Here is a 57,671-nt window from a genome sequence, read left to right on the forward strand (position 1 = left end):
CAAACCACCCTGACCTGAAAGCAAACTATGTAGGCGGACAAAGTTTCGTTCCTAAAGGCGGCTATAATGGAGATGATTCATCAGAAACAGGTGACAAAACCGATGTAAAGGATCGTGAAGGTCATGGTACACACGTAGCCGGTTCCATTGCGGGTAACGGAAAAATTAAGGGTGTCGGCCCGGATTTGGGTATCAGAGCCTATCGTATATTTGACAGCTCCGGCAGTGCCCCAACTGCCCCAATTGTTCTCGCTATGATTCAGGCGGCAAAAGATAAAGTCGACGTAGTGAATATGTCCATCGGCGGATATGATAACTTAAAATATCAGTTCAGCGGTACAAGCTATTCTGACATTGCCGATCTACTGCTTTGGAAACGAGCCATTAAGTATGCCGTTCAAAACAATGTAACGCTTGTGGCATCTGCTGGCAATGAGTCGTTAAACTACGCGGATAAAAAATCACTTACTGATTACTTGAATGATAACTATGGCGATACCAACCTTGTATTTAAGGGCGTGACCATTGAAACACCAGGAGGCCTTCCAGGCGTTATTACGGTTTCTTCTTCAAATAGTTGGTCAAAGGATCAGCTGGCGTTCTATTCGAACTATGGAAATAGTTTTATTACGGTAGCAGCGCCTGGCGGAGACAATGGCCCCCAATATGCCAAAACGGCAAATTTAGATGACCGTGATTTCACTTATCGGGCATTGTCCACTTGGCCAACGTATTTAGAGCCATATTTCACGACAATCGACCCTGAGCATCCAGGATACGCATACCTGCACGGAACCTCGATGGCTTCTCCAAAGGTTGCAGGGATTGCCGGATTAATCAAAGCCGCCCATCCGGATTACAAACCAGCCCAGGTTGAAGCTCTTATCGAACAGACGGCATTAGATTACGGCAAACCGGGGCATGACGCATACTTTGGTTCCGGTGAAGCCAACGCTTATACAGCTGTAACTGGTAAATAATTATAAAAAGAGGCTGACTGACTCAAGTCGGCCTCTTTTTATTGGCTGCCTGTCATGCCAGGGGTGGCGGAAGAAAAGAATCGATAGGAATCCTTTTACTATTGGATAAACCGCTCCAACTGTCGGATAAGCTCCTCCAACTGTCGGATAGACCGCTTCAACTGTCGGATAACCATACCTAACTGTTGTGTTACGATGTTTATCGCAAAAAAGTTCACTTTTTGGAAATGGATTGTACAGGTATTTGCGGCTCTTAAATCCATGTTAGAAGAACGCGGGTACTACTGGTAACTCCGTCTCATTCCAAAAGCAGCTTGCTCCTGTAACCGGACAAGCTGCTTTGTTTATTCAAAAAATAGGGTTATTTTTTATTGGCTTGACGACCGCTCTTTTTCTGGCTTTGTGAACTTGTGTTACCGATACGAAATTCATTGCCCAATTCAATATCATTCCTTTTGTCATGCTTTTCAATTTGTTCTCTCGTTTGATCCCGTTTCATTCCTGATTCTGTCACGATTCATTCCATCTCGCTTTCCGATTAGTTGGTTTTAAAACACAAATAAGGCTTAAAAAAAGGGTACTGAAAAAATCAGTGTCCCTTTTTTTGTGGAAAAGGCAGAAGAAATCTTGCGTTGGTTTGTCCAATAGATTTTTCTGATCTCACACAACTATTAGTATGGCTCAAATGAAATTTTATATTAATGGTAGAGGCTCAATCCGGAAAATATATCGATAAGGAAACAGACAATATTCTTCTTCAAGAAGTAAATGCGTTGAAATAATGAATCGTGTTCACTGAGGGGACCATCTATTACAACCACGGTGATGTTTCTCTTTTTTTCATAAAACAGCTTGTAATGAAGGGAGGAGAAGGTTGACTGCGAACCTCTGAGAATTGAAATTCAATATTGATGGAACTAGAGTTGATGTTAAATAAACGTTTGTGTAACTGTCAAAATTTTGGCCGCTTGATGTGTAAATTGCTTTAGTGGCAGGCGTTTAGGCCAATTAAATTAAACGTTTGTTTTACTGACAAAATTTTTGGCTTTTATGGTCTAAAAGTAATATATGCATTAAGGCTGCGTCTCGAATTAATCAAACGTTTGTTTGAATTAGTTTTTATGAAAATTGTAGAGAGCTGACGAAGGGATACAAACTTGGAACATAATAGCTGAGATTTCGCCAATATTTTTTGGGAAATAAAGAGAAGAAACATGAATAAATGAAGGATAAGCACAAAGTTATTCAAACGTTTGATTAAATGACAATCTTTTTAGCTGGCTACTTCGGAATTGCCATATATTTTGGGCATTACGCAATGTTTAAACAAACGTTTAATTCGTTCCTCCATTGTAACTTTTTAAGACTTTTTGACAGATAGGCAAATGAAAAAAAGAATGAAGTTGAGAAACGGAAACATCTCCCATTTCATCATCTTTTAGGTTATGATACCAATAGGAATGTCATAACTAAGGATGGAATTTTGTGAGAAGACGTAGTGCTATATTCATAGGATTTGCTGTTGTTGTCCTAGTATTGTTGGTTGTTTTTGTGATCAATGCCGGTAAGTTTCTTTTGGTGGATGATTCGATACGGAAGTCAGATGCCATTATTGTGTTGAGCGGCGACCGTGGGGAACGAGTGGAAAAGGCAGTGGACCTCTATCTGAAAGGATACGGAAAGTACTTTGTCATCTCCGGCGGACCTGTCTACAATGATGTGACGGCTGCTGAGTTAATGAAGGCGCACGCCATCAAGCTCGGGGTTCCGGAAAAGGCAATTATCATGGAGGACCTTTCCGATAGTACCTATGAGAATGCGCATTTTACCAAGCAGGTAATTCAACCCTATAACTTTAGTACAGCCATCGTGGTTTCCTCTAATTATCACATGAAAAGGGTCAAAATGATTTTTGACCGTGAGTTTAAGGATACGACTATTAAGCTTTATTATGCGGGGGCCAAGGACCGGAATTTTACCCCCAAACGGTGGTGGAGCAACAATAAAAGCATTATGCTGACGATTACGGAGTATATCAAAATGATTGGCTATGCGGTGGGGAAGAACTATTAGGGTAAAGGGAAGAAAATTGCATGTCCCCGCACCGGTTTATATCTATGACAAAGGCTCCAGATGAATGGAGCCTTTTAAATGCGACGGATGTTTTGTTAAATTTCGATATATTCTTTGCCTTCGGTTTCAAGTCTATGTTTAATCTCTTCGATAATCTGGATCCCTGCGCTACACCCAATACGTTCAGCGCCATTTTTGATCATAGAAATAAACGTATCCGCATCGCGTATGCCACCGGCAGCCTTCACTTTTACGGCATCGCCAACGATGTCTTTCATTAATTTAACATCCTCCGCTTTTGCCCCACTAGGCCCGAAACCTGTAGAAGTTTTAATGAAATCAGGCTGTATGTCTCTGGCGATTTCCGACAATTTTATTATTTCTTCTTTTGTTAAGTAGGCATTTTCAAAAATGACTTTTGATATCACGTGATGGTGACGGCAGACCGTTACAATCTGCTGCATTTCCTCTTTTATATAATGATAATTTTTTTCTTTTAGCTCCGAAATGTTGATCACATAATCAATTTCATCTGTCCCGTTCTGGATGGCATCCATTGTTTCAGCTACTTTTGCTTCAATGGTCGTTTGGCCAAGCGGGAAACTAATGGCTGCCCCAACATGAATGTCTGTGTTGTCCAGCTCTTGGGCACAAAGTTTTGTCTGTGCCTGATTGATGGCGACCATTTTAAAATGATACTGTTTCGCTTCGTTACATAATTTCTTCATATCATCGTGAGTTGCATAAGGTTTTAGGTTTGTATGATCTATCATTCTGGATAAATCATCAATTGTGTACTTTGTCACCATAATGTCTCCTGACATGTAATTAAATAAAAGTAATAATGTCGCAAAAAATTCGATTGTCATAACAAAATCTGAGAGAATTGTAATGCTAGTCTTCACCACAGCCCATTCATAACTTAATGTCCATACAAGTCAAGATTAAGTATATTACCATTAACATCACGTTTACAGACTGGACAATACACATCCCATTCATCTCGTACTTGCGTGTTATAATTGCCGGATGAATATTTCATCAAGGATCTATCTATATAACCTGCACCATGACTCCTTCTGTATCTACATATATTTGAAACCCAAACCTCGTCATCATGAGGACATATATAGGTTTGTTTAAACCCTCCATCAATCATTTTGACACTTTCCCCGCAGCTTGGGCAAATTTGGTGCTGATGACCAAAGTAATGGAAGATGCGCTTAATATAAATTTGCAAGTTTTCCAGGGCTCCAGGTACTATTGAAAAGTGACTCAATTTATAGATTCCATTGTTGGAAACGTTCCAGTTTGTCGCGTTCATATCGACATGAACCAGTGCTGAACTTTTCATGGTCAGATTGGCTCCGGTAATCCGATCCAAATATCGGCGGCCTGAATGCTCCATATCCATTTGCAGCTTGTTGTGAGGCATCTCGGTGTATGGCTTGTACTTAGCATCCAATGAATGGCCTTGCCACTTATCACTTTTATTCTTGCGATAGAACAGTAGATAATCAGGTTTGAAGGTACCGACGTCCCTTACTTGGAGTTCTCTATCATAATACAAAAACATTTCTCCACGTTCATGATCATAAGGGAAGCGATAAACCCAGCCGCTAATCGTTTGGTCGTTTATAAATTTTTCCATTAAGGATTTACGGACACCAGAAACGGGAACTTTTAGCTTGCCCAACTGGTGAATTAATTGTAACAATACCCAGATTTCATAGAGCCGCGGGGAGTTCATCACACTATCGATAAATTGTTTTTCTTGCGATTCTAGTTTTGGTGTCATTTCTTCAAATTGTTCATAAAGGTCATAAACGACACCATAAATCGGATCGTGTATAAACAGATGTGTCAAATCGACTTCAAGGGGTTCCGTCGTAAACAGAGGTTCATCTAAAAACTCCTGTATTATTTCTTGGCATTTCTGCCATTTATCCTTTCGCTGGGCGATGATTTCGATATCATTTTCAATCGATTGGCAACGTTTTTCGGAATGCTTCCTTAGGGATGCCCCCATCTTTTTCTGGCTTTCCAGCCTGGCTGCTAACTCCGTTTGCAAATGTTGGAGTGCTGATGTTTCCACCAGCCTTTCCTGTAGCGCACGTTCTCCCATGTGTTCCAGCATGAACCGGATCATCCGGTGTTCATCGATAGAAGTTTCTTTTTGGGAAACGGGTGCCGACAAACTATTCCGGAACGGAAACAACGATGCCTCGATAAAGGTGTCACGGTCCCATTTTGTAATCTGTGACCGTATTGTCTTATTTCTGATGCGGGTAAGGCGCTCGGCCGGTTGTGCGCAAATTTGTTTGAGCCATATTTTCATTTCTTCGATTAGGGTTAAAAGCGGTTCAAGCGGGAAAAGGCTGATCTGAACTTCTTTTAGAAAACTTCCTTCGTTTAGGTTTTTTGATAAATTCTCAAACAGGTTTTTGACCTCCGCTTGCATGGTTTGATACTGCATGTAGCTCATGGTTCTTGGAATAACAATGACCTTCTCCTCTTCTAACGTTTCCCCGTCATTCCCCAATACCCTTACTTTCCACTGTCCACAAGCATTCATTCCAAAACAGCTTTCGGTATTTTGCAGGTACCCATTTTCAAACCAACCACTTGCCTGCTCATACCAATAACCGGGTCTAGTAATGGACTCAACAAGTTCTGAAGTCATACCGTCGGATATAATAACGACTTTTACAGCATGGGGTGCATATACACCAATTCGCATCAGCCTCCCTTTAACGCCTCTGCTATATTCATTCATGATGAAAAACTCGTTTTGGTACGCTAACGGTTCACCTACTTCGATTTCTTGCTCTTCAAAAAGGAAGTTAAAAAATGGATTGGACGGTATTTTTTCTTTTACATACATTTGATATAGTTTCATCATCATCACCAGAATTGAACCGTTCGGGTTCCTTTCAGCATTTTTTGAAGCTTATCATGGGACTGGGGGTAATTCACAAGTTTGTCAGCAAAACTCCGGACCAGCTGATAATCATTTTCCTCTCTTCTTGAAATATTGATTCTCGGCAAAATTTTGGAATAGATGAGTTCGTCCATTTGCCGGTCTTCAACTGCTTCAAATCGGGCAAGGAATTGCATCAACTGTTTTAAACCCCTGCTGTTTAAGCGGATATTAGGGATCGTTTCCAGCTCCTTCGATAAGATAATAATTTCTTTTGCAATAGATTCCACATCTTCCAGTGGCTGCTGTGGCTCCGAGAATTGCTCAAGTGTCATTTCAATTTTTCCAGTTTGTACATTTTCCTTTAACTCTTTTTCAATCTCTTCTGCATTTTGTATATGGTTCAACTCGATAATTAGACTTCGGTCGATCACCTTTGGACTGAGAGGCTTCACTGTATGGTCCATGTTCAGAGTCCCGATAAAGCGAACATTTTCAGGTATGAAAAATTCATAAGGGTAGCGGTGAATTAGTTCCGCAGCATTCAACCATTTTTCTTTGTCCTGACCACCTTGATGGTCCGATTCAACCAAGCTAACGGCATCATCAAAATAACGCTTGCTGTACAAGCGGATGGACGGCTTTTTCTGTTCGCGTGCACTCAAGAACTCTGAAAAGTAATATTCCACATGGGCCAAGTTCATTTCATCCAGACAAAGGAGATAAAGATGGTCCGGATTCTCTTTTGCGTCGGCAAGGGCTTCCAAGAACGGGGACGCCACAAAACGTTTTTCAATAGGATTGAAATAACCGAGCAGGTCCTGCGTATCGGTCCAACTGGACTGGACTGGGATCATCCGGACAACGGCATTTTTGATGGCCTGAGCCATGGCGTTAACAATACTCGATTTCCCTGTACCCGAAGGCCCGGACAAAATAACGAGAATATTAGACTGCAATCCTTTTAGAAAGGATTCAATCACAAATTCGTCATAGATAAGGTTATCATCTGAATTATGGTATAAGAGACTTTGAAGCAGCTTAACCTGATTTTTCTTATCCCACTTTAAGGTTGGGATAGATTCCATCTCCTCGTCCAGTTCTTCAAGGACAAGCAGCTCTTTGGCCCGATTTAACAAGCGGGTCCACTTTTGTTCCTGTTCATTTAGCTGTTTATCCCGTTCTTGGTAATCTTTTTCCCTTTTAATCAAGTCAATTTCCTTTTGTGTGTATTCTCTGTCCTTTTGTTCTAGTTCCAGAAAAGTAGAACTGGACGTTAATAAAAATCTTTCAGCCAACATCTTTTCGAAGTCATTCCCGAAGTGATCTTCTGCCGCATTGACCAGCACTGGCCCCCCAATGGAATGGATTAGGTTGTAAAAGGACAAGGGTATTTCCTGATAGGTACTCAAATCGAAGGTAATCAATTCATTCAGGTGCCGTTCATCATAAGCACCCTTGTAGGAGGCAGAAAACAGCATTCCTGGGTTTAATGGTTCCTTAAAGCGGCTTTCTTGTATAACGGACTCCACAACCCACATGTTTAACGGGTCTAGGGGGTGATCATACGGAACAAAACCCTCTTCCGCCGGTTTCATAACTTGCGCTGTCACTTTCAATCTTTGAATCTCCGCTTTATCCGTAAAAGTTTCGTAACTATCTAATCGAAAAACTAGCGTTGTTCCAAACCATTTTTTCTTTAACTTTTTAACAAACCGATTTAGGGTATCACGAGTTAGTTCATTTTGGTTGTATTCCTCGCGTAACGTTTCCATATCTATTCCCTTTTCCGTTTGTACCCATTCCTCAAAGGTCAGTTTTGGAGTCTTTATTTCTGTCTCTGTCTGCATTTGCGCAACCTCCTAATTTTAAAAAATACCTCTTATTTCATCTTAGATGTTTATTGCTTTATCGGCAATATTACCTAATTTGTTTATTAGAAATTGTGACAATTATTCTTCTTCATGCTTTGTCCAAGAAGTTTTATGGGGATCAAGAGTCAGATTTTCTGCTTCTGGGATAAAGAATTTTTCAATTCTATTTAATGCACTATCGACAGTGGAAGGAGATAGTTTTACATTATTAATCAAAATCTATGAGTCTAGATATTACCTCAATTGTGAAAATGCTTTTGAATAATCGCATTCAAGATGGAAAATCCATGCAAATGAAAAATCTGCAGCGGACTGCGGAGCAGATTGGCAGAGTATTGCTTGTCGGGAGTAGGTAACATTCTTTATGATAAGAGATATAACCTGTTTGGAGAAGCCGTGGGGACGGCTCTGGACGAGATTCACCCCTGAGGCACAATGGAGGAATGGATATGTTAGCTGCGATTGAAGCTGGAGGAACGAAATTTGTTTGTGCGGTGGGAGATGAAACGGGCAAGATTATGGACCGAATTCAGATCCCCACCACTGTACCAGAAGAAACCATTTCAAAAGTGATTGCCTTTTTTAAAAAATATCCCGCCAAAGCAATCGGGATTGGTTCTTTTGGGCCGATTGATGTCAACCCGGAAAGCGCCACATATGGAAACATTACTTCAACTCCAAAATTGGCATGGAGAGATTACCCGTTTGTCAAAACCTTTCAAGATGCTTTCTCTGTCCCGGTCGGATTTACCACCGATGTGAATGCGGCTGCTTTAGGGGAAGTTTCCCTGGGTGCGGCGAAAGGATTGGACAGCTGTTTGTATATGACGGTTGGTACCGGTATTGGTGCCGGTGCGATTGTCCAAGGGAACTTGCTGCAAGGACTTTCCCATTCTGAAATGGGACATATCCTGATTAGGCGCCACCCACACGACCGATTTGAAGGGAATTGCCCGTATCACCAGGATTGTTTTGAAGGGCTGGCCTCCGGGCCGGCAATTGAAGCCAGGTGGGGCCAAAAGGGAGTAGAGCTGGCGGAACGGCAGGATGTTTGGCAATTAGAAGGCTACTATTTGGCTCAAGCGCTTATGCAGTATATACTGATTCTTTCGCCTAAAAAAGTCATCATCGGCGGGGGAGTAATGAAGCAAAAGCAGGTATTTTCCTATGTCTATCAGTACCTGCCGGAGCTTGTGAATGATTACGTTAAATTACCAGAGCTTTCAACCTATATTGTAAGTCCCGGACTAGGAGACGATGCGGGGATTACTGGAGCTCTTCTATTGGCCCATCAAGCGTTGAAACAGGGAGTTTAATAAGGCTGCTGTGCATTCGTGTGAACGAGGTAGATAGTCGGATGGAACTATGATAAGGTATAGGAGTGTTTTGTGGCACCTGTAATCCATTTATCAATTGTACTGATTACAGGTGATGCTAAAGGGTATCGTATAGGAGGATTTATTTCAATGGTATATAAAGAACCGATTTTTTTACAGCCGGTTTTCCAAGAAAGAATTTGGGGCGGCAAGAAGTTAAAAACCGAATTTCACTATGACATTACTTCAGACCACACTGGTGAAGCTTGGGTGATTTCTGCCCATCCACATGGTCCAAGTGTGATTAAAAACGGACCGTTGGCGGGAAAAACGTTAGCGGAAGCGTGGGAAAACCATGGTGAACTTTTTCATAAATCGGCAGGAAATCAAGAAGAATATCCATTGCTAGTGAAAATATTGGATGCGGCAGATGACCTTTCTGTGCAAGTGCATCCCAACGACCAGTTTGCCAGGGAAGTGGAGAATGTCCCATACGGCAAAACGGAGTGCTGGTATGTGGTGAGTGCCGAAGAGGGCGCCGAGCTTGTGTTGGGCCATACAGCCAACTCAAAAGAAGAGTTAGAAACGCTGGTCGATAACGGTGAATGGGACCAACTGCTGAGAAAGGTCAAAGTGAAAGCTGGGGATTTTGTTTATGTCCCAAGCGGAACGATTCATGCGATTGGGAAGGGAATTGTGATTCTGGAAACCCAGCAGAGCTCCGATATTACTTACCGTGTATATGATTATGACCGGACGGATGCGGCAGGCAATCAACGTGAGCTGCATTTGGAGAGATCGAAACAAGTAACCACCGTGCCGCATGCCGATGCCGTTGTGGAGCAAAGCGAAGTGGTAATTGGTGATTTAGTCGAGAAAAAGCTCGTCGAGGAGCAATATTTTACGGTTTATCACTGGAAATTAAATGGTGAAGTAACCCGTACCCTTGACCATGATTTTTTGCAAGTAAGTGTGATTGATGGGGCTGGGGAGATTTCTGTAGGCGGAAAATTGTTTGAAATTCAGAAAGGTACCAATTTCATTGTGCCGTACGGGATTGGCACCTATAAAATGAGCGGAAATGCGGAATTTATTGTGTCGCATGTATAACCCTGGCTCTCGTCTTCGTTGCCACATTATGATAAAAGTAAGAAAGACCTGTGATTTGTCACAGGTCTTTTCTATATCTATCTAAAACAAAATGGTATGTATGGTGATTTAATCAAACATGTATTTAAACCTCAATTATTTTATATCATTTCCATTCGGATGTTTTCGAGACAGGTCTAACGGCCCGTTTAAACAAATGATTAATTAATTCCAAAGGCAGAGAAATTTGTTAAAATAAGTTTTGAGGGACATGAAAAATGGGTCGAACCTCTTTGTTCGACAATATATTATTATGATAGGAGCACAAATGTTGATCTACCCTATCATTCCTTCGGTTCTAACCAAACAATTATTTGAATCCCGGCTTTTTCATAAATAGGAGTGGTTGAAATGAAAGTAAATAAACTAATGATACTTCTTATGCTTGTAGGATCTAATTTAGTAGGGTGCTCTCTATCTTCGCAGATTACCTCAACAAAGAATAGCGCGGCGGCTGTAGAAAAAAAGAATGATGTAACCAGCTATAAACAAGAAATGAACGATTACCTAAACTCGTTGGGTGATGCATTCGATCAATTTGGCTCATTAAATGGAGACGCGGCAGCGGATGATTCTATCATGACAAACCCAGATTGGATTGAGCAAATGAAGGATGCCCTTCGGCAAATGGATGTAGCTATAACCGATATTCGGGCTACTGAGCCTCCTGAAGAAATGGAAGATTCCCATGAGGAAATTTTGAGCGCTATGGATGAAGTGGAATTTGTGGTTATCAATTATCCGAAAATAATGGAGCATTATGATTATAATTTGCTGGTTGAATGCAAAAATGCCCTTGAACGGAGCTCTGATGATATTGATCAAGCGATTGCATTAAGTGAATAAAACTAATATCTGTGCTTGGCACAACTTTATAGGTACAGTTGACAGCTGCAAGCTTCTCCATTTCCTATAAATGATAAGTATGATGTGACTATTGAATTGTTAGTAAAAAAATCGAAATGAACGGGAGCAGGAGGCAGTTATGATTCAGTTGGAAGAATATGAACACGAAATAATTAAAGAAATAGCAAGAGATGAAGAAAAGCCTAGTATAGTTTCACAGGCACTTGAAATGGCCGGAAAACCAGTAGGTGCCATTATGGAATTGGCTAACAATAGTAAATTTGGAATTGTCCAAAAGGTTACCACTACCGTAAATTCTGCCGTAGAGGAAGGTATAAAAAAAACCATTACCATTTCTAATACACTAATTAGTGAAAAGGATGTTATTAAAGAATATAGAAAAAGAAATGTTGCAATTGAAAGTACAAAGGATATTAGTAACCAAGTAGTGCCCATGAAAGTTATGGATGAAGTAGCTGATTCCTACCAATATAGTAATGCGTTATTCGTCGGGCTTGAAGGAGCAGTTATGGGATTAGCTACAACACTTGCAGAAGGAATACCATTTGCTCAATTAGCCATACCAGCTATAGTGGCTGCCGATGTTTCGGCCTCCATGATATTTTTATCACGCCATATTAACCAAGTTGCAACCAGTTATGGATACGATTCTTCTGACCCTGTTAATATTGTGCATTTACTATCTGCAATGGCCCCTACAGCATCAACACAGGATGAAGGATTCCTGGGAGTCAAGGCTGTAGTATTTAAAGAAATGAGGGATGCTAAACAGTTCTTATTAAAAAATGCTGGAAATATGACAGCTGAAATCCTAGAGAAGCAAGTCCCAAGTATTGTGAGATTGATAACAAATGTGGCTGAGAGATTGGGTATTACTATCGTTGAAAAAGAACTTGGATTGCTTGTTCCTATTGCTGGTTCTTTACTAAATGGTTCTGTAAACGTATTATTTCAACAATTCAATCACAGCAATGCAAAAAACTATTTTAGAAGAGTAATACTAGAAGAAAAATATGGTATTGAGGAAATTAAAAGAGCAATTGAAGTTGAAAAAGAAAAATTGAGAGCAATTCCGGTTTAATACAGGTGCCTGGCACCACCCGAACTAAAATGAAGAGTTAGAAGCGATGGTCGATAACGGTGAATGGGACAAGCTGCTTAGAAAGGTCAAAGTAAAAGAAGGGGGATTTCGTTTACGTCCCAAGCGGAATGGTTCATGCGATTGGGAAGGGAATTGTGGTTCCGGAGCTCCAGCAGAGTTCTGACATCATCTCCCGTGTTTATGATTATGACCGGTCGGATGAGCAGGCAATCAACGTGAGCTGCATTTGGAGAGAGCAAAACAAGTAACCACCGTGCCGCATGCCGATGCGGTTGTGGAGCAAAACGAAGTGGTGATTGGTGATTTAGTCGAGAAGAAGCTTGTCGAGGAGCAATATTTTACGGTTTATCACTGTAAATTAAATGGTGAAGTGACCCGGATACTTGACCATGATTTCTTGCAAGTAAGTGTGATTGATGGGGCTGGGGAAATCTCAGTTGATGGAAAGTCATTTGAGATTCACAAAGGCACCCATTTTATTTTGCTGTACGGGATTGTCACCTATTAAATTAGCGGGAATGCGGAGTTTATTGTGTCACAAGTGTAAACTACCTTATGATAAATGTAAGAATGACCTGTGGAATGTCACAGGTCATTTTTATTTTTGAAATTCATTTATGAGTATCAATGGAACACCAGGAATTAAGGACAATTTAAAGACATGTCGCAAATTCGAAGTCCTCAGTATAATGAAGATGTAATATTCAAAAAAGTCAAAATTATAGGAGGGAAGTAGAATGAAGACAGAATCGAAAACAACATCACATGTAGTATCCACGCAAAAAAAGAGCTTTTTGAGTTTCTTGGGACCAGCGCTTATCACGTCTGCATTAGTTCTCGGGCCGGGCAGCATTACGTTGTCAACTAAAATTGGGGCTATTTATGGTTCCCAGCTGATCTGGACATTGATTTTGGCCGTCATCCTCATGATGGCGTACACCGAAATGAGCACAAGGGTCGGTATTGCGTCTAAAGATAGCTTTATTACTGCCATGAAAATGAAATGGGGTAAAGCCGCCGGCGTAATTATTGGCATAGGCTCCTGTTTAGTCACCGCATCTTTCCAAGCCGGAAACGCCATCGGCACCGGTATTGCAATTTCGGGCATGACCAACATGAACCCGAAAATCTGGATCATTGCCTTCACAGTTATCGGTATTGCGCTTCTGTATACAAAGGAGTTTTACAAGATTCTCGAAAAATTAATGCTGGTCCTTGTGGCGATTATGCTGATTGCGTTCCTAATCACAGTCATCCTCGTTCAACCTTCCATCTCCGATATCGCAAAGGGCTTTGTGCCGGTTATGCCAAAAGGCAGTATTGGACTTATCATAGCTTTGTTTGCCACTAGCTTTTCCATTGTCGGCGCCGTTTACCAATCCTATCTTGTGAAAGAAAAAGGCTGGCAGATGGCGGACATGAAGTCGGGGCGAAAAGAATCGTTCCTTGGGATTTTCCTTCTTGGCTTTATTTCTTTTCTTATTATGATTACAGCCGCAACCATTCTCAAACCGAAGGGAATCGTTGTGAATAATGCGACAGAAATGGGGATGGCGCTGGAGCCATCGTTCGGGTCTTGGTCGACCTTCGTGTTTATGCTTGGTCTGTTTGGCGCCTCCTTTTCCTCACTGATTGGGAATGCCACCATTGGAGGATCCATGCTTGCCGACGGCTTTGGCTTGGGGGATAGTCTGTCCAACAAAACGGTTAAGCTGCTGATTGTGCTGGTCATCCTGTTTGGCTCCGCTGTCTCTTTGATTTTTGGCTCGGCGCCATTAAACCTGATTATTTTTGCCCAGGCAATCACGATCATTATCGTACCGTTCATTGCCGTGGCGATTCTTGTTTTGGCCAATGACGCCAAGGTGATGGGCGAGCTGAAAAATAAGTGGCTGAGCAACCTGCTTGGAATTGTTGGTCTGTTAGTCCTCTTGTATTTGGCTTTCAACAACTTAAAAACAATATTCTTCTCGTAAAGGAGACATAAGTATGTGGACAGTAGATGAACTAGAAGAATTTATGTCGGCTCCGTCCGATGCATTGATTGAAGACATGAAACGATTGGATGGGAACATCTTGATTTTAGGCGTGGGCGGCAAAATGGGACCGACGCTTGCCAAATTGGCCAAACGTGCGATCGATGCCGCCGGGGTTTCCAAACGGGTGATTGGCGTTTCCCGGTTTTCCTCCGGAACATTAAAGCAGGAGCTGGAGGCGGCAGGCATCGAAACGATTGCAGCCGACCTTTTGGACGAAGAACAGTTAAACAGCCTACCTTTTGAAAAAAACATCGTCTATATGGCGGGCAACAAATTCGGAACGACAGGAAATGAGCACTTCACGTGGGCAATGAACACGTATCTTCCTGGCAGGGTAGCGGAACATTTCAAGGGTGCACGGATTGTGGCGTTCTCGACCGGGAATGTTTACCCGCTCGTTCCTGTCTTGCGTGGGGGCTGCGATGAATCGGTAGCGCCGAACCCGGTTGGGGAATATGGCCAATCGTCATTGGGCCGCGAACGTGTCTTTACTTATTTTTCCCATCGGGACCAGACTCCGCTAGCGATTTTCCGGTTGAATTACGCAATTGATATGCGTTATGGGGTTCTGCATGAAATTGCCAAATCGGTGTTCCATCAAAGGCCGATTGATTTATCGATGGGCCATGTCAACGTCATTTGGCAAGGGGACGCCAATGAGTACGCATTGCGCTCATTGGTGATTGCGAATACGCCACCGGAGATTCTAAACGTCACCGGCCCTGAAACGCTTTCCGTCCGCTGGCTGGCAACGGAATTCGGCAAGCTGTTAGGCATCGAACCCGTATTTGCAGGGGTGGAGAACGAGACGGCTTTATTGAACAACTCCAGCAAGGCCCATAAACTGTTCGGGTACCCAAGGGTTTCGATTCGCGAGATGATTAACTGGACGGCAGAATGGGTCGCCAATGATGGGGAAACGATTAACAAACCGACGCATTTCCAGGAAAGAAAGGGGCAGTTCTAATGGCGCTTTCGCAGGAAAAAAAGGCGCTGCTCTTTGAAGGCACTGTCATTCCGGCACATCCGCTCGCGTTGACGGAGAACAAACAATTGGATGTGGAAAGCCAGCGCCGCCTGACCCGCTATTATATTGAAGCGGGAACGGGTGGAGTGGCTGTCGGGGTTCACACCACCCAGTTTGAAATCCGTGACCCCGCTTTTCAACTGTATGAACCGGTGCTTCGTCTAGCAGCAGAAGAGATTGACGCGGCCCAATTGACCCGGCCATTTTTAAAAATAGCGGGTGTTTGCGGGCCTACGGGGAAAGCAATTCAGGAAGCGATGGTGGCCAAATCGTTAGGGTATGACCTGGCCTTGTTAAGCAATGGTGGCTTAAACGATTATTCTGAAGCAGAATTATTGGAGCGGACGAGGCTTGTCGCGGAAGTCCTGCCGGTGTTTGGATTTTACCTGCAGCCAGCGGTCGGCGGACGGGTACTCAGCTATGAGTTTTGGCGCGAGTTTGCAGAAATTCCGGGTGTGCTGGCCATCAAAATGGCTCCGTTTAACCGGTACCAAACACTTGATGTCGTCAAGGCCGTCTGTGAGTCGAGCCGCCGTGAGGAAATTGCACTTTACACCGGTAATGACGATAATATCGTGATTGACTTATTTTCCACTTACCAGTTTAACAATCTAGAAAAGTCGATTGTCGGCGGGTTGCTGGGCCACTGGGCGGTTTGGACCCGACAAGTGGTCGAGATGTTTGATGAAATTAAGCTGGCACGTCAGTCAGGTTTCATTGACAAGAAGTGGTTGCTGCTGGCCCAGCAAATTACTGATGCCAATGCTGCCTTTTTCGACAGCAAGAATTCCTTCAAAGGAAGCATTGCTGGCATCAATGAGGTACTCACGCGCCAAGGTCTCTTGCGTGGCAATTGGTGCTTGGCGGCACATGAGGTATTAAGCCCTGGTCAATCTGAGGAAATCAGCCGGGTTTATCAAGCATACCCGCATTTGCATGACGATGAATTTGTTCAATCATTTTTATCTAAACAAACGGTATAATGGACGAAAAGGGCACATCGGACTGGTGTGTCTTTCCTTCGGATGGGGGGGAACAAATGGTTACAATGGTTAAGGTCGGGGTGATTGGCCCCACATGGATTCGTGAATCGCTGGAAAGATGTTTCGAACAGTTTCCTTCACTGCAACCCATCTTCCGGCTGTCCGATCGGTTGATAGACAGCAAAGAGTTTGTCCGGACACTCCAGGATGAGGTGGATTGTTTATTTTTCTCAGGAAGAATCCCTTATTTAGTCGCAAAAAATGAAATTCCCGGCCACCTGTCTTCCCATTATATTCCTTTGAAAGGGGCAGGGCTGTATCAGGCCCTGTACAGGCTGGGTAAAAAACGGGATATCCAGTATGTAAGTTTTGATGGCTTGCAGCAACGCCACGTTGAGTTGGTGAAAAAATCGCTGGAGGAAACGTTTCAGTTTGACTTATATGATAGGACAATTTCCATAGAGGACCTCGATGAAATAGTCAATTTCCATGTGCAAAATACCGCGGAGCATCCTGATGGAGTGGTAATTACGAGCATAAAAATCGTGAGCGAGCGGTTAACGGCACAAGGGATCCTTAATGAGTGGCTGAAGCCGTCCGAAGAGGACATGATTGTTTCACTAGAACGCTTATTGCTGGCTACTACTCAACGGCAGCAAAAGGAGACTCAGATTGTATTTGGCCGGATCCAAATCGACAACCCGTCATCCCTATTCAAGGAATTTGACACTGAACATCAACTTCAAAAAAGGAATCAAGATGTCTACCGGATGTTCCTCGACTTTGCAGAACAAATAGAGGGGTATTTGACGGCGATTAGCGGTAATGAATATCTATTTGTCACCCAACGTGGCACATTTGAACGGGTGACCGAAGGGTATAAGTATCTTCCACTTTTGGAAGTTGCCAAACACAGGCTGAATATGAATCTATCAATCGGAATCGGGTTTGGGACAACTCCGATTGAGGCCGGGTCACATGCAAGGCTGGCGCTTTTTCAAGCGGTGGACCAGGGCGGGGGCTGCAGCTTTATTGTCCGTGAAGATCGGTCGGTGTTCGGCCCGATTGATTTGGTCACCCCAGTAAAATACCATTTATCTGTCACAGATAAACTGATGTTGCAGCAAGCCGAAGAAACGGGTATGAATGCGACCCATTTGGAAAAAACGATAGCAATGATGAAGCGTAAAGGACACAGTAGCTTTACCGCCCAAGAAATGGCAGGTATTCTCGGTATTACGACAAGGAGCGCCCACAGAATCGTGCAATCCTGGCTCGACACCGGCCTCATCCACGTTGTCGGAATGGAAAAAATTACAAGGCGTGGTCGCCCAAGACAGATATTTGCCTTTAAGAACGGAGGAGATGTTGATTGAATCAGAACTATGGGGACCGTTCTTCTGGTCTATTCTCCAGTCAGAGTTTGAAGATCGGCATGGTGGGACTGGATACGTCGCATTGTGAAATTTTTACGAAATTGTTAAATGATACGACTGACCCGTATCATGTGTCTGGCGGGCAGTTAACACACGCCATCCCTGCTTTTTCACCGGATCTTCCCTTAAGCCATAATCGGGTAGGGCAGTATCGGGACATTGTGACAAGAAAGTACGAGGTTCTTTTGACAGAGGATTTGGAGGAAATGATGTCAGCCGTGGATGCAGTCTTATTGACCACGGTGGATGGACGCAATCACCTCAAGTGGTATCGGAAACTTGTTTCCTATCAAAAACCGATTTTTATCGATAAACCAATTGTCCTGAGCAGTGCGGAGATGGATGAAGTGATCCGTCTGGCTAATGAGTACGGTACACCGACTTTTAGTTCTTCTTCTTTGCGCTTTGCGGAAGCGGTCGTTAAGGCAGAAGGGCTAGAGTTCGAGAGAGGATATCTTTATGGGCCATTGCCGCTGCAGGACGCGATGCCGGGCTACTTTTGGTATGGCATCCATCTGCTGGAAATGATGGTGACGCTATTTGGGCTGGACGTCAAGGGGCTTCACCGTGAAACGAGAGAAAACTACGAACAACTCTTCATCTCTTTTACAAATGGGAGAGAAGTCATCCTTCAAGCAGACTACGAGTGGCATGCCCGGTTCGGTGCTGTTCTCCACACGAAAGATGATACTTGCTCCATTGAGCTGTGGAAGGAAGAAAAGCCCTATTATGCGAGTTTACTAGAGAACATCGTAAACTTTTTCCAAACAGGCTGTCCTCCCGTTACCCTCCAGGAAACCGCAGGCATTATAAAGCTAATCGAAGAAATCAATGGACTGACAAAATAGAACCATAGGGCGGTTCCAGTGGCCAAGTAGCCGGTAGAACCGTCCCGGTGGTTACCAGTTTATCTTCAGTTATTTCCCTTAGCACTATAATCGGTCTTTAACCAGCCAATTGGGCTCAAATTCACCTTGTTTGCACCCGCATATTCTGTAAGTGTTGGCACCACACGATTTAAAGGAAGCACGGTATAGGTATAAGGCAAACGCTCATTATACCTATATTCGAAGCTAAATGGCTCAGATGGAGGATTCATTTTGCTCATCATTTCGCTTCCGACAATATGAGAGGACCATGCCCAATTTCCAATCGTGGACTTGTCATACCAGGTGAATCCTTTCGTAAACAGGTTTTCTCCATTGTTGTCCCAGCTGCTTCCTGTATATGTCCCGTATTGATTGGTGACTTGGGAGTTCACTATTAAATTGCGGTTATAAGCGCTATGGAATAACGTATCCCAAGGGGCCTCCATGTAATTTGTATCCAATCCTTGAATTTCAGCGCCTGTGATCGGTTCGTTAATATCATTAAAAACGCTGGTATCTGTTGCAACGGAAGCGCCGTTTCGGGCATTCAGTGCCCGTGACAATTGATCGGTTCCAAATTCAGCAATCGCTGGGACCTTTTCCAAAATGTCATAATGGGTGGAGTTGTCTAGATACAAGTTGTAGGAATGGCCCGTGCCTTGGCGGATCATAGGTACCCTTTGCCCAACATTAGTATAGGTGTTATAAGCAAGCGTGAGCCGGATTCTTTGATTGCCATCTTTGTAATCCAAACCACTGCCCGACACATAGTTCACATAGTCTTTGTCGCCAGATCCCGTTAGATGGACCTTGCTGTGATAGGCGGCATAGGCCATAATCTCTTCTTTGGTCGCTCCGCCATTCCTCATGTTATAGTACACACTATCGGTATTTAATTGACCAGCCACATATTTTTCTTCCATAAATTGAATCGTTTGATAGATATCACTATCAATTGACGGATTTTCAGTTCCCGGCAACCCGAACTCAGACCAGGAGATGGTGATATTGGAGCCGCCGTTCTCCGTATCAATTAATCCATCGGCTGCAATCGTAAATTTAGAATGGTCGATCCATACATTATTAGCCCCATTGATTTTGATATAGGTCCAGCCCACTTCCTTATGTTTACCCGTATCATCCCATTGCCACATTCCATCAAAATTCAAGTTTCGGATGACGATATCGTTCGCAGATCTTTGCAAATTCAGTTCTGCGGACCGAATGGTTTTCCCTTTTTTGGAAAAGATGGTTAACCCATCGACACCATCAACTTTTAATTGTGAAACACCGGAGGCAGCTAGTTTTGGGTTGGTAAATCCATACTGTGGATCCCGATATTTGGTGATGAACCGATACTTTTTGGCTTCGTCTGAACTAAGATTTAAATTTTTCCAACCAAAGTTCAAATCTTTCGCCACTTCGATGACTTTCACATTTCCGGCCTGTGCATCCAAAATCGCCTGTAAAAATTCTCTTTCGGTTTTCACCTGGCGATAATAGGGGGTATCGATGTATTGGCTTCGGTCATTCACCCCTAATGAGGCATAACCAGAGACGGATAGAAAACTATTGTCATAATCTTTGATATACCTTGTTGTATTGGGAATCGAATCGATTTCTGCTGCCTTCACTACTCCATTTCCACCAATCAAAAACGGTGAGGTAATAAGGGACAAAGCTAGAGCCCCTATCACGGCTTGTTTCCATTTCATTGAGAAACACCTTCCTGTCATTTTTAAATGTATGTAAGTCTGGATTGCGAACTGAGAAGCTTCTCCTCCACACCTCCTTAAAGGGACGACCTCATTTCGCTGGGTCTTGTGCAAACCCTTTCATTTTTGCTGACCAAAAACTTTACCCCATTAAAGCCCTAAACAATATAAGTATAGCAACCTCGTTATTACATATTTTGTCTGCATGATCCGATAATGTTTACATTTTCGGATGAAACAAAGGAAGGGCGACTTTTTTACTAAAACGTTTACTATTTCGTCATTGGAGTGGTATTAAAGTAGTAATTATTTGTTAAAGGGAGGAAATAGGTGGATTAATATGTAATAAAAGGTAAATATTACTCATGGAACTGGGGGGATGGATCGTTGGTACAAAGGGTAAGTGTTTCTTTACGTGACAGGCCTTTTTATATGGATCGTTTTATTGGGGATGGTCCATCCATGACCACATACCACCTGCACCAGGACTACGAAATTTATTATTTGTGCAAAGGGGAAAGGATTTACCTCATTAATGGAGAAGAGTACGTGGTGAAGAATCAACATCTAGTTTTTATCGATAAAAATGTGATCCATAAAACGGTGTTAAAGAATCATCAGCCGTATGAGCGAATCGTTGTTAACTTTAGAGAGAGTTTTTTGAATGAGAGCGAACAGGTCCTGTTAGCGCCTCTTTTTGAAAATGGCCCGCATATTCTGCCGATTCCTCCAAGCAAGAGAGAATTCATCAACAGCATGATAATGAGGCTATTCGAGGAGTATCAAAAAAATCTAACGGGAAGGGAGATGTACCTTCAATCTTTGTTGTCCCTATTATTAATTGAGAGTAACAGATTGTTAGAGGCGGCATGTCCCCCACAAACAGCGAAAGCTTCTGAACACCATCAAAATAAAAACGAAATTGAAAAGATTATCACTTTTATCAACAATGAATATGCGCATGACATTTCGCTTGGTTCACTTTCCTATCATTTTCATTTAAATGAGCAGTATATCAGCCGATTATTCAAAAAATACACGGGGTGCAGTTTTATTGACTACTTGCATGCCATCCGTATCAATGAGGCCAAAAGATATTTAAATGAAACGACCAAGAAAGTGAATCAAATCGCCAATATGGTGGGGTATACCAATAACGTCCATTTCTGGCGTGTGTTTAAAAAGATAACGGGTATGTCACCTTATCAGTATAGAATGCAAAAACAGGATTGAATGCGGTCCTGTCCTGTGGCTAAAGTGGCCATTCAAGCTTTTCAATACATATAGTATTAAATTTTTGCTAATGAGCGAAATGACCTGCTCCAATAGCGTTCACCCCTTCTCTTCTAAACTTTTAATATACTTTCCACTAGAAAAGGCCAGTTTCTGCTGAATCCGGCCTACCCGCCTTTTTTGCCTTCTAAGCAAGTTCATATTTTACAACAATTGACTTCCGCAGCTCTTTTCTCTTTTATAGCAACCCGCTCGCAGAAACAAGTTTTGAGGAATAGGGAACTTTTTCCTATTGGATTCGTATAGTACTTTATACTCAAATTTAGGAGATGGCTTGTATGCCAATAAAAATGAAACAATGTACCGACTGCCATTCACTATGCAGTAATTCAGCATCAAAATGCCAAAGGTGTGGCGGTGTAAATTTGGTTAAGGGGTCAATTACAACGGAAGAAGAAGCCCGAAAGCGACTAGAAAAGGAAATGGATCAAGGGCAGATGGCCCTTTGTCCAGATTGTTGTTCTCCTGTACCTATTAGAAACGGAAAAGGGTATTGTGTCTATTGCGATGATGAGATATTTACTACAGAACTAGTTTAATAAGCTAAGAATGATTAATTTGATAGAGGAGATGGTAGTTATGGGGTTCTGGAATCGACTTGCCAATGGCGGTTTAGGCAATAGTGGAGGTCTAAAAGGACTATTTGAAGAGGTTAGTGAAATAACGGAAAAAAAGGTATCTTCGGCAAAAAAGTTCCATAAAGAAAATGGAATTCTTTTAACTACTGTTCCGGTAAACGTCGCTATGAAAGCACACGATGCTATAAAAAGTAAAAATAGTAAATATGATAGTAAACCAGCCTTTGGCTCTGTGGTGTATTGTCAGTTAGGTCCTGTGGAACATTCAGGCATCTATGTAGGCAACAACGAAATTGTCCAGCTAAATGGGAAAGGCAAAATTGAAAAGGTAGGTTTAAAAGGATTTACCGGTCATATTACAACGGTCGACTCCGCCATCTATTTCCCTTGTCATGATGAATTTGGGTATGCGTTAGGAATCTCTAGTGCAGGCTCTAGGGCGCTTGATATGGTGGGCAATCGAAGAGATTATCATCTGCTGATGGATAATTGCCATCAATTTAGTTCTGGATGTATAACTGGTGACTTTGAAAATGCCGACAACTTCCTTTGGACACTTAAGGATACCTTTGAGAGAAAGTTTGATTGCACCGTTTTTTGGAAGAGATGGGATTGGTAGAGAAGAACAAAAGCACGCGGACAGTCCTTAGGGAAAAAAATCTTAAGTACTGTCCCCACGGCATTTTCCTCCTATCTTCGCCACACTTTCTTCACAGAATCCTCCTTTGTTTGTCAATTTTATTGTGAATGTATTCACAATATCTAAGTTACAATCAGTGTATAAGTTATTTGTTTTTCAAAAGGAGGACCCTACAATGTCAGATTTATTTACCCCCATTCAAATAGGACCTATTACGATAAAGAATAGATTTATGATGGCCCCAATGGAGAATGGATTAGCCGCTCCTGGAGGCATGGTGAACGAAAGGATTATCCGTTTCTTTGAGGAAAGAGCCAAAAACGAAGTCGGTATCATTTTGACTGGATCCGTTGGAGTCTCTCCCGAGGGAAGAGGACTGCCGACCCAGCTAAGCGTTTATGATGACCAATTTATTCCTGGATTAAAGCGACTGACAGATGCCATCCATCAGGCAGGCTCCAAAATCGGCGCGCAAATCTATCACGCCGGCCGCCAAGCATCAGAGGACATTACCGGCATCCAGCCAATCGCTCCAAGTGCCATTCCTTGTGAAATTGTCGGCAACGACCCTCGTGAAATGACAACAGCAGAGATTTATGAAATGAAAGATAAATTTGTGGAAGCAGCCAGACGTTCGGTTGAAGCAGGCTTCGATATGATTGAAGTCCACTTTGCCCATGGCTACCTGCTCCATAGCTTCCTATCTCCACATAGCAACAAACGAACTGACGAGTTTGGTGGCAGCTTGGAGAACCGCATGCGTTTCCCGATGGCCGTTCTAAGTGAAATTGCTGAGAAGTTCAGTGACAAAGCGGCGGTAACCATCCGGATTAGTGCGGACGAATACTTGGAAGACGGTTTGAAATTTGACGAGGTTATCACAATTTGCCAAGAAGCCGTCCAAGCAGGTGCCCAAGCCATCAGCTTAACAGCAGGCAGCTATGATTCTGTTGAATACACCATCCAGCCTATGTTCATTGAGCAAGGATTCCTGATTCCTTTTAGCAAAAAATTAAAAGAAATCGTCGATGTTCCGGTGATCGTCGCTGGCCGATTGAACAGTGCTGAACTGATTGAATCCATTATGGACAATAACGAGGCCGACATGATTGCCATTGGCCGTGGTCTGATTTCTGATGAAGAACTGATTGTGAAAATGAAGAATCAACAATACGAAGAGATCCGCTACTGTGTGGCGTGTAACCAAGGCTGTATCGATAACGTGTTCCAAGGGAAAGGTGTTACTTGCTTGGTCAATGCCAGAGCAGGATTTGAGGCAGAACGGAATATTACGGAAGCGGCGGCACCGAAAAAAGTCGTCATCGTTGGCGCCGGTCCAGCGGGAATGGAAGCGGCCAGGGTGGCCAGCCTCCGTGGACATGATGTCACGCTGATTGAGAAAGAAACCGAGGCTGGAGGGAAATTTGATATTCTTGCTGCACCGCCAGAAAAAGACTCCTTCCTTCTTTATAAAGAGTTCTTAACAAGTGAAGTAGCCAAGTTAGGCGTGAAAGTGGTTCAAGCAACCATCACTTCTGCTCAGGATATAGCTTCTTATGAACCTGACCATGTCATTGTCGCCACCGGGTCACGCCAGACAGTTCCGCCAATTAAAGGTGCGGACTGCAGCCATGTGGTGATTGCGGAGGATGTACTCAATGGCAAAGAAGTAGGAGAGAATGTTGCCATCATCGGCGGCGGATTGGTGGGAACGGAAACAGCTAAATACCTTTCTGAAGCAGGCAAAAATGTCACGATTATCGAGATGGCGGCTGCCATTGGCAATGGCGTAGGGCCTACTTTTGCCGGGCACCTATTTGCATTCCTTGCCAAACGGAACGTTCAGCTCATTACCAATGCAAAAGTTATGGAAATTAAACAGGGGCAAGTTGTCCTTGAAGATCGGGAAGTCGCAGCGGACCATGTGATTATTGCGGCAGGTTACACACCAAACAACCAATTGGTAGAAGAGCTAAAAGCCATTTATCCAGGCGTGGAAACTATCGGTGACGTGAATCAACCAAGAAGAATCATTGATGCAACAGCAGAAGGATTCCTTGTAGCAGCTCAAATCTAATCTTTGGTAATCGCCTTTTACTATAACTGTTTTGATAAAAGAGGGAAGCTGAAAAATTTACAGCTTCCCTTTTCTATTGTTGGTTTTCTCAACCTTCCAACACGTATTTGTTTGGCCATAAAATCTTTTTATTTTTTAAAATCGTTCACTTTATCTACAGTTTTGGTGATTTTGCCGGCTATGTCCACCACTTTACTTACTGATTTGTAATGAGAGGATTCCTTGATATATTTAGGCAGTGTTTCGTCTAAGACTTTTTTATTTTCAACGATTTCATCAATGTGATTGCGGTCTACCCCATAAGTTATTGTGCTTTTTACGGTTATCCCAATGTTATCGATGGCCCCTCCGAGAGCCTGTCCTTTTCTGTCGAACGAATCAATTTTCTTTTCCACTTTGTCAAAGCCGCTTTGTACCTTTTTATCCACATGATCAACTGCCGAAGATGCCACCTTGCTAAAAGTTTGTCCGATTGGATTGTTATTCAAAAAATCATACCAGCCCATTCTAATCCTCTCCCTATGTATTATTCATATCTTTAATTGTATCATTTTGTAGGATAATAGAACTAGTTAATGGAAATGGTCGAAGGCTTGATCCCGATGCCACGTATCACCCGACTTTTGTCGAAGATTGATAGGTTTTTAGCTATATGGAAAATGATAGAATAGAGTTGCAGCTGAATATTGTGAGGGTGGCCAGGTTGTCAATCTTCTTTTCCAGATTTATGAGGGAAGGGAGGTGATAATCACGGAAATAGTTCTTGAATTCATTCGTGAAATTCTGAAAGGCATTGTGCGGGAAGTAATAGCCTATTTCTTTCGGAGACACGTCTTAAACGAGAAAACCACCCTACGCCGTCGCAAGCAAAAGGGTGGTTCACCTAAGGTTTAGTACAGACAACCACCACCCTGACGGTAGAGGCTGCAGGGAGAAGTGTTACCAGCACTTCTCTTTTTTATTATATATACATTATACTCAAAAATATTCTGTTATAAAAGGGCGATTTCCAGTGTGCTGTAATAATTAGATCTTCGGGTTTATCTATATAATTAGGGATGGCAAGTTCTAATGCCTGTTTTTAAAGCTTTTTCTATAGGAGACGGTTTGGTGTTTTTTTTGAACCAAAATGTCTTATAGAACATTTATATGAGACACTTTGAATGTCTCTTGAGTAAAAATGTCTCATAGTGGACCTATATGGGACATTTTGCTGGCTTTTTTGCAGCACAATGTCCCATAGAAGCTTAATAGCGTTCTTCCATTTATTTGGAAGTGTTTCTCAGTGGTTTCGTACGGTTCGTGTGGCCAAACTATTCCTCTTATGGCAGTACATGACGCTAAACAAAAATTTGAAATCCTTTTTGTTTATTTCGTTATTTTACATAAAGAGTTAGACTCTTTTTGATCTCGGATGGCCCGAGCTTAATGGCTACAGTGATCGTATGTGCACCTTTTGATAATTCTGTTGTTTTTAAATTAAAGTGATACTCACCAGCATCCGTATCATAGGTAAACGTATTGCCCACAGATGAATTGCCTGCCGCATGACCATCCATTGAATCGACCTGAAGGGTGGCAGCTGCCTCTCCTGTAGATTGTGTGCCGTCCGTCAGTTTAAACTTAACAGGTATCGCAGCCCCTTGTTTAATCGAATCATTTTCCTTTAAAGGAGGCATAAACCCGCTAAACTTGTAGACTGTGTACGTAAGGGTCTTCGTTGTCGTATTTCCAGCTAGATCACTAACGGAGATAGATACTGTATGCTGGCCTGGTGTCTGGGTGTCCGCCATAACCGAGCCGCTTCCATCATTTTTTAGGCCTGCTCCGGAATCTGCTGCGATCCAAGAGACCGGTACCCGTGAGCCCATCAAAACCTTATCTCCATCGGACAATCCTGATAAACTTAGGCTTGGTGCAGTCCGGTCGATTTTTGCCACAGCTGTTCCCAGCTTACTGATGTTACCATCGGCGTCGATGGAACGAGCTTCAATGGTGGTGATTCCTTCCGTGTTAATCGTAGGCAATGAACCGCTCACTTCTTGCCATTCTCCACCATTCAACCGATACTGCGTCTTACTTATCCCTGGATCATCACCAGGGGTAATACTGAACGCGACCTCTTCATTTGTCCAGCCGGATGGCTTTACCGTAACGGTGGGGGCAGCCGGAGGCTTTTGAATGGTGAGCATCTTCGAATCCAACATTTCCGTATTGCTGTCACTGGACATTAGACGCACGGTGTACACGCCGCCCGGTTCCAATCCAGCGGTTTCTGTCTCTGAAAATGTGACAGATCCCAGTTCAACAGGTGTTTGACCAGGTGTCTGACTATTGGAACTTACATACTTCCATGGCATTTTAGTTCGATCCAGTTCTTCCGCCACCACATCAATGATCTTCGCTGCTCCCGTGCCGTTGTTTGGATAAAATCTTACCTGCATCGGCCCAGGGGATAATTGTGCTGTCTGTTCGGCTGTAAACGTGACGATTCCCGACTTTTTAAGTTCAGCAGGAACCGTTCGCGCATTGTTGCTTAAATAATTCCAATGCGGCGCATCCCCCTGCAGATAAGTTCCGTTTGTGTCGGTTAGTGCGACCCAGTCCGTCTTGCTCGTTGAACCTCCGTATTCAAGGGTATAAGGCTGTCCAATCACAATATGCAGGGGTGCATTGATTCCATCTTCGATTTTCGGATCTAATTGCAAGTGGTTCGGATCTTTATAGACCATGATGTTGTCGAGAGAAACGTTCGGAATTCCATCTACAACCAATTTCATATAACCAAGATGGTAGTTGAGTCCGGTCCATGATGCCTTGGGTTTTGCCAGTGCAGAAGCAGGTTCCGATTGCAATTTCCAATAGGCATCTAATTTTCCATCATCCAATACGAGTTTCACATTCAAAGTCTCCGGTTTCGTGTTCAATTGGTAGGTTGAACCCATCGCCTTAAAGCCCAATGCCGTTCCGCCTGGTTTATCATATTTGATCACTCTTGCATTTTGGTCACCTTGGAAAAAGAACAGGTTGGAACCCACATCATAATAATTGGAATCTTTCTTCGGCATTCCAAACGCAAATCCTAACCAGCCGCCCCATGAGGTGTAGTTGGCCACATCAAAGGTGATGGCAAAATTATCGTATTGGCCGTCAGGCTGGACACCAAAACTCCTGGTTGCAGCGTGCAGAGTTCCATCCTGCTTCACCGCCCCTTGGATGGAAAAATCTGATTCTGTGTCAGATGAATTAAAATCATCCCCAACCGATCTGCCGGTTTCTTGCTGTTTAAATATTCCAATCCAGTCAGTAGGGGAAGATGATCCCGTGAAGGCTGCTGTTACCGGATTACCAGGTACTGTCTTGGTTTTGTTTAATGTAATCGTCGGGCCTTTTTCTACCGTAAAGGTGGTTTCAGCTAACGAACCGTATCCTCTATTCGCCAGCAGATAGGCTTTGTACGTTCCAGACTGCAAAGCGGCCGAGTTAAAAGTGACTTGTCCATTTGGCTTAATTGGACCAGCAAGGGTTTGGGAGTCCAATGCTGTATATTTGAAAACTTTGGCAGGTGTAGTGGGTGCTTGATCCTCAGGATAAACTGCAACGATATCGAACTGTCTTGTCGATTCCGTATAATCAATCTTGATGGTTTCCCCTTGCCGATAGGTTTTTTTATCCGGTGTAAGGGTTGCATGTACAGGTGCAGGATCCTGTTCTAACACGGACTTAGGGGCAGGGGTGACTTCAAATTCGGAAAGGACGCCACGATGGTCAGATACCCACGGATCCATCGCAAGATCCGTATATGGACCTGTTTCCCCAACGATTTTACTGTCTAACGTTCTGGCTGCTCCTCCTGCATAGATAAAGTCGATTCGGTCAAGCATGGTACCTGGTGGGATTGTTCCAATGGGTGTCCCAGGTGTATAGGTGAAAGCTGGTTTGGTTTTCGGGTCAGGATAGATATCCCGGTAGCTATCATGGAATCCTAGTGATCGAAGCTTTTGGGATACCGGCCATTGGGCTGCATATCCCAAATGGAGGTCTTTCACACTGTCGATCCAGTCCAAATCGGATGGGTTATTGAAATCTCCTGTGAAGAAAACCGGTACATCTCGCGCAACTAGGGCAGGGAGCGTTTCAAACCTGCTCTCCAAATTTTTCATACGGCTGTTATTTTCCCCTGCGACCGCTGTTTCTGGCGTGACATTCCCGTCTCTTAATTGGTCGGGCCAATAAGGACCAGCCGGCAGATGCACATTACTAATGGCTACCACTTTTCCAGGTTGAACTTCCACATAAACATAGTCTCTTTGCCCGTTATCGATAATGGGATACCGGCTTAACACTGCGAGTCTATCACTATAATAAAAACCGGTGATTTGTTTGAAAATCTCTGCACTTCCAAAAGGCTCCTGAATGCCGATAATGTCGGCACCTGTTGCTTTCATCGCTTCTGCTACAGCTTGGGGGCTGGAATTTTGGCCGCCAACTGCCGTATTCAAGGTCATGATTTTTAAATGAATGTTGTCTTCCGCCACCCCCGTAGGCTCTGTCATCTGAACCCCCGCTGCAACTGCCTTCGTATAAAACAGAGAAAGAAGAATGCTTGAAATCAATATGATCTTGAATACTTTAAATTTATAAATAGGACTCGTTATTTGTTTAGGGAACAAAAACACACTATCACTCCTCTCGGATTTTTGTAGAATCACCATTTTGAACGGAGAAACTTTACTATTTTTAAAGAAACCTTCGGTAGGGGATATCTTCCTCCTTTTATTTTCCAAAATACCTATGATATGGATAACGGTTCCAATTATAACGGATAGACAAATTCATAGAGTTAAGGCAATGTAAATATTGTCTGAAAAGTTTGTAAATGACTTTTAGAATGGTGATTTCGAGAAATGGCTGTGCTGACAAATTTTTTGCCATTTATCTCTAGAAAACCTTTATTCTATGGGTCTATCCTTACATTCAATTAATCGTTTGATTAACTGACAAAATTTACGGATAGATTTCATGAAAAAGCTTAATAAATCAAGGATTCCTATCAAACTAAACAAACGTTTGTTAGGTTTTGGTGTGATTTTTAATTAAACGTTTGATTAATTTTAGGGGGTACGTTTCGAGGCACAGTCCTGCTTTTCAGCGGCTTACGCCATACAGACAGTACGGAGATGAATTAGTACCATTTTTACATGTGCTGAAGGAAAAAAGGTCTTTAAGGGAAATAGGAAGCTCTCCTAACGACCGTACCGAATGAAAAAAAGCCCTCAGAGGTAATAAGACATGTTCGAAAGCATATGCCCATGGTCAAACGGCCCTTCTTCACGGAAAAAAGTTTCCAACATAAGATGGGTATAGAATGAGATAAAAGAGGAGGACAATGGGGTGCCTTCAGTCATTAATTTAGGGGTTATAAATATCAACTCGACACAGCCAAGCTCTGCCGTATTCGTCGGTGAAGCGGTCGTGACAGGGATGGATGCCAATCGGAAATATAATTTAAACATGGGTGGCATGTATGGCGTAGGGAATGCAGTAATGGCCAATGTAAACAATATTGCAGATAGCTTTGAGGTTATAGACGGAGCGATCTTTGACCAAGATTTCAAGCCAAGCATCGGTGGGAATTTGTAGTAAGAATGAGAGCATTTAAATATAAATTAAAAACAACAAACCCATCGTCAAGCAGGGGTTTGTTGTTTGTTTTTTCCGAGTTTTTCTTCCATTCGTTCCTTTTTCATCAATTTCTTTTTCTGAGGAGAAGGTTCATAGCTGCTTAGCGAAGCAGTAGAGTGAGCAAGGTTGTTCCGGTCCCCATGGATATTGCCCAATCCCTGGTTATGTTTTTTGGTATTTTTTAAGTCTTCGATAAAATTATTCCCGATACTAAAGCAAGAGGCCCCCTCGATGGTGCCGATTCGGATTGACCCAATGTGAAACGTGGGGGATAAAATGGGGGAAGACATGCTATTCATCCTCTCCTAATTCTTTGTCGAGAATCATGCGATTATGGGTGAGCTTATTTTCATTTCCGGCTAAGCTTCCAAATGCTTCATTGATTTCCGCTTCGCATGAGAAATTTTTAAGAGAGTTTTGGTTCCCGATAAAAATACCAGAAGAAGTACCCAGGTGATCTACTGAAATGTTGCTGAACGAAATGTCAATCATGCGCCTAGCTCCTTTCCTTACATGATCAGCTTATTCAGCGAATGGGCGTTTGACACAATCTTTCGTATATCGTTAGGCATTCGTCACCATCCTGATTTAAAACACATAAGGTACAGTAACTTGAGCCGTTACGGTGCGTGAATTTTTATGAAGTGTGGTGATCAGGCGATGAAACCTTCATCCCAATTTAACTTTCTGGGAGATATCCATGTCCAAAATATGCAGAGGCAATCGGGGATTTTTATCGGGGAACAAAATCATGCCGTCGGCTGGAGCACCCACGGGAAAGAAAATAGCGTGATTGGCAGAATAAGCGGACAGTCGAATCTACTTTACCAATGCGTCTCGATTTTACATGACCCTGATTTTATTGATACTCCGATTGATGACCGCGATATCAATATTACGGTGGAGAATTCCGGTGACCATGATAACTCAAGCTTAACGATGGGTTCCGTCAACGTGAATACGATGCAGCCCAGCAGTTCTGTCTTTGTTGGAAATGCACATGTGGCGGGAATCGACGCACATCAAAAGTCTAATTATACACAAGGTCATCTATTTGGAAATCATAATCAGCTGCTGCATAATGTCAATACCACCCATGACGAGGATGTGATCGATGGCATTATAGAGGATCAGGACATCAAGATTTCCGATGTGAAGTCCTATTAATCATGGCGGAAACGAAAGCCTCTTTCGGTTTTCGTCATTTTTTCCTGGCCCTGTGCGGCCGTTTCTTCCATTGTCGTTTGTTTGGCTTTTTCTTTATTGATTTTAAAAATTAGCGGGTCGGAGAGGTCTTCTGTGCTCCCAATGTGATTCCCAATAATGAGTTTTCCGCTCAATTCGTCGATATCTAGACTATCCAGCCGAAACGTAATGTTTTCTAGATAGTCAATTTGGACATGGTCGAAATGAATATTCTTGCTGCTTTCTTCTTTTTGAATCTGCTCGAGCAATTGAATAATCCGGTCGAGTTTTGAGAGTAGGAGGGGATCGGTTTTATTGGACTTTTCAGGTGGTTTCTTATGAAATGAAAAAAATTTAAACATGGACATCTCCTTCTCACAGTGCCTGTTACGGCGTAGTCTGCCAAAGACCGGGGGAATGGCTCCTGGAGAAATGTCCGGTCTTTATTATTTTATTTTTGATGTACATAAAACATGCCAAGTTGAGCAGGGGATGGGAAGGTTCTCATATACACTGCTTTTTTTTATTGCCATTGTTTCTGACCTGAGCTGCCCATGAGGCAGCTTTTTCCTTTTAGTATGGTCAGCCTAAATTTATCAGCTCTTTCTTTTATGTATAAAAATTCCACTGGCGCCCTTGACGTGTATCTTTGTACTAGTGTACTATCTAAATAGAACACTAATACGCAAGGAGGTTTTAAGCAGATGTCTGCTTTTCAGGGGTTGTTGAAAAAGGACTTTGCTATTTCCAAGGTTTGGTTCTTTTCTTGGATCATTCTTATTTCCACTTTTTTATGTCTGCCGCTGGCACTGGAGGTCTATTTTGAATCTCCGCTTTCCTTTCTCCCGATTGCAGTCGTCCTGGTGCTGCTGTTTCACGCAGTTTTCCTGCCGTGTATGTTATTGTCCATGCTTCGGCTGGAAGGAAAGACCCAATTATGGCTGTATAATCCGCAAAGCAGCAAGGCGTTGTTGTTATCGAAACTACTGATTTGCTTTTTCTATCAAGTGGCTGCACAAGTTTATATAACGGCCGTCGGGTTGGTGCTGTATCAATTCTACAAGAATCAAATTCATATTGAATCATTTGACTTGTCCGCCGGAACGATGATCTTCAATGCCGGATTGCTTCTGTTCAGTTTATATGTATCGTTTTGGGCGATGCTTTATTGGACTGTCTTTCACTCGTTGGGAAAATTTCAAGCGATTAAAAGTTGGCGTTGGCTCGCGCTTCTATTGCTGTTTTTCCTCTTTAATGCGATTTCTACCTTTTTGGAAAAAATTGAATTACTCAGAGAAATCGTCCACAAATGGACGATACCCGTATTGGCGGGGGTCCAATATACCTACAGACAGGACGGCTGGGAAATCAATTTGAATTCAATGGATATTCCGGTACTTGGACTTCTCACCTATACTCTCCTTTCAATCGGCTTATTCCTGATTTCTTGTTGGTTACTTGACAGAAAAGTCGAGGTGTAACGGTGATGGCAAAAGAATTTGAGGCATCTAAACCAATCTATATCCAAATAGCTGACCATCTGTCATCCCAAATTGTAAGAGGCGAATTGAAAGCAGGAGAAAAACTCTCTTCTGTACGGGAAATGGCGATTCAGTCAGGTGTTAATCCGAACACCATTCAACGAACTTATAGTGAGATGGAGAGGATGGGGATCGTGGAAACAAAGCGAGGGCAGGGGACGTTTGTTACAGAAAATGAACAGGTCTTGCAAGAATTAAAGATTCGGCTGCAAACCGATATTATTGGGGGATTTGTCAAAAGCATGAAAGAGCTTGGTTTTTCCCAAGAGGAAATCATCCAGGGCTTACAGCAATTCTTAAGGAGGGAGCAGGAGTGACCATTCAACTAAGGAACATTTCGAAGCGGTATGGGAAAGACTTTTCTTTAAAAAATGTTTCCCTCACATTGGAAACCGGAAAAATTTACGGGCTTCTCGGGCCGAATGGCAGCGGCAAGTCGACGACCTTAAAAATGATTGCGGGGCTCGTGTATCCAGACCACGGCCAGGTGGAAGTAAACGGCGAACAAGTGACCCGGAGAATTAGCCAAAAAGTCGCTTATTTAACGGAACTTGATATGTTTTATCCCTCGTTTACCGTGGGAAACATGGTGGACTTTTATGCCTCCCAATTCGCTGATTTTGATACCAACAAGGCACAGCAGCTTTTGCAGGACATGAAACTGGATCCTGCCAAAAAAATAAAACAATTGTCCAAGGGGAATCGCGGCAGATTGAAGTTGGTTCTGGCCCTAGCGAGGAAGGCTTCGGTCTTGCTGCTGGATGAACCATTTTCCGGCCTGGATCCCATGGTGCGCGATTCGATTGTGAAAAGTCTATTATCCTATATTAATTTTGATGAGCAGACCGTGATTATTGCCACGCATGAAATCGATGAAATTGAACCGCTCTTAGATGAGGCGATGGTCATTTTGCATGGGGAAATCATCGGACAGAAAAATGTCGAAGACCTTAGAGAAGAGTCTGGGCTGTCCGTGCTGGAGTGGTTTAAATCGACTATGGCAGAAAGAGAGGGGAACGTTTATGAGTAATCCTGTTGTGGAATTGAAACATGTCACAAAAGTGATTAAAGGGAGAAAAATTATCGATGATCTAAGCTTCACCATTCAAGAAGGAGAGGTATTCGGCTTTTTGGGACCAAATGGTGCTGGGAAAACGACGACGATTCGTATGATCGTCGGCCTGATGGGAATCACGTCCGGTGAAATTTTAATTTGCGGCCATAATGTGAAATCTGAATTTGAGGATGCCCTGCAGCATATTGGCGGGATTGTCGAGAATCCCGAACTATACAAGTTTTTAACCGGGTATCAAAATTTAATGCAATATGCCCGGATGGTCAAGGGCATTTCCAAGCAAAAAATCGATGAAGTCGTGGAGTTTGTGGGGTTAACGGAGCGAATCCATGACAAAGTCAAAACCTATTCTCTGGGTATGCGTCAGCGATTGGGATTGGCCCAAAGCCTGCTTCATGATCCAAAGGTGATGATTCTTGATGAACCAACCAACGGCCTTGATCCAGCGGGAATTAAAGAAATTCGTGATCATTTGAAAAAATTGACCAAGGAAAAAGGGATGTCTGTCATCGTATCCAGCCATCTCTTATCGGAAATGGAAATGATGTGTGACCGCATTGCGATTATTCAACAAGGAAAGCTCGTTGACATTCAGCAGGTCCATGATTATGTACAGGAAAGTAAACAGAAATACTTCTTCGAGGTCGATTTGGATGTTGCGTTCCTAAACACCTTTAATATCAACTATAAGAAGGTTGAAAATGGAATTGAAATCGACCTGGAAAAAGAAGAGGTCCCGGACATGATTCAATTCTTCATTGAAAAAGGAATTCGAATTTTCGAAGTGAAACCAATGGCCAAATCGTTAGAGGATCGTTTCTTTGAAGTCACAACACAGGGGGAAAAGGTTCATGCCTAGTTTGATTGTTAATGAATGGATCAAAATATTTAAACGTCCCGGCACCTATGTGATGATGGGGCTGCTGGTTCTGGCCGTCATCGCAACAGGGACATTAAACAAGATCTATGGCGACCCGAATCCAACAGCGAATGCTCAATGGGAACAGCAAGTCCAGCAGCAAATCGCACAGGATCAACAACAAATGAGCGAGCTGCCCCCAACAGCCGGTACGTATAAGAAAAATTTACAAAGGCAAATTGCGATCAATCAATACCGATTGGATCATAAAATTCCGCCTGAAAATGAGGCAACAGGGTGGAGCTTCATTAATGACAGCACGGCGCTGATTTCGTTTGCCGGTTTATTCACCATCATTGTGGCGGCAGGGATTGTGGCCAGCGAATTTGGCTGGGGAACGGTCAAGCTGCTGTTAATCCGGCCCATCAAACGATCTAAAATCCTCTTAGCCAAATATTTGACAGTGATTTTATTTGGCTTGCTGATGATGTTGATTTTATTTGGCAGTGCCGCGATTTTGGGATTCGCTTTATTTGGTACAGGTGGTGGCAATCCTGCGCATCTTGCCTACTCCAATGGAAGTGTCATCGAGCAAAATATGCTTCTCTATTTAATCAAGACCTATTTCTTGTCGTCCATAGATGTCATGATGATCACGACGATGGCCTTTATGATTTCCGCCGTATTCCGGAACAGCTCGTTGGCGGTGGGCTTGTCAATCTTCCTGTTAATGGTGGGCGGGCAAGTCACCTCATTGATTGCAACGCGTTTTGATTGGGCGAAATATAGCTTATTTGCAAACACAGACTTAAATCAATATATCGATGGCGTCCCATTAGTCGAAGGGATGACAGTAGGATTTTCTGTTATCATGCTGCTGATTTACTTCATTGTGTTTCATTTATTGGCTTTTGGAGTATTCACTAAACGAGACGTAGCCGCGTAGGGACCGAAACATCTGAAGCCCTATTAACGTTAAATTAATAGGTTTCAAGAGCAAAAATGTCTTCAAGAACACTTTTGGTTTTATGGTATAGTTTGCAACATAAGAAGAAAGCAGATCCTCCCGAAAAGGTTCTGCTCTCTTTTTGTTATCTTATACGGATGGCCGAAATAAGAAATCCTTCTGTATATTTTTCTTTATCGCTATCCCATAGTGTATAATCATAATCCACATCAAACTCCACTTTTTTAAAGATTTTACTCCCGCCCATATTGGCTATTTCCATATCGTAGAGGAATGTATAGCTTTTGGTGTTATCCTTATTACTTGTAACTTCAATGCTGTCACCATTCTCAGAAACGAAATAATTGTCATCGTCTCCAAATTTATCATGGATCCGGTCTACGTACTGTTCCCATGTAGGATTAGTTTGGCTGTCATTTGGTTGTAAAGCATAAAACGCCTCAAACTCATCTTTATTATCGGATTCAGTGTACTTTTCCTCCGTATCTTTTAAGGTGTTTAAATACTTGTAATTAAAAACGTCTATTAAATCTTTAGACGTATAGCGGATATATTCACTGGAACTCAGGTCCCCATTTTTCTTCAATTCTAAGTAGTTTTCTACAGTATCTCTAGCCTTTGATTCACTTTGACTCCCACCGCAGCCAGCTAGAAAGAAAATAAACACGAGACAAACCAATAAAAGTATACGTTTCATAGCAATCCTTTCCTTGGTTGTTTTTATTCAAAAAATCTAATTGTATTAGTGTTCCTCTTTCTTAGAGTTTTATGAATTCCTTTGATTTGACCAAGGACACCCAATATGATTACTATGGCTTTTTCATTTTCCTAATTTGAGTTCCAGTGGATTTCCAATAAAAGTAGGCTTATGCTGAATATCGATGGAAAAGTGAGGATACGTAAGGATAGGACGATTGTGTCCGTTTACATGCCGTTTCACAAATTTGTCACATTCCTTTATACTTTGTTTTGTTCACAACGGCCCCGGCTTTCATGAGAGTTGAAAGTCAACACAAAAACAAAGGGAGAGTGCTTCGTTTGAATGTAAATACAATTAAATATTCATGGTTTGGCAACATCAAGGGGGATATTCTTTCGGGAATCGTGGTTGCCATGGCGTTAATTCCGGAAGCCATTGCCTTTTCCATCATTGCCGGTGTCGATCCAATGGTCGGCTTATACGCCTCGTTTTGTATTGCCGTTACCATTGCTTTTGTCGGCGGCAGACCTGGGATGATCTCGGCTGCTACAGGTTCAACAGCTTTATTGATGACAACATTAGTGAAGGACCACGGTTTGCAATATTTACTTGCAGCCACTATCTTAACGGGTGTTTTCCAAATCATAATGGGAGCTTTGAAGGTAGGGCGTTTAATGAAATTTGTTCCTCGCTCGGTTATGACTGGTTTCGTCAATGCGCTTGCCATTTTGATTTTTATGGCTCAATTAGTTCAGTTCAAAGGTGCAACCTGGCAAATGTATGCCATGGTGGCAGGGGCGTTAGCAATTATTTATATTCTTCCTCGTTTTACAAAAGCAGTTCCCTCGCCATTAGTGGCGATAATCGTGATTACAGCCATCTCTATCTTTACGGGAAGTGATGTCCGTACGGTAGGAGATATGGGGAATTTATCAGCAAAATTGCCTGTATTTTTGATTCCAGACATTCCATTGAACTTAGAGACGTTACAAATTATTTTTCCGTATTCCCTGTCCATCGCCGTTGTAGGACTAGTGGAAACCTTTTTAACCGCTTCTATTGTCGATGATATGACGGATACCGATAGTGATAAAAACACAGAAGCCCGCGGACAAGGGATTGCCAACATCGTCTCTGGTTTGTTTGGCGGGATGGCTGGATGTGCCATGATTGGACAAACGGTCATTAATGTGAAGTCCGGCGGTAGAGGCCGATTGTCCACATTTGTTGCCGGTGCCTTTTTATTAACCCTCATCGTAGCGCTACAAGGATTTCTTGTGAAAATTCCAATGGCAGCTCTTGTGGGTGTCATGTTTATGGTCTCCATCGGTACGTTTGATTGGTCAATCTTTAAAACACTAAGAAAAGTGCCGATGACGGATACGATTGTTATGGTCGTGACTGTGATGACGGTGGTGATAACAAATAACTTATCACTGGGCGTTTTAATTGGCGTCATTTTAAGTGCCGTTTTCTTTGCCTCAAAGATTTCGAAAGTAAAAGTCACCAGTCTCTCGGCAAAGGGTTCTCATAAAAAGGTTTATCATGTTTCGGGCCAACTTTTCTTTGCTTCCGTAACCGACTTTGTAAACAGTTTTGATTATAAAGAAGACGTCCATGAAATTGAAATAGATTTATCGAATGCCCATCTCTGGGATGACTCGGCGGTTGGTGCCATTGATAAAGTGGTCATCAAATACCATCAAAACGGTGTTAAGGTGAATCTAAAAGGAGTAAATAAAGAAAGTCATAAACTCCTTGATCAAATGGCCGTTCATAATAAGCCTGGAGGTCTCGAGAAAGTGGCTGGTCATTAATCTTGTTAAAGAACACACGGATTCGTTCGGTCTGTTCTTTTTTTATCCACGGAAGATGGCAAAAAAAGATGGCAATTTTTTAATGGGATCCGTTTCCAATCACAAAACCTGAAAATGCAATCGAAAATGCAGCCCAGATTGTGCAGCCTTTTGTAGACGTTTCTGCAATAAAAAATAAATGGCTCAGTTAACACTGAGCCTATTTTTAATATGCACTTTTGGGGTTGATTATTACACTAACCAGCTAATAGGATGTCAATATTTTTCTATAAAATTATTATACAGTTAATGATATACTAAAAATGCTCATGCCAAATAACCTTCCTCATCCGTATTGGAAGGTTTTTTATGTATTACTTAATTGAATCTCCTATACCAAATCGAGGAAAGTTTCTTTGCGTTTTAGTAGGGCATAAATCCAATGAATAAGTTTGTTTGTACATGCAATCATTGCTACTTTAGAAGGTTTTCCTTCGTCTCTCTTTCTATCATAGAACTCTTTGAGCTTCTTATTACGAGAGCCTCTAATCCCACAAAGTACAGCCATATATAAGGCATGACGCAATCTACTTGAGCCTCTCTTGGTGATCCGATTTACCGTCGCTGTAAATTTACCCGACGAATGTACACTTGGATCAATTCCAGAGAAAGCAACTAGTTTTTTAGGATGATTAAACCTTTCGATTTCTCCAATTTCAGAAATAATCGTTGCCGCGATTTTTTCTCCGATACTAGGGATCGACTGGATAATCTTATATTCTTCAATTTCTCCTGCAAGGGCATCTATTTGATCTTCTAACTTTGATAGATGCTCTTGGTACTGAATATACATTTCAAGACTTATCAAATGACTTTGATATAATGTACTTTTGAATGGATTACGCTGTGCTGCTTCAATCAGTTTCTTCGCCCTTTCTTGTGCCCAACGTTCTGAACGAGTTAAACATAATCCCGCAATCTTATCTGTTAAATTACATTCCCCAGCTTGTAACACAGATTCGGACGTATTAAACTCCAATAAAGTATTTAAAGAGACTTTCGAATACATATCTCCAAACTCCCTTTATATTCAGGAAATACTTGATCTAATATGGCATGAAACTGTAATTTAGCTTGCACATATAGCCCCGTAATTGTTTCATGTTGTCTAGTAAGATTACGAAGGTTTAAGAGTTGGATACCTCTTTTCTTATAAGGTTCCAAGTCTTCTTTGTAATACAGCTCACATAAGTGAAAAGCATCAATCGCATCTGTTTTCACCTTTCGTAAACTCGATTTTTTTGCCTGATAAGACAGTAATGGATTGACCATAATATACAAGTAATTCTGTTCCTCTAAAAACTGAATTATAGGAACGTGATAATGTCCAGTTGATTCCAATATTACCGTCGGTTCCATCCCTGACTCATTTTCTACCTCTTTCAAAAAATGAAGTAAGGAATCTAATGCCTCATTGATGTGCGATACTTTAAAACTTTTTCTGTAAGGCTTACCCTTATCTAAAAATGCTGGAACTTGACTTTCCCCTTTTGAAACATCCAGACCAACTACTGGATTCATAATTTATCTCTTCCTCTCTCAAATTACTTACCAGTAACCCCTATTCCATCTTGAAGTATCATAGCTTCGCTTGTAATACGAGATCTACGTCCCAACCAGCCTCAAACATGTTTCTACAAGTAGGGGGCGGACAGTTTAGTTGACGGGATCAATGCCCCACGCACCCGTACGTCCTACCCTGGCTACTGATATAATAGAGTCTATTAAAAAAAGGTCAACCAGTAAAAACTGGTTAACCTTATAATACGAACGCCCCCGTTAGTTCAAGAAGAAAGTTAATCTATCTATTTATATTTTTGGACATACCAATGGTAAATTTTTTGAACCCAAAGGTTTCATAATATGGTTCCAAACTTTCCACACACATTAGTTGAGGAATTACCCGATTTTGCTCACAATGGTGAATTATTCGATTCACCATTTCTTTGCCGATTCCTTCGTACTGATAGCTTGGTAAAACACATAATCCACAAACTACTCCAGTAATTACACCATCTGAAATAACACGTCCCATACCCACTAATTGTTTTTCATCAAATGCGTAAATGGCGTACCAACTTTGATTGCACATTCGTTCCAAATCATTACTTGTTAATTTAAGTGAATTCCATCCTAAAGATTCATATAGGGTTAGTAATTGGTCAAAGTTAATAGGGGGTTCTGTCGTATAATTTATATATTTCACCATAAAATTACCTCCTGAATTTTTTCTCATTGCTTATTCAACTAAACTGCTCCTTATATATAGTATCAGTCCTAAAAAGATTGATAGAAAGTACCTTTTATCTATGTTTACATGTAACCATAGAAGAGCATTTAAGGACCAGACTTGGAGCCTCCGTGGGCACGTTTGGTCTTGAAAGGCTGAAGACGTTGTTTCATTGGCATGCAAGCCTTTCATATCCACCCCTCCAAGTAAAGTCCTATGTTTGTTAACGTTAATAACTATAATTACTTACTATATATAATGCGTCTACAAAGATACAAATATGGCATTTTTCGTATCTTTACTTACGTTAAATACTGAGGAAAATTATACTACATATAAATGCCAGCTAGCTCAACAACAATGAAACAATCCTTTAAATCGCACCTTTTTCTCTTGCACCGTTCGTATAAAGTACAACTAAATATTGTAAAATATTCCTCCTTCAGAATGGCGCGAACGTTTATTCGTGTATAATTATAATATGCTTATCAAAGGAGGAGCTTTTATGAATTCAATAGAATTAATTATTTTAAACTTAAATGAAGTTAGAAGAAGAAGCATAAAAGTCTGGAGATCTATTCCTGAAGAAAAACTAAGTTGGAAGCCAGATAATGAAGCAATGAATTGTCTAGAAATGGTAAGGCACGTACTGGAAAGCGAACATTATTATCACCTGGCACTTAAAAATCAAGGAAGTTTATCCGTTTTTAATTCCCCTTTTGAAAACAGACCTTTTAGTTCTGTAAATTCTGAATTGGAATTTGCCGAACCCTATCGTAATCAATTCATAAATACAATCAGATCATTTTCTGAAGAAGACTTAACAAATATTAAGATTGACCGTTCTGATGCAGGATACATAAGAGACTTGGGGGATATGCTCCTACGCATTGCATATCACGAATCTGTTCATACTGGTCAGTTATTAGATTATTTAAGAACCGCAGGTGTTCCAAGAATCCGTATTTGGGATTAGTGCGTAATATTGGTGCTTTCACAGTGGTGAAGCACCATTTTTATTGCGTATTGGTTTTTTAAAGTGTTCCCTTCTTCAATTAACCTGCTCCGTTAGTATATATTTTCCTATTTAAGTAATATCATTACAAATGGTTTTAAACCGAAAAAAATGAGTGTCAATTTGATATACAAATTGGCACTCATTTTAACTTGCATTTTTAATGTTTATGATAGGAAACAGAACCCGTTAACTTTTTTTTCATCTTTCGGTCTTATGAATGTTGATCTTTGCATGAATTCCTTTCAATCAGTTCCGTATCCACATAGACTTTTATTTTATCCATGTCATGATTTTCAATCTGTTTAATTAAAATCTCGACACCTAATGAAGCTATCTTGTCCTTTTTTACTTGGACGGTTGTTAGTTCAGGCGTAATCACCCTCGATTCGACAATATCGTCAAATCCTACAACCGAAATGTCCTGCGGCACTTGAATGCCTAACTCTGAGAGTGATTTCATGACGCTGATGGCCATATAATCCGTTTCGCAGAACAAGGCGGTTGGCAAGGGTTCGTTACGGTCCTTCATCTTTTCGATAAAGTCTTCCTGAGAAGTAATGGACGTAGGCGAAATGGAATAATAATTGGTTTCCTTTATGTTTACGTTATTCTCCGTAAGGGCCTGGAAAAATCCTTCTTTTCTCTTATCAAAGTTGTACATTCGAATATTGGATTCTACATATCCGATTTCAGTATGGCCCATCTTCATTAAATGTTGTGCGGCCTGATAGGCTCCATACACATTGTTCATGAGTACGAAGTTCGTATTCATTGTATCAAAACAGGTATCTACCACCACTAAATTCGGCTGCACTTCTGCGATCACTTTAATTTCTTCTGGCGTTAAATTCGTTCCCAACAACAAGATACCAGCGGATTTTTGTTCGCCCTCTAAAATTGAAATCTCTTCATATAGGTTTTCAGCATGTAAAGGGGAGACCAGTAAGGAATAACCACTAGAAACGATTTGGTTATGAATGTTATTGATTAACTCCGTAAAAAACGGCAGTGACTGAAATTGATCGGTCACAATCCCCACATTGGTGACAGCCACAAACCTTAATATTTTGGAAGTGGTTTGAGGATATGGTTCCGCCCGGATGATTGGGCGCGGAATATAACCATTTGCCTCCGCTATTTTTAGGATTTTCTCACGAGTACTTTCACTAACCCCTTTTTTTCCATTCAGCGCTAAAGATACAGCGGATTTTGAAACATTTGCCAGTTTAGCAATTTCATCTATTTTCATTATGCCTTTCCACCCGACTAAAATAATATTTTTGTTTATCTAAACGTCTTTTTTCTTATTATACCACTTGCAGTTTAGTTTGTTTAGTTGTTTATTTAGTTTTTTCGTTTAAGTATTAAGAAAATATGAAGTAAAAGCGGTATATTTATGGACTAATAGTAACTTTCTAGCTGTTTTTAATAAAAATGCCACAAAAATGACTAAAATAATTTATTGAATTTATATTGACTGTCATAATCTTTCGGGCTATTATTCTGATTAAGGAACTAAAATTCTAAAAGTTTAGTCAGTTGAAAGCGATTTTTTTAAAGGAAAAGCTAAAAAGTTTAGTGATTTTTTATCTGGAGGCATCATGTATGGAAAAAATCAAACTGGGATTTGCTCCGACTAGGAGATCTGTATTCAGTAAAGAAGATGCGTTGAAATTCAAACATTTAATTAGAGAAAAAATAGAAAGCTTCGGCCTGGAAATGGAAATCGTCGACTTGGAAGGGATCAATGATGAAGGGCTGCTGTTCGAAAGGTCAGAAGAGGCAGCCATCATCAAACGGTTTAGAGACGAAGAAGTCGATGCCCTGTTCTTCCCTCACTGCAACTTTGGAACAGAAGACATTGTCGCCAGAATTGCCAAGGCGATCGGCAAACCGGTTTTGCTTTGGGGACCTAGGGACGAGTCGCCGCTGGAAGATGGAATGCGTCTTCGCGATACCCAATGCGGGCTTTTTGCAACCGGTAAGGTTCTGAGACGATTTAACGTCAAATTCACTTATATCACCAATTCTAGTGTGGATAGTCCTGTTTTTGAACGCGGTTTCAAGAACTTTATTGCGGCAGCCAATGTCGTCAAGCATTTTACCAATCTACGAATCTTGCAGATTTCCACTAGACCTTCTGATTTCTGGTCTGTCATTTGCAATGAAGGAGAGTTATTAGAAACATTCGGGATTCAAATTCATCCGATCACCCTTGATGAGTTGAAAAAGGCAACCCTGAAAGTCGAAAAAACCTCTAGCCCAGAGCTTGATTCGGCCATCCGTTATATTAAAGAGCAGCTGGATTGGAGTTCGGTTACAGAAGAGGATGTCCGCAGAATTGCTTCCTTAAAAGTAGCCATGAAGCAATTGGCAGCAGATACAAGGAGTACAGCGATTGCCATCCAATGCTGGTCGGCTCTACAGGATCTGATCGGAATTATGCCTTGTCTGGCCAATGCGATTTTAACCGATGAACAAATTCCGGTCACCTGTGAAACGGATATTCATGGAGCGATTACTTCGATTATGGTGCAAGCGGCAACGATGAATACCTTGCCAACCTTCTTTGCTGATATCACGGTCCGCCATCCTGAAAATCCGAATGGGGAATTGTTGTTCCATTGTGGAAACTTTCCGGTGTCGATGAGCGTGGAGGAAAAGCCCAAATTAAATAAGCATTTCTTGTTTGATGATCATTCTCCAGGCACGCATGAAGGGAAAATTAAGGGTGGGGACATGACACTGGCCCGTTTTGACGGCGACCATGGCGAGTATTCGATCTTCCTTGGAAAAGCCAAAGGAATCGAAGGGCCATTCACAAGAGGTTCCTATGTTTGGGTCGAAGTCAATGATTGGCCATTATGGGAAGAAAAATTGGTCAAAGGTCCGTATATTCATCATTCCGTAGGTGTCCATGCCAACGTGATCCCTGTCCTGTTTGAAGCGTGCGAATATATTCCTGGTTTGAACCCGGACCCGGTTGACCCGACAGAGAGTGAAATTAGAGCTTGGCTGCGTGGAAGCGACCTGAATAAATGATGGGGGTGGAATAAAATGAGCGATATGGAGTTTTTAAAAAGAAAAGCAACAGAAATCCGCATGGACCTTCTCACGATGATCTATGAGGCGGGGACCGGTCATACGGGAGGTTCTCTTTCCAGTACCGACATCTTAACCGTTCTGTACTATCACATTATGAATGTGGATCCCAAAAACCCGAAATGGGAGGACCGCGACCGGTATGTGCAAAGCAAAGGGCATTCGGTTGAAGCGTATTGGGCAATTTTAGCGGATAAGGGATTCTTCCCAAAAGAGGAACTAAAAACGTTCTCGCAGTTTAATACCCGGTTGATTGGCCACCCCAACAATAAGGTGCCTGGGGTAGAAATGAATACAGGTGCATTGGGACACGGCCTGCCGGTTTCTGTTGGCATGGCTTTGGCAGCCAAGATGGACGGAAAATCGTATCGTGTTTATACCTTAATGGGAGACGGCGAGCAAGCGGAGGGTTCCGTGTGGGAAGGCGCGATGGCAGCTTCCCATTACAAGCTTGATAATTTAGTCGCCATCATTGACCGGAATCGGCTGCAAATCACAGGCAGTACGGAAGATGTGATGTCCCTTGAACCATTTGGCGATAAGTGGAGGGCCTTCGGCTGGGAAGTGGTCGAGGTCGATGGAAATGATATCGAACAATTGGTCGATGTATTGGAGAATGTGCCAAAAACGGCTGGAAAGCCAACCCTGATTGTGGCCAACACCGTCAAAGGCAAGGGCATTTCTTTTGCGGAAAATGTAGCGAAATGGCACCATCACGTACCGAGCCAAGAAGAATATCAATTAGCCATGGAAGAACTTTCAAAGCAACTGGAGGTGCTGCAATGAGTCACGTTGCTCTAAAAAGTGCGAAAGGAAATAAAATCGCCAATCGTCAAGCCATCAGTGAGACTTTATTAAATTTAGCGAAACAAAATAAAGATATTGTAGTCTTAACCAGTGATTCCAGAGGTTCCGCTTCCCTTGCGAACTTTGGCAGCGAATTGCCGGAGCAAATCGTCGAGGTCGGGATTGCCGAGCAAAATCTTGTGGGAGTGGCTGCAGGCCTAGCGGCTTCCGGTAAAAAACCATTCGTGGCGTCGCCTGCTTGTTTTTTAAGCATGAGAAGTATCGAGCAGATTAAAGTAGATGTCGCGTATTCCCGTACAAATGTAAAGCTAATCGGCATTAGCGGCGGTGTTAGTTATGGCGCGCTTGGCATGTCGCACCATTCTCTTCAAGATATCGCCGTGACCCGGGCCATTCCTGGTTTGGATGTGATGATGCCGGCCGACCGCCATGAAGCGAAAAAAATGATGGAAGCCTTGGTGGAATACGATCGGCCAGTTTATCTTCGAATTGGACGCAATCCAGTTGAAGATTGCTATGTCTCGGAAGATTACGATTTTCAAATCGGTAAAGCCGTTACGATGAAAGAGGGGAATGACATTACCATCATCGCCACGGGTGAGATCGTCCGAATTGCATTAGATGCTGCGGAAGCCCTTCAGCAGGAAGGCATTGATTGCCGAGTGATCAACATGCATACGATTAAGCCGTTAGATAAAGAGGCAATCGTAAAAGCAGCCGAGGAAACCGGAAAGATTATTACAATCGAAGAACATAGCATCTATGGCGGCTTAGGTTCAGCGGTAGCAGAAGTGGTATCGCAAAGCCACCCGGTTCCAATCAAGATTCTGGGTCTGCCGGATGAACCAGCTATTGCCGGAAAAACAGCTGAAGTGTTTGAGTATTACGGATTGAGTGTGGAAAATGTAAGGAAAATCGCCATGACAATGGTTGGAAAATGATGAGGTAATCATATGGAAAAAATGATCCTCGCGATTGACCAAAGTACATCCGGAACAAAAGTGCTGCTTGTGAATGCAAAAGGGCAAATCACCCATAAGTGTTCGAAAAGCCATACACAGCACTATCCGCAGACAGGATGGGTCGAGCATGATCCGGTTGAAATCTATGAAAATGTTAAACAACTATTGAAGGAAACGGTTCAAACTTCTGGCATCTCGCAAGAAGAGTTGGCAGTTTTAGCGATTACCAATCAAAGAGAAACGGTTGTCGTTTGGGATAAGGAAACCGGAATCCCGGTATATAACGCAATCGTTTGGCAAGACAGAAGAACATCTGATTTTTGTCAACAGCTAAAGGAACAGGGGTACGAAGAAAAAATCCAATCCAAAACCGGCTTAAAGGCAGATCCTTATTTTTCAGCCTCGAAGATTAACTGGATTTTGAATCATGTGGGCGGTGGGAGAGACAAAGCAAGAGAAGGCAAGCTGCTGCTAGGAACGATTGATAGCTGGCTCATTTGGAAACTGACATCTGGAAAGGTTCATGCAACGGACTATTCGAATGCCAGCAGAACACTTCTTTTCAACATTGAGACCTTACAGTGGGATGATGAGTTATTGGAGATGTTTGATATTCCCAGAACCATGCTTCCTGTCGTGAAAAGTTCCAATGATCTCTATGGTGTAACGGAGGACCCCGATCTTCCGTTCACCGCCCTAGCCATCTCTGGTGTCATTGGAGATTCCCAAGGCGCTTTGTTTGGCCAGAAATGTTTTGAACCAGGGATGGCTAAAGCCACCTATGGAACAGGCACCTCCGTGATGATGCACACAGGGGACTTGGTAAATGGAACCAATGGTTTAGTGACATCCATCGCGTGGGGATTAGATGGTAAAGTAGAGTATGCACTTGAAGGGATTATTAATAGTACGGGAGACGTCATCAATTGGCTGAAGGACCAGCTTGGCTTGATTGAGAGGGTGGAAGAGACGGAAGATATGGCCTATTCCTTACAGGATAATCAAGGCGTCTATCTTGTTCCTGCCTTCGTCGGCTTAGGAGCCCCCTACTGGAATCCTTATACTCGCGCCGCGATTTTGGGAATGAGCCGAAATACAGGCAAGGCGCACATTGTCCGGGCAGCATTAGAAAGCATCGCCTATCAGGTGAAAGATGTCATTGAACTGATGCAAACCGAATCTAACATTCTTATAAAAAGTTTAAATGTGGATGGGGGAGCAACCCGTAACCGATTCTTGATGCAGTATCAAGCAGATATGCTGGATATAGAAGTAACGGCTTCACAAGTAGCCGAATTATCTTCAATGGGCGCTGTGTACTTAGCCGGTTTAGGAGCAGGCATCTGGAAATCCACAGACGAAATTGTTCAGCTGCCCTCTGAACACAGATTGTTTTATCCGTTGATGGCTAGTGAGGTAAGAGATCAGTTTTATCAAGGCTGGAAGGACTCTGTGTTTGGTGTATTAGGTAAAAGTGAATCTTTTTCTAGATTATGAGAGTAAAAATGCAAACGTATTCACTATGCAGATGTTGTTATTCAAAATCCCTATATAATTGATTGGAGGATTGAAAATGAATTATCAAAAACTTGCCAAAAAAATCGTTCAAGAAGTGGGCGGGCAGGAAAATATCAAAAGCGTCATCCACTGTGTCACCCGTTTAAGATTCTACCTGAAAGATCAGTCTCTTGCGAACACGGACGTGATCAAAGGAATCGACGGAGTCATGACGGTGGTCAAAAGTGGCGGGCAATATCAGGTGGTCATCGGGGACCAAGTTCCGAGTGTCTACGCTGAAGTCACGAAATTATTAGGAAAAGAAACCGCCCAAGATGATACTGATACAGATGACTCAGGTGAAAAGAAGACTTTATTTAGCAGGTTTGTATCCTTGATGTCTGGTTTGTTTATGCCTGTTATGGGCGTCATGGCTGCTGCCGGTATTTTAAAAGGATTTCTAGTGGCTGCAACCGTCCTTGGCTGGATGACGGACAAAATGGGCGTTTATAAGGTTTTATATGCCACCTCTGATGCATTCTTTTACTTCTTGCCGATTCTGCTAGGATTCTCAGCAGGTAAGACGTTTAAAACGAATTCCTATATTACAGCATCGATCGGGGCTACCCTTGTTTATCCTACGATGGTTGAACTCTATAGCTCTGGCGGTTCGTTATCGTTTCTTCACATTCCAGTTGTCCTGATGAATTATACGCAATCCGTTATTCCGATTATCCTTGCAGCTTTCTTTACAGCTAAACTGGAGAAAGTGCTTTTGAAAGTCATACCGAAATCCTTGCAAATGATTTTTGTTCCATTATTCCTTATGGTCATTATCGTGCCATTATCGTTTATTGTAATTGGACCGCTTTCTGTTAATGCTAGTAAATTATTAGCCGATGGTGCTATGGGCTTGTATTCATTAAGCCCAGTTGTTACAGGCCTGTTGCTGGCTGGAATTTGGCAAATTGCCGTTATGTTCGGACTTCATTGGGCGTTTATCCCGATTATGATCAACAATATTACCACTATTGGTCACGACCCAATTAACGGTTTGCTGTATTGTACGGTTTTTGCTCAAACTGGTGCCGCTTTAGCCATCATTTTCAAAACAAAACAAACGAAATTAAAATCGTTAGCTACCACAGCTGCCTTGTCTGGATTTTTAGGAATTACCGAGCCGGCCATCTACGGTGTCAACTTGCCGCTTAAACGTCCATTTATCATGGCATGTATTGGCGGAGGCCTCGGTGGTGCAACAGCGGGATTCTTCGGTGCTAAAATGTATGGAGGATTCGCCTCAGGTGGTATTTTTGGGATCCCAATGTTCATTAACCCTGATGGTCTTTCTTCCCAATTTTATGGATTTGTTTTATCGTTAGTGGTATCGCTGGCATCAGCGTTTATCCTTACATTCCTATTTGGCCATAGCAAAGCAATGGATGCCAAACAAGCTGAAAAAAACGCAGCATAGAACCAACATATTAATCACAGAGCAGGGGAGGGGGATCGTTCAAGAACGATCTTCCTTCTTCACTATTCAATGAGGAGTGAACATCTTTGGTAAAATTAAGAGTTTCAAAAAATAAACAGCATTTAGAAACGGAAAAAGGCGAAAAATTCTTTTATCTAGCTGATACCGTGTGGAGTGCCTTTACCAACGCCACATTAGAAGAATGGAATTATTATCTCGACTATCGAAAGTCACAAGGCTTTAATGTGCTCCAAATCAATCTGCTCCAACAGTGGGATGCCAGTGAAACGGATTTGACGATCAAACCGTTTGCCTACAAAGAGGATGGTTCTTTCGATTTTTATAAGAGAAACGACGTTTATTTTGAACGGGCTGAAAAGATGGTGGCCATGGCGGTGGAGAAAGGGTTTGTCCCGGCCCTCGTGCTATTGTGGTGTAACTATGTGCCTGATACATGGGGATCGCAAATTAGTGATGTGAATAATATGCCGCTAGACGTAGTGGAAGATTATGTGAAATATGTAGGAGAAAGATTTTCAAAATATGATTCTATTTATGTGGTGAGCGGCGATACGGATTTTCCAACAGAACGTGCCACAGAATATTACTCCCGGGCCTTACATACCATCAAACAATTAAGTCCGCATTGTATCACTACTCTTCATATAAGAGGAAGATTGATGGATATACCGGATGAGTTTTTAAATAGTGAACAATTAGATTTTTATATGTTTCAGTCGGGCCATAATATTCAATTCCAGAACATGTCCTACAAACTCGCAGAAGAGTTTAACAACAAGCCAGTCAAAAGGCCTTCCCTTAATTCGGAGCCTTGTTATGAACAAATGGGCTATAGCCGAAATCTATACGGGCGATTTAATCGGTTTGATGTGAGGAAAGCAGCCTGGCAAAGTTTGTTATCGGGTGCTAGCGCGGGTGTTACTTATGGTGCTCACGGGATTTGGAGTTGGCACAAGCAGGGCAAAGGTTTTGGCCTTGTAGGCGAAGCGTTCGACAGACCCTATGATTGGAAGGATGCCTTAAAGTTTGAAGGGGCCTGGGATTATGCTTTTGCCAAGAAGGTATTCAAATTATTTAATCTCTATGACCTGCAGCCTCAAAATCTCGTGTTAAAAAATACGGAGGAAATCAGAGTTTCCGGCAGCCAGGATTTAACGAAGGTTGCCATTTATGTACCGGTGAATACCGTCCTAAAATTGGATCAGCGCTTGGAAGATTACGAGTTCACCATCATCGATTTAGAACATCGCCGGTTTGGAGAATTGAGCGCTTCCTTTGAAGACGATATAACCGTTTTTGATATGCATGGGTTTGAGTCAGATGTGTTAATTATTGGGGAGAAAAAACTTTAAATCGCTAATAGAAGACCAGAAGAAAGTAACAGCTTATTGTCTATTATTAACGACCAAACGTCCGTAAAAACTGCTGGATCGGTCGTTAATAGCCTCAATAAACGACCGAACGCTCGTAAAAATCACTGGATCGGTCGTTAATAGCCTCAATAAACGACCGAACGCTTGAAAAAATCGCTGGACCGGTCGTTAATAGTTTTTATAAGCGACTGAACACTTGGAAAAACCGCTAGACCTGTCGTTAATAGCCTTTATCTAAGGAGGAGGAAAAGGTGGAACCTTTAAAAATCTCAGAGAATAGAAGATATTTCACCCATCAGGATGGCACACCGTTTATCTGGTTGGCAGATACGGATTGGACAATGGTACAAAGATTAAAGTGGGACGATGCAGAATACTTGATGCAAAAAAGAAAATCCCAAGGGTTTACTGTCCTGCAAATTTGTGCACTGGATCCGGAGCAAGATAGGGAAATGAGGAATCCAGCTGGAGAAAAGGCCTTACTAAATGATAATCTGACCACTCCGAATGAAAAATATTTTGAGTACTTGGATTGGATCATCGACAAAGCGGCGGAATATGGATTTTATGTTCTTTTACTGCCTGTCTGGGGAGAACTTGTGGTGGGCCATAATTGGATAGGCGAGTTTTCGGAGAAAATGGTGACGGGGGAAAATGCCTATCAATACGGTAAATGGATTGGCAATCGCTATAAAGACAGAACCAATATTGTTTGGTGTCTAGGCGGGGACAGGCAGCCTATTCATCTTGGCGTCGATTACAAGGATGTTTGGCGGAAAATGGCTGAGGGTCTTGCGAACGGAGTGCTTCAAAAGGACTTGAAACATAATGAAAAGGACCCTGATTGGCAGAAGCTGCTCATCACCTATCATGCCTGCCATGAAGCAGAAACTGGGGAATGTTCCACCATGTCATATTGGACAGATGAGGAAGCTTGGATCTCCTTTATTATGATTCAATCAGGGCATGGCTTAACACCGAAAAACTATGTACTTGTCAAAAATGATTATAATAGAAACAACCCTATGCCGGTTTTTGACGGGGAACCTGCCTATGAACAAATGCCAACCACTTGGCCAATTGGTTCGGATTTCCACGGGGGATGGATGGTACGGAAACGTGCCTACTGGAGCTTGTTCGCTGGGTCCTTTGGTCATACCTATGGGCATCCATCCGTGTGCTGGATGATTTCGGAAAAAGAAAGAGACGGTTTCAGAAGATATTCTTGGTTTGAAGCTTTGGACCAGCCTGGCGCATGGCAGATGAAAATTCTGCGTGACTTTTTGGAATCTAGAGACTTAAGTCAATGTATTCCTTGTCAGGAATTGCTAATGGATCAAAAGGAGAAGCCGGAAGATGTGACAGATGAACACATCCAGGCCTGTGTAGAGAGGGAGGGGAAATTTGCTTGTTTATACTTCCCTTCAGGCGGAGAAGAAACGGTCGATTTAAGTAGATTAAAAACAGAAGACTTACAAATTTGGTGGTTTAATCCCCGAGATGGCCAATGCTATACACAAGAGAATGCTGTCACCGATCAAGCAATCAGCTTAGATCTTTACAGGGATGTCCTAAAAGTAAAAACCCCGACTCATGGAATGGAGCAGGATTGGGTATGTGTGATAGAAAGTAAAAGGGATGAATCAACCATTCCCGGCAAAGCCAAAGTTTATGGAGAATTACCGGTACCTCCTGAAATCAAGAAAACTTTTATGTGGTGATAAAAAATAATAGAGTACATTAAGTTCCCCAGTTGAGAACTTAAGAAACTGCCATAAAAGGACTGCCAAAAAGCAGTCCTTTTATGTAAATTAAGGTTGAGAATCCATCAACTTGGGTATAATTGTTTTCAATTCTATTAAACCGCCTATAACGATATCAGCCTGGGCCAGTTCCTCTTCCTGTGCGAAGTCAAAACGGCATCCGATGCTGACTAGACCGTTTTCTTTAGCCGCTTTTATATCCGAAAGGCGATCACCGACTACAGCTGCATTGGTAAGATGGTATTTTCCGATGATTTTTTTGACTAAATCTGCTTTATTCAGCGATTGTATCTGTTGGATACTGAACGTCTCATCCACCCAAGCATCCAAATGATAATAACTAACAATGGCCTCCAAATAATCCGTTAATCCATTGCTTGCTATGTAAATGGAACAACCATTTTCTTTCAAAAAACGAAAAACTTCCTCTACATTCGGATATAATGCCCCTTTGCCACTTTTGATATTTTCAATGAGTCTTTCTAGAAAATAGGCATCTGTTTGTTCTCTAGTCTCTTTTGAATGATCCGGCAATAATGCCTCCCATACTTTTGGGAGAGGTACACCCATTATTTCACGATACTTTTCAATAGGTGTAGGGCTGTTCCATAGGTTTTGAGACCTTAATCTATTAAAAGTGTCGTCCAGAGATATTTCTAAGATTTTATTTGTTTGAAAAAGTGTCCCATCCATATCAAAGATGATTGACTGTCGCATTTTTTCTCCCCCTTCGCCTTTAAAGTTTACCATATTGTAGGCTCTGTTTTTATTCATTGTTGATTTTCAAGTGAGTACGAGAATTCATAGGCGGAGAATTTCCGTTTAAGGTATATGGAGGAGGCTTAAAAGGCAAATATAAGCGGAGATATTCCGAGTAACTACTCTAAATAAGACAAAATCCAAAGACTTGGATCATATAAACGGAAAAACTTCCTTTATATTTAAGGAAATAAGGGTATTTCCCAACTTAGACGGAATTTTACCGTTTATTTTTCATACTCAGTGAAATAAACTTTCCGTTATAACAGAGCCTTATGTGTAAACAGGGCTGCCGTAATGGCAGCTCTGTTTTAGGCTTATGGGTGAAATAATAACGCCTTTTCTTTATTTAACAAAAACGGTCGAAAGTATCCTACGGTATCGGATAAAGGGAGAACTTCCGGATGGAGCTTGATATTCAATACCTCTTCGATATAGTTTCTTCTCCTGCTAAATCTCTCCCATAACTCTGGATCGGTAGTTTCTATTTCCTTCCGCAATTCTTCATCAGCCAGCGCGATTCCAGTCTCTGCACTGGCCCCTCCGTAATTGGGAACCGATGGAATAATGTCAACTTGAAATAACATGCCGCTTTTTAAAACCGTATTGGACCCGCTATATATAGGAGAAGATAGCCATTCCTCATCGGATACATAGTGACCCGGATTCAAATGCCAATGGTATTGATCCTTCGGCAAGACCGTTTCGATTACCTGATATAATTCGCCGCCGGTCATCCCGATTTTAATGGATTCTAGCCACGCCACTACAGCCGAATAATAAGGGATCGCCACTCTTTCTAAATAATCCTGAACCTCATTTGGAAGTTCGTCCGATTCCCTTACGACATACCCAGACCGACTGGTTAAGCCCCCTTTATAGCCGGTGGTAATCGAAAACTTATCGCCAAGCGTTACGGCTTTGTTTCTCGGATAAATAACGGCATTCGTAAAGCGCTCGCCAGTGGCACAGATCGTTGTGACGTTATGGGGCTGCCCAAATCTTGATAGGAGGGAGGCCAATTCCGTTTCGGTTTTCCCGATTTCTATATGGTTGATTGTCTCCAGTACACAATCTGAAGCCAAACTTGAACCAAATTCATAATAGTGAATCTCATCTGCGTTATTAAGGGTTCGAATGCCGCCGTTTTCGCCTATAAAAATGCTGCTGGCATTGAATACTTTTGCAGAATATTCCTGTGCTAAGGTTTGTAAGGTCTCTACAATGAAATAGGGAACATCAAATAATTGCTGATTATCTTCATATTGACTCGTAAACACCTTCCAGCCCACAATACCAATATTTTTTCCTCTAAAATCAATGGCATCTCCCATCATGTCTTTAAAACTTTTTTCATTTTCCATAGGCTGATTTGGTAAAGAAAAGTAAGGGACATGAACAAGTTCCGACGGTAATCGAGAGTATTTGGCCATTTTTAGATTTTCATTACCCAGGAATAATGTGGCCATGCCGTTAGCCTCTATGGCTAATAATGCTTCTTCAAATCGGGGAATGAAACCTGTCAAATACTCAAAATTGGAGCCATGTTCCCGGTCCGCATAGATAAAAACGAGATCGATTTTCTTTTGATTCATCGCTTCAAGCAGTTTTTCTTTTCTTTCTTGATAGGTACGATCTGATAAAAATACGGTGTGATCATTAAATTCCATTTCAAGATAGGGTACTTTCGATAAAGAAAAGTTGTTCCTGCTATATTTTTCTGTTATATCTTGCATTTTCTATTCCTCCTAATCCGTTCCAGTGAAACACGGGGATGGTTCTTGTGCATCACAATGTAAAGGACTCCTTGATGGCAATCGTGTAGAGATGGTACTTTTCTGTTGTGGCTTTTGCATTTTCCTTTTTCTCTATATAACTTTAGTCATATTTGCAACGGTAATCAACTTTGTGTGAACCAGCATAACATACAACGACTATTCAACATCCTATCAATCAAAATGACCTGGGTTGCAAAACCGGATCAATTTATACATACGTTTATGTTTTCAGTCCGTATCGGATATGAAACGGGATAGGTGCCAATAAAATTAACGGAAATGCGGAGTTTGTTGTGTCGCATGTTTAAGAGATTTGGAACGCAGGGACGGTTCTCGTGTATCAAGTTTAACAGACCTGGGAGTTTGAACAGATAACAAGCCACTGCAATGTAGTGGCTTGATAAAGTTCTATGCTACTTCAGTTGGGGTTAACCCGATATCAGCCCAACCCCCAGGCAAGGACCAGGCACCATCCATTTTCTCTTTTACCATGAGTATTTTATCATCCTGAAAAACGACCGCTCTAATATCCACTTATGGTGTGCATAACCTGTTTCATTTGCAAACAAGTCATTAATAATCTCCAATTGCGTGTTTGTGTATTGTGACATGATTTCCATACTCATTTGGCGTATTTGCTGGAATCTCTCGATGTCATACAGGTCTTTTGAGTAAGTTAGTCCAGCTTGTGCAATAGATTGAAGCTGTTTTGCCCAATCCAACCACTTATGGTCCATATTTTCACCTTCGGGTTTTCCTGCCATTTTCTAAATTTAACTCTATAGTAACTAGTTTAATATTGAACAAAATTTTTACCCCTTGATTTTAAAACTTTACTAGTGGCCGCAGTCTCAGCTACATACTATTTGCGCACTAAACTTTCGATTGTTCGCTATAAGAACCAGCCCTTTGGCACATAAACAATTTGTCATAATCATTCTGTTCGAACGATAGAATGTACTAATTTGAGCAAAGGGGAGTGATTTCGTGTTAAACAGGATAGCGGATCGGGTGTCGAGATTAGTCGAAAAGTATCTTCCTGATGCCTTTGTAATTGCTGTATTAATGACTCTTCTTGTCTTTTTGCTTGGTTTCCTCTCAAAACCCTCTGCACCGGTTGAATTGTTTCAATCATTTGGAAATGGTTTCTGGGTCTATCTGGCTTTCACCATGCAAATGGTGCTCTTATTGATGACCGGCATGACGCTGGCCTCTGTTCCTATTGTCCGGCGCATGTTGGAAGCCCTGGCGTCCAGGGCTAAAACCGCTAACCAAGCCTATATCCTTACTTTCTTGGTATCCTCCGCAGCCTATTATATAAATTGGGGACTCGCTGTGGTCGTCGGAGCGATTATCGCGAGGGAAGTCGGGAAACGAAACAAAACTGCCCATTTTCCTCTATTAGTTGCATCCGCTTATGCTCCAACGGTACTTTATACGGCCGGCTTATCCAGCTCAATTGGCCTTACGGTGGCGACAAAAGGCCATTTTCTCGAAAAGGTGATGGGAGTCATACCTACATCGGAAACAATTTTCAACCCAGGAACCATCATTATCTTTTTTGCCCTTTTAATAACCATTCCCATTTTTATCGTCCTAATGGCACCGAAAAAGGATATTATTTCTTACACATCACCTGAAAATCCAGAAATAGTGGAGGAGAAGGCATTAACGGCTGAAACAGCGGCCACTCCGGCAAGAAGATTAGAAAACACCCCATTCCTTGGCATTATCACCGGATTAATTGGGGTCGTTTATCTTGTGGTTGAGTTCAGCAAGGGAAAAGATTTGGACTTAAATATGATCAACCTTGCGTTTCTGTCGCTTGGATTGATTATGCATAAATCGTTATTCCAGTATGCTAAAGCGTTCAAGGAGGCCGCTTCAGCTATTTCTCCTATTATTCTTCAATTTCCGTTTTACGCGGGGATCATTGCCGTTCTCGGCAGCTCTGGGCTGGCTGAGAAAATTATTAATGGTATGACTTCGGTTGCCAGCAAAGAGACGTTTGATATTTTTACTTATTGGACTGCCGGACTGGTTAACATGCTTGCTCCTTCTGGGGGAGGGCAGTGGGCGTT

At 42.1% G+C, this 57,671-nt stretch carries 48 protein-coding genes and 2 pseudogenes (2 of these 50 running past the window's edge); 33 read left to right on the top strand and 17 right to left on the bottom strand.

Annotated elements, in window-relative coordinates; translation table 11 throughout:
- Positions 1-980 carry the 3' portion of a S8 family peptidase gene (locus ACY8D0_RS10525; RefSeq protein WP_462410459.1) on the top strand. Its footprint begins 502 nt before the window's first position, so the window shows 980 of its 1,482 coding nt (coding positions 503-1,482); its start codon lies off the left edge, out of view; it ends in the stop codon at positions 978-980.
- A gap of 361 nt (positions 981-1,341) precedes the next feature.
- Here ACY8D0_RS10525 and ACY8D0_RS10530 read toward each other — a convergent pair whose 3' ends face one another.
- Complete coding sequence (locus ACY8D0_RS10530; RefSeq protein WP_462410460.1) at positions 1,342-1,494, bottom strand: hypothetical protein; 153 nt, start codon at positions 1,492-1,494, stop codon at positions 1,342-1,344.
- A gap of 971 nt (positions 1,495-2,465) precedes the next feature.
- Between ACY8D0_RS10530 and ACY8D0_RS10535 the strand changes: the two genes are divergently transcribed.
- Complete coding sequence (locus tag ACY8D0_RS10535) at positions 2,466-3,053, top strand: YdcF family protein (RefSeq protein ID WP_462410461.1); 588 nt, start codon at positions 2,466-2,468, stop codon at positions 3,051-3,053.
- Positions 3,054-3,148: 95 nt separating this feature from the next.
- Here the strand turns inward: ACY8D0_RS10535 and deoC are convergent, their stop codons facing one another.
- From deoC to ACY8D0_RS10550, 3 genes are all read right to left on the bottom strand, one after another.
- Positions 3,149-3,862: a deoxyribose-phosphate aldolase gene (gene deoC, locus ACY8D0_RS10540; RefSeq protein WP_462410462.1), complete on the bottom strand. Its 714-nt coding sequence runs from the start codon at positions 3,860-3,862 to the stop codon at positions 3,149-3,151.
- Between the two features lie 113 nt (positions 3,863-3,975).
- Complete coding sequence (locus ACY8D0_RS10545) at positions 3,976-5,952, bottom strand: nuclease domain-containing protein (RefSeq protein WP_462410463.1); 1,977 nt, start codon at positions 5,950-5,952, stop codon at positions 3,976-3,978.
- A gap of 5 nt (positions 5,953-5,957) precedes the next feature.
- The gene (locus ACY8D0_RS10550; RefSeq protein WP_462410464.1) at positions 5,958-7,823 is read right to left on the bottom strand and encodes an McrB family protein; all 1,866 of its coding nucleotides are present in this window, start codon (positions 7,821-7,823) and stop codon (positions 5,958-5,960) included.
- 473 nt (positions 7,824-8,296) lie between these two features.
- Here ACY8D0_RS10550 and ACY8D0_RS10555 point away from each other — a divergent pair, with 473 nt between their 5' ends.
- The 11 genes from ACY8D0_RS10555 to ACY8D0_RS10605 all read left to right on the top strand — a co-directional run bounded on the left by ACY8D0_RS10555 (position 8,297) and on the right by ACY8D0_RS10605 (position 18,614).
- A complete protein-coding gene (locus ACY8D0_RS10555) occupies positions 8,297-9,163 on the top strand; it encodes an ROK family protein (RefSeq protein ID WP_462410465.1) in 867 nt (288 codons plus the stop codon).
- A gap of 150 nt (positions 9,164-9,313) precedes the next feature.
- On the top strand, positions 9,314-10,273 hold the full coding sequence (gene manA / locus ACY8D0_RS10560; RefSeq protein ID WP_462411342.1) for a mannose-6-phosphate isomerase, class I: 960 nt from the start codon (positions 9,314-9,316) through the stop codon (positions 10,271-10,273).
- 390 nt (positions 10,274-10,663) lie between these two features.
- Positions 10,664-11,158 carry a hypothetical protein gene (locus ACY8D0_RS10565; RefSeq protein ID WP_462410466.1) on the top strand — a complete coding sequence of 165 codons (495 nt, stop codon included), beginning with the start codon at positions 10,664-10,666 and terminating at the stop codon, positions 11,156-11,158.
- Between the two features lie 139 nt (positions 11,159-11,297).
- Positions 11,298-12,260 (top strand): EcsC family protein, encoded by a 963-nt coding sequence (locus tag ACY8D0_RS10570; protein WP_462410467.1) that lies wholly within the window; start codon positions 11,298-11,300, stop codon positions 12,258-12,260.
- 128 nt (positions 12,261-12,388) lie between these two features.
- Positions 12,389-12,529 (top strand): hypothetical protein, encoded by a 141-nt coding sequence (locus tag ACY8D0_RS10575; RefSeq protein WP_462410468.1) that lies wholly within the window; start codon positions 12,389-12,391, stop codon positions 12,527-12,529.
- The gene (locus ACY8D0_RS10580) at positions 12,508-12,789 is read left to right on the top strand and encodes a cupin domain-containing protein (RefSeq protein ID WP_462410469.1); all 282 of its coding nucleotides are present in this window, start codon (positions 12,508-12,510) and stop codon (positions 12,787-12,789) included. Before ACY8D0_RS10575 ends, ACY8D0_RS10580 begins: the two co-directional genes overlap by 22 nt.
- A 229-nt stretch (positions 12,790-13,018) precedes the next feature.
- Complete coding sequence (locus tag ACY8D0_RS10585; RefSeq protein WP_462410470.1) at positions 13,019-14,257, top strand: Nramp family divalent metal transporter; 1,239 nt, start codon at positions 13,019-13,021, stop codon at positions 14,255-14,257.
- Between the two features lie 13 nt (positions 14,258-14,270).
- Positions 14,271-15,287 (top strand): NAD-dependent epimerase/dehydratase family protein, encoded by a 1,017-nt coding sequence (locus tag ACY8D0_RS10590; RefSeq protein ID WP_462410471.1) that lies wholly within the window; start codon positions 14,271-14,273, stop codon positions 15,285-15,287.
- Positions 15,287-16,330 carry a dihydrodipicolinate synthase family protein gene (locus ACY8D0_RS10595; RefSeq protein ID WP_462410472.1) on the top strand — a complete coding sequence of 348 codons (1,044 nt, stop codon included), beginning with the start codon at positions 15,287-15,289 and terminating at the stop codon, positions 16,328-16,330. Before ACY8D0_RS10590 ends, ACY8D0_RS10595 begins: the two co-directional genes overlap by 1 nt.
- A 56-nt stretch (positions 16,331-16,386) precedes the next feature.
- Positions 16,387-17,706: a GGDEF domain-containing protein gene (locus ACY8D0_RS10600; RefSeq protein ID WP_462410473.1), complete on the top strand. Its 1,320-nt coding sequence runs from the start codon at positions 16,387-16,389 to the stop codon at positions 17,704-17,706.
- Entirely contained in the window at positions 17,703-18,614 is a 912-nt protein-coding gene (locus ACY8D0_RS10605; RefSeq protein WP_462410474.1) for a Gfo/Idh/MocA family oxidoreductase, read from the top strand. The genes ACY8D0_RS10600 and ACY8D0_RS10605 overlap by 4 nt, the downstream gene beginning before the upstream one ends.
- Before the next feature lie 65 nt (positions 18,615-18,679).
- On the opposite strand, the gene ACY8D0_RS10610 is transcribed toward ACY8D0_RS10605, so the two are convergent.
- Positions 18,680-20,350, bottom strand: coding sequence for a pectate lyase family protein (locus tag ACY8D0_RS10610; RefSeq protein WP_462410475.1), 1,671 nt, complete (start codon positions 20,348-20,350; stop codon positions 18,680-18,682).
- Between the two features lie 387 nt (positions 20,351-20,737).
- Between ACY8D0_RS10610 and ACY8D0_RS10615 the strand changes: the two genes are divergently transcribed.
- The 3 genes from ACY8D0_RS10615 (at position 20,738) to ACY8D0_RS10625 (ending at position 24,938) form a co-directional block, all read left to right on the top strand.
- On the top strand, positions 20,738-21,583 hold the full coding sequence (locus tag ACY8D0_RS10615) for a helix-turn-helix transcriptional regulator (RefSeq protein ID WP_462410476.1): 846 nt from the start codon (positions 20,738-20,740) through the stop codon (positions 21,581-21,583).
- A 639-nt stretch (positions 21,584-22,222) separates the two neighbouring features.
- Entirely contained in the window at positions 22,223-22,840 is a 618-nt protein-coding gene (locus ACY8D0_RS10620; protein ID WP_462410477.1) for a C40 family peptidase, read from the top strand.
- Positions 22,841-23,036: 196 nt separating this feature from the next.
- On the top strand, positions 23,037-24,938 hold the full coding sequence (locus ACY8D0_RS10625) for an oxidoreductase (RefSeq protein ID WP_462410478.1): 1,902 nt from the start codon (positions 23,037-23,039) through the stop codon (positions 24,936-24,938).
- 128 nt (positions 24,939-25,066) lie between these two features.
- Here ACY8D0_RS10625 and ACY8D0_RS10630 read toward each other — a convergent pair whose 3' ends face one another.
- Positions 25,067-25,444, bottom strand: coding sequence for a hypothetical protein (locus ACY8D0_RS10630; RefSeq protein WP_462410479.1), 378 nt, complete (start codon positions 25,442-25,444; stop codon positions 25,067-25,069).
- A gap of 870 nt (positions 25,445-26,314) precedes the next feature.
- Positions 26,315-29,494 carry an endonuclease/exonuclease/phosphatase family protein gene (locus ACY8D0_RS10635; protein ID WP_462410480.1) on the bottom strand — a complete coding sequence of 1,060 codons (3,180 nt, stop codon included), beginning with the start codon at positions 29,492-29,494 and terminating at the stop codon, positions 26,315-26,317.
- A gap of 838 nt (positions 29,495-30,332) precedes the next feature.
- Here ACY8D0_RS10635 and ACY8D0_RS10640 point away from each other — a divergent pair.
- Positions 30,333-30,581: a hypothetical protein gene (locus tag ACY8D0_RS10640; RefSeq protein ID WP_462410481.1), complete on the top strand. Its 249-nt coding sequence runs from the start codon at positions 30,333-30,335 to the stop codon at positions 30,579-30,581.
- A 47-nt stretch (positions 30,582-30,628) separates the two neighbouring features.
- Here the strand turns inward: ACY8D0_RS10640 and ACY8D0_RS10645 are convergent, their stop codons facing one another.
- Both ACY8D0_RS10645 and ACY8D0_RS10650 read right to left on the bottom strand, forming a co-directional pair.
- Complete coding sequence (locus tag ACY8D0_RS10645; protein ID WP_462410482.1) at positions 30,629-30,913, bottom strand: hypothetical protein; 285 nt, start codon at positions 30,911-30,913, stop codon at positions 30,629-30,631.
- Position 30,914: 1 nt separating this feature from the next.
- The gene (locus ACY8D0_RS10650; protein WP_462410483.1) at positions 30,915-31,115 is read right to left on the bottom strand and encodes a hypothetical protein; all 201 of its coding nucleotides are present in this window, start codon (positions 31,113-31,115) and stop codon (positions 30,915-30,917) included.
- A gap of 168 nt (positions 31,116-31,283) precedes the next feature.
- On the opposite strand from ACY8D0_RS10650, the gene ACY8D0_RS10655 reads away from it, so the two are divergent.
- A complete protein-coding gene (locus ACY8D0_RS10655) occupies positions 31,284-31,790 on the top strand; it encodes a hypothetical protein (protein ID WP_462410484.1) in 507 nt (168 codons plus the stop codon).
- On the opposite strand, the gene ACY8D0_RS10660 is transcribed toward ACY8D0_RS10655, so the two are convergent.
- On the bottom strand, positions 31,787-32,170 hold the full coding sequence (locus tag ACY8D0_RS10660) for a hypothetical protein (protein WP_462410485.1): 384 nt from the start codon (positions 32,168-32,170) through the stop codon (positions 31,787-31,789). The two genes, ACY8D0_RS10655 and ACY8D0_RS10660, sit on opposite strands and share 4 nt — an antisense overlap.
- A gap of 342 nt (positions 32,171-32,512) precedes the next feature.
- Here ACY8D0_RS10660 and ACY8D0_RS10665 point away from each other — a divergent pair, with 342 nt between their 5' ends.
- Genes ACY8D0_RS10665 through ACY8D0_RS10685 form a run of 5 tightly spaced genes read left to right on the top strand, consistent with a single transcriptional unit; the run spans position 32,513 to position 36,229 of the window.
- Positions 32,513-33,289, top strand: a complete 777-nt coding sequence (locus tag ACY8D0_RS10665; RefSeq protein ID WP_462410486.1) for a hypothetical protein — start codon at positions 32,513-32,515, stop codon at positions 33,287-33,289.
- 5 nt (positions 33,290-33,294) lie between these two features.
- Positions 33,295-33,666, top strand: a complete 372-nt coding sequence (locus tag ACY8D0_RS10670) for a GntR family transcriptional regulator (RefSeq protein ID WP_462410487.1) — start codon at positions 33,295-33,297, stop codon at positions 33,664-33,666.
- Positions 33,663-34,379: an ABC transporter ATP-binding protein gene (locus tag ACY8D0_RS10675; protein WP_462410488.1), complete on the top strand. Its 717-nt coding sequence runs from the start codon at positions 33,663-33,665 to the stop codon at positions 34,377-34,379. The genes ACY8D0_RS10670 and ACY8D0_RS10675 overlap by 4 nt, the downstream gene beginning before the upstream one ends.
- On the top strand, positions 34,372-35,283 hold the full coding sequence (locus ACY8D0_RS10680; RefSeq protein WP_462410489.1) for an ABC transporter ATP-binding protein: 912 nt from the start codon (positions 34,372-34,374) through the stop codon (positions 35,281-35,283). The genes ACY8D0_RS10675 and ACY8D0_RS10680 overlap by 8 nt, the downstream gene beginning before the upstream one ends.
- Positions 35,276-36,229: an ABC transporter permease gene (locus ACY8D0_RS10685; protein WP_462410490.1), complete on the top strand. Its 954-nt coding sequence runs from the start codon at positions 35,276-35,278 to the stop codon at positions 36,227-36,229. Before ACY8D0_RS10680 ends, ACY8D0_RS10685 begins: the two co-directional genes overlap by 8 nt.
- 145 nt (positions 36,230-36,374) lie before the next feature.
- Here ACY8D0_RS10685 and ACY8D0_RS10690 read toward each other — a convergent pair whose 3' ends face one another.
- Positions 36,375-36,947 (bottom strand): hypothetical protein, encoded by a 573-nt coding sequence (locus tag ACY8D0_RS10690; RefSeq protein ID WP_462410491.1) that lies wholly within the window; start codon positions 36,945-36,947, stop codon positions 36,375-36,377.
- Between the two features lie 341 nt (positions 36,948-37,288).
- On the opposite strand from ACY8D0_RS10690, the gene ACY8D0_RS10695 reads away from it, so the two are divergent.
- Entirely contained in the window at positions 37,289-38,767 is a 1,479-nt protein-coding gene (locus ACY8D0_RS10695; RefSeq protein ID WP_462410492.1) for a SulP family inorganic anion transporter, read from the top strand.
- Between the two features lie 370 nt (positions 38,768-39,137).
- On the opposite strand, the pseudogene ACY8D0_RS10700 reads toward ACY8D0_RS10695, so the two are convergent.
- Together ACY8D0_RS10700 and ACY8D0_RS10705 are read right to left on the bottom strand one after the other, a co-directional pair.
- Positions 39,138-40,327: pseudogene (locus tag ACY8D0_RS10700) on the bottom strand (IS110 family RNA-guided transposase).
- A 280-nt stretch (positions 40,328-40,607) separates the two neighbouring features.
- Positions 40,608-41,015 (bottom strand): GNAT family N-acetyltransferase, encoded by a 408-nt coding sequence (locus ACY8D0_RS10705; protein WP_462410493.1) that lies wholly within the window; start codon positions 41,013-41,015, stop codon positions 40,608-40,610.
- 526 nt (positions 41,016-41,541) lie between these two features.
- Between ACY8D0_RS10705 and ACY8D0_RS10710 the strand changes: the two genes are divergently transcribed.
- Complete coding sequence (locus ACY8D0_RS10710; RefSeq protein WP_160723735.1) at positions 41,542-42,012, top strand: DinB family protein; 471 nt, start codon at positions 41,542-41,544, stop codon at positions 42,010-42,012.
- A 253-nt stretch (positions 42,013-42,265) separates the two neighbouring features.
- Here the strand turns inward: ACY8D0_RS10710 and ACY8D0_RS10715 are convergent, their stop codons facing one another.
- Complete coding sequence (locus tag ACY8D0_RS10715) at positions 42,266-43,303, bottom strand: LacI family DNA-binding transcriptional regulator (protein WP_462410494.1); 1,038 nt, start codon at positions 43,301-43,303, stop codon at positions 42,266-42,268.
- Positions 43,304-43,659: 356 nt separating this feature from the next.
- On the opposite strand from ACY8D0_RS10715, the gene ACY8D0_RS10720 reads away from it, so the two are divergent.
- The 7 genes from ACY8D0_RS10720 (at position 43,660) to ACY8D0_RS10750 (ending at position 53,011) form a co-directional block, all read left to right on the top strand.
- Positions 43,660-45,096: an L-fucose/L-arabinose isomerase family protein gene (locus ACY8D0_RS10720; RefSeq protein WP_462410495.1), complete on the top strand. Its 1,437-nt coding sequence runs from the start codon at positions 43,660-43,662 to the stop codon at positions 45,094-45,096.
- Positions 45,097-45,111: 15 nt separating this feature from the next.
- Complete coding sequence (locus ACY8D0_RS10725; protein ID WP_462410496.1) at positions 45,112-45,942, top strand: transketolase; 831 nt, start codon at positions 45,112-45,114, stop codon at positions 45,940-45,942.
- Complete coding sequence (locus ACY8D0_RS10730) at positions 45,939-46,904, top strand: transketolase family protein (protein ID WP_462410497.1); 966 nt, start codon at positions 45,939-45,941, stop codon at positions 46,902-46,904. The genes ACY8D0_RS10725 and ACY8D0_RS10730 overlap by 4 nt, the downstream gene beginning before the upstream one ends.
- A gap of 12 nt (positions 46,905-46,916) precedes the next feature.
- Complete coding sequence (gene glpK, locus ACY8D0_RS10735; protein WP_462410498.1) at positions 46,917-48,422, top strand: glycerol kinase GlpK; 1,506 nt, start codon at positions 46,917-46,919, stop codon at positions 48,420-48,422.
- A 76-nt stretch (positions 48,423-48,498) separates the two neighbouring features.
- Entirely contained in the window at positions 48,499-49,896 is a 1,398-nt protein-coding gene (locus ACY8D0_RS10740) for a PTS transporter subunit EIIC (protein ID WP_462410499.1), read from the top strand.
- A gap of 86 nt (positions 49,897-49,982) precedes the next feature.
- Positions 49,983-51,269, top strand: coding sequence for a glycoside hydrolase family 140 protein (locus tag ACY8D0_RS10745; RefSeq protein WP_462410500.1), 1,287 nt, complete (start codon positions 49,983-49,985; stop codon positions 51,267-51,269).
- Positions 51,270-51,541: 272 nt separating this feature from the next.
- Positions 51,542-53,011 (top strand): glycoside hydrolase family 140 protein, encoded by a 1,470-nt coding sequence (locus ACY8D0_RS10750; RefSeq protein ID WP_462410501.1) that lies wholly within the window; start codon positions 51,542-51,544, stop codon positions 53,009-53,011.
- A gap of 90 nt (positions 53,012-53,101) precedes the next feature.
- On the opposite strand, the gene ACY8D0_RS10755 is transcribed toward ACY8D0_RS10750, so the two are convergent.
- The 3 genes and pseudogenes from ACY8D0_RS10755 to ACY8D0_RS10765 all read right to left on the bottom strand — a co-directional run.
- Positions 53,102-53,770, bottom strand: a complete 669-nt coding sequence (locus tag ACY8D0_RS10755) for an HAD family hydrolase (protein WP_462410502.1) — start codon at positions 53,768-53,770, stop codon at positions 53,102-53,104.
- Between the two features lie 359 nt (positions 53,771-54,129).
- Entirely contained in the window at positions 54,130-55,548 is a 1,419-nt protein-coding gene (locus ACY8D0_RS10760) for a M24 family metallopeptidase (protein ID WP_462410503.1), read from the bottom strand.
- A gap of 453 nt (positions 55,549-56,001) precedes the next feature.
- Positions 56,002-56,327 (bottom strand): annotated as a pseudogene (locus ACY8D0_RS10765) (NUDIX hydrolase N-terminal domain-containing protein); the annotation flags it as partial.
- A 250-nt stretch (positions 56,328-56,577) separates the two neighbouring features.
- Between ACY8D0_RS10765 and ACY8D0_RS10770 the strand changes: the two are divergent.
- Positions 56,578-57,671, top strand: the 5' portion of a protein-coding gene (locus ACY8D0_RS10770; protein ID WP_462410504.1) for a short-chain fatty acid transporter. The gene runs 229 nt beyond the window's last position; the window shows 1,094 of its 1,323 coding nt (coding positions 1-1,094); it begins with the start codon at positions 56,578-56,580; its stop codon lies beyond the right edge, outside the window.

The organism is Neobacillus camarae (assembly GCF_054950115.1).

Bases quoted from the DNA above. Each gene is read 5' to 3' on its own strand.
- deoC (WP_462410462.1), bottom strand. From the start codon at position 3,862: ATGGTGACAAAGTACACAATTGATGATTTATCCAGAATGATAGATCAT.
- ACY8D0_RS10545 (WP_462410463.1), bottom strand. From the start codon at position 5,952: ATGAAACTATATCAAATGTATGTAAAAGAAAAAATACCGTCCAATCCA.
- ACY8D0_RS10550 (WP_462410464.1), bottom strand. From the start codon at position 7,823: ATGCAGACAGAGACAGAAATAAAGACTCCAAAACTGACCTTTGAGGAA.
- ACY8D0_RS10555 (WP_462410465.1), top strand. From the start codon at position 8,297: ATGTTAGCTGCGATTGAAGCTGGAGGAACGAAATTTGTTTGTGCGGTG.
- manA (WP_462411342.1), top strand. From the start codon at position 9,314: ATGGTATATAAAGAACCGATTTTTTTACAGCCGGTTTTCCAAGAAAGA.
- ACY8D0_RS10565 (WP_462410466.1), top strand. From the start codon at position 10,664: ATGAAAGTAAATAAACTAATGATACTTCTTATGCTTGTAGGATCTAAT.
- ACY8D0_RS10570 (WP_462410467.1), top strand. From the start codon at position 11,298: ATGATTCAGTTGGAAGAATATGAACACGAAATAATTAAAGAAATAGCA.
- ACY8D0_RS10575 (WP_462410468.1), top strand. From the start codon at position 12,389: ATGGTTCATGCGATTGGGAAGGGAATTGTGGTTCCGGAGCTCCAGCAG.
- ACY8D0_RS10585 (WP_462410470.1), top strand. From the start codon at position 13,019: ATGAAGACAGAATCGAAAACAACATCACATGTAGTATCCACGCAAAAA.
- ACY8D0_RS10590 (WP_462410471.1), top strand. From the start codon at position 14,271: ATGTGGACAGTAGATGAACTAGAAGAATTTATGTCGGCTCCGTCCGAT.
- ACY8D0_RS10595 (WP_462410472.1), top strand. From the start codon at position 15,287: ATGGCGCTTTCGCAGGAAAAAAAGGCGCTGCTCTTTGAAGGCACTGTC.
- ACY8D0_RS10600 (WP_462410473.1), top strand. From the start codon at position 16,387: ATGGTTACAATGGTTAAGGTCGGGGTGATTGGCCCCACATGGATTCGT.
- ACY8D0_RS10610 (WP_462410475.1), bottom strand. From the start codon at position 20,350: ATGAAATGGAAACAAGCCGTGATAGGGGCTCTAGCTTTGTCCCTTATT.
- ACY8D0_RS10620 (WP_462410477.1), top strand. From the start codon at position 22,223: ATGGGGTTCTGGAATCGACTTGCCAATGGCGGTTTAGGCAATAGTGGA.
- ACY8D0_RS10625 (WP_462410478.1), top strand. From the start codon at position 23,037: ATGTCAGATTTATTTACCCCCATTCAAATAGGACCTATTACGATAAAG.
- ACY8D0_RS10630 (WP_462410479.1), bottom strand. From the start codon at position 25,444: ATGGGCTGGTATGATTTTTTGAATAACAATCCAATCGGACAAACTTTT.
- ACY8D0_RS10635 (WP_462410480.1), bottom strand. From the start codon at position 29,494: ATGACAGAGCCTACGGGGGTGGCGGAAGACAACATTCATTTAAAAATC.
- ACY8D0_RS10645 (WP_462410482.1), bottom strand. From the start codon at position 30,913: ATGTCTTCCCCCATTTTATCCCCCACGTTTCACATTGGGTCAATCCGA.
- ACY8D0_RS10650 (WP_462410483.1), bottom strand. From the start codon at position 31,115: ATGATTGACATTTCGTTCAGCAACATTTCAGTAGATCACCTGGGTACT.
- ACY8D0_RS10655 (WP_462410484.1), top strand. From the start codon at position 31,284: ATGAAACCTTCATCCCAATTTAACTTTCTGGGAGATATCCATGTCCAA.
- ACY8D0_RS10660 (WP_462410485.1), bottom strand. From the start codon at position 32,170: ATGTTTAAATTTTTTTCATTTCATAAGAAACCACCTGAAAAGTCCAAT.
- ACY8D0_RS10665 (WP_462410486.1), top strand. From the start codon at position 32,513: ATGTCTGCTTTTCAGGGGTTGTTGAAAAAGGACTTTGCTATTTCCAAG.
- ACY8D0_RS10670 (WP_462410487.1), top strand. From the start codon at position 33,295: ATGGCAAAAGAATTTGAGGCATCTAAACCAATCTATATCCAAATAGCT.
- ACY8D0_RS10680 (WP_462410489.1), top strand. From the start codon at position 34,372: ATGAGTAATCCTGTTGTGGAATTGAAACATGTCACAAAAGTGATTAAA.
- ACY8D0_RS10685 (WP_462410490.1), top strand. From the start codon at position 35,276: ATGCCTAGTTTGATTGTTAATGAATGGATCAAAATATTTAAACGTCCC.
- ACY8D0_RS10690 (WP_462410491.1), bottom strand. From the start codon at position 36,947: ATGAAACGTATACTTTTATTGGTTTGTCTCGTGTTTATTTTCTTTCTA.
- ACY8D0_RS10705 (WP_462410493.1), bottom strand. From the start codon at position 41,015: ATGGTGAAATATATAAATTATACGACAGAACCCCCTATTAACTTTGAC.
- ACY8D0_RS10710 (WP_160723735.1), top strand. From the start codon at position 41,542: ATGAATTCAATAGAATTAATTATTTTAAACTTAAATGAAGTTAGAAGA.
- ACY8D0_RS10715 (WP_462410494.1), bottom strand. From the start codon at position 43,303: ATGAAAATAGATGAAATTGCTAAACTGGCAAATGTTTCAAAATCCGCT.
- ACY8D0_RS10720 (WP_462410495.1), top strand. From the start codon at position 43,660: ATGGAAAAAATCAAACTGGGATTTGCTCCGACTAGGAGATCTGTATTC.
- ACY8D0_RS10725 (WP_462410496.1), top strand. From the start codon at position 45,112: ATGAGCGATATGGAGTTTTTAAAAAGAAAAGCAACAGAAATCCGCATG.
- ACY8D0_RS10730 (WP_462410497.1), top strand. From the start codon at position 45,939: ATGAGTCACGTTGCTCTAAAAAGTGCGAAAGGAAATAAAATCGCCAAT.
- glpK (WP_462410498.1), top strand. From the start codon at position 46,917: ATGGAAAAAATGATCCTCGCGATTGACCAAAGTACATCCGGAACAAAA.
- ACY8D0_RS10740 (WP_462410499.1), top strand. From the start codon at position 48,499: ATGAATTATCAAAAACTTGCCAAAAAAATCGTTCAAGAAGTGGGCGGG.
- ACY8D0_RS10755 (WP_462410502.1), bottom strand. From the start codon at position 53,770: ATGCGACAGTCAATCATCTTTGATATGGATGGGACACTTTTTCAAACA.
- ACY8D0_RS10760 (WP_462410503.1), bottom strand. From the start codon at position 55,548: ATGCAAGATATAACAGAAAAATATAGCAGGAACAACTTTTCTTTATCG.